This is a genomic window from Streptomyces sp. NPDC058239, from assembly GCF_042882185.1.
Taxonomy (GTDB): Bacteria; Actinomycetota; Actinomycetes; order Streptomycetales; family Streptomycetaceae; genus Streptomyces.
Genome location: NZ_JBHVWS010000049.1, coordinates 1 through 42,099, shown reverse-complemented (window position 1 = coordinate 42,099; position 42,099 = coordinate 1). Strand labels below are relative to the sequence as shown.

Here is a 42,099-nt window from a genome sequence, read left to right as displayed (position 1 = left end):
ACGTTCCACCGCCCCCCCGCGCTAGGGTTCTGTGTGTTTTAGGGGGGGGGGGCCCGTCTTTCTCGCCCGCGCCGGGCCGCCCCCGGGGGTGGGTCAGCCGAAGACCTGTACTTCGGCGAGCGACAGGGGCCGGTCCGAGCCGACCAGTTGGACGCGGATGTAGCGTGCGTCGCGACCGACGGGCAGGGTCAGCCTCTGGCCGACGGCGTCGGTCTGGTGTGAGCTCCACACGCCGGGCTGGTTCTTGGTGGCCTCCGGATCCGTGGAGGTGAAGGGAGTGTCGGAGGCGAACACGTAGAAGTCGCGGAGCCGGTTGGAGCAGCAGTCCGTCCGGTTCGAGAGTTCGATCGTGCCGACGGACTGGGGCTCGCCCATGTCGACCTGCCACCACGGGTTGGCGTCCAGTGGTTTGTCGGAGGTGTGGGTGACCGAGCCGGAGCTGAAACTACCGCTGGTGTTTCCGTCGACGGCCTTACTGGCCTCGGTGCCGGCCTGAAGGGTGCTCGACTGAGTAGCGGGCTTGTCGAAGGCCAGGTTGATTCTCTGGTCGCCGTCTTGGTGGACGGAGAAGGTGGAGATCGCCGGAGGGAGTGCCCTGGACGCGGTGATCCGCAGCCGGAGCTTGGTGGTGGTGACCGGGTTCGGCAGCTTGAGGAGGCGGCGGTAGCCGATCGTGGTGGCGTTGCCGACTTCCTTCCAGGAGGTGCCGTCCCAGGCGTCCACGGCGAAGCGCGAGACGCGCTGTCCGACCTGGATGTTCTCCTGCAGGTTCACCACGTTGAACGTCTTGGCCCTGTGGAGGTTCAGCACGAGGTTCCCGGTGGTGGCCGTGGGCTGCCAGGCGGTGGCGTCGTCGGTGTCCAGCACGTTGCGAGGGAGGTTGCCCCTGGTGTGGGAGGTGCCCTCATCGTCATGCGCCGACGCCTTTGCGGAGGTCTTGACCTGGACCGAGCGGATCCAGTCGCCGAACTCCTTCATCCGGGAGACCGCGTCGTCGGGGAACCGCCCGGTGTTGTCGGGTGCCACGTTCAGCAGTAGCTGGCAGTTCTTGCCCACCGAGTTGAGGTACATCTCCTTCAGCGTGTCCAGCGGGACGGGCCGGGCGCCCTGGTCCCAGAACCAGGATGGGGCCTGGAGCCGGCCGTCGCACTCGGCCGGTTGCCAGCGCAGCAGCTTCCAGCTACTGCTGCCGTTGGTCTGTTGTCCGAGTACTGCGTCGCTGCCCAGGTCGGCGGCCGTGTTGTAGCCGGGCACGCGCAGGATCGTGTCGGCTGCGGTCGCCGGATCCGCGGGGTCGCCCTTGTAGTCGGTGTTGTACGGGATCGGCGACCATTCGCTCGTCCGGTGTGTGAGGCCGCTCTCGTTGCCGGACCAGCGGACGTCGGGACCGCCGTCCTGGAAGACGGCCGCGCCCGGCTGGAGGGTGCGGATCATGGTGACCCAGTCCGTGAAGTTGTACTTCTGGTTGGTGTTGGGCCAGGGATTGGCGCCGTCGAGCCATACCTCGCTGATCTTGCCGTACTTGGTGAGCAGCTCGTACAGGGTGTTCATGTAGTAGCGGTTGTAGTCGTCGGCGATGAAGTCGAAGGTCGTGCCGTTGCCGTTGCCGTTGCCGTTGCCGTTGCCGTTGCCCTTGCTCGGGATCCGGGTGGGCTGCGGGGTGCTGCCGTTGCCGTACCGGCCGCCGTCGCCCCTGGTCTCGTACTCGTGGCCGTCCGCGGGGGAGAGGTAGAAGCCGACCTTGAGACCGTACTTGCGGGCCGAGTCGGTGAACTCCTTGACGACGTCGCCCCGGCCGTTCCGCCAACTGCTGGAGGCCACCCCGTGATCGGAGTATTCCGAGGGGAACAGCAGCATGCCGTCGTGGTGCTTGGCGGTGAGGATGACCTTCTTGAAGCCCGCCTCCTTGAACGTCCTCGCCCACTGATCGGTGTCCAGGTGGGATGGGTTGAAAACGTCCGGGTCCTCAAGTCCCGTCCCCCACTCCGCACCGGTGAAGGTGTTCGGGCCGAAGTGGACAAACCCGGTCAGCTCCTCCCGCTGCCACGCCAACTGCCTCGCCGACGGCGTGACGGACGCCGCCTTCTCAAGGATCTGCGCCTGCGTGTCGGAGCTGTTGATCTCGACGACCGGATTCGGTGCCGTCGCCGTCACGGGCGGCGCCTCAGGGGGTGCGGCCGCGACGGCGTTGCCGCCGAGCGCCGCGAACATGCAGAGCGAAGCGATCACGGGCCGCCACACGCGCCGGCGTGTGGCTGGTTGGCCGATGGGTCTCTTGAACATGCGTCCTGTTCCTCCGGATCGGGGTGGAGTGCGTTGCCTCGGTGCGCGAACACGGTAGGACCGAAGAGACATCCGATCAATACTTCCGACGTAACTGCTCCACAGCCGCATGTCCCCCGAAAGCTTCGATGAAGCAATCAAATTAGTCGGACCATTTGCCCCTGCGGTGACCATCGTTGGACCAATCGGCGCCGACGGCGGCAGTGACACGGGTGGCTACGACGCCGCGTGCGTTGTCTCTCCCGGACGGGCGTCACGGCCCCGCGAGCTGTGCCGCGGCCTGCGCCGGGACCACCGTCCCCGCGGCCACCACCGCCGAGGCCGTGGCCGCCCCCGAGTACATGGTCGTGTCCCTGCCCGCGGTGGTGATGCTCCCGACGGCGCAGATGCCGCAGCAGCGTGCTCACCCCTACCCCAGCCACCACCAGCGCCGCGATCAGATGGAGCCATCCCGTCACCGCCGCGATATCCGGAAAGCTCTTCGCCGCCAGCCACCGGCCGACCGCCAGGGCGGCGAGCTCGCGGTTGGCGGCACGGGCCGCGGCAAACGTTCGGCGCAGCTTGGTCTGGGCACGGCCGCGGGCAACGGCCAACTGCTGCTCGCTGCGGCCGAGCAGTACGCGCGGCCCGAGGTGAGCCGGCGGCCGGCCGGCTCAGGGCGCTGCCTCCAGGGCCGGTTCATCCGCGCGGCCACGCGACGGGAGCCGGGAGGACTCCTGCGGCCACAGCGCCAGCAGCCCCAGGCAGATCCATACGTACGTGCTCCCGCCGAGGAACCCGTCCACACCGGACGGGTCATCACGCCACAGCCATACGACACTGCTGCACAGCACCACGTACAGGGCTGCGGCAACGGCGCGACGGCCGGTTCTGGCCAGCAATGCAATGGCGGGCACCGCCCACACCAGGTGGTGCACCCAGGTCACCGGGCTGACCAGACATGCCGCAACGCCGGTGAGCGCCATCCCGGCCTCGTCGTCACCGACCGCCGTCGTCCGGCCCACACGGCACGCCCAGAGGACGAGCACCACGAGCACGGCCAGCACCCACACCGGGCGAGCTGCGCCCAGCCGGGCCAGCGCGCCCTGGAGCGACTGGTTGGACACGTAGTCCAAGGCGCCGACCCGGTGCGTGTCCCACAGTGCCCGGGTCCAGAACACCCATGACGCGTGCGGCGCCGCCAGCACACCGATCACGGTCGCTGCCACCGTCGTACCCGTGGCGACGGCAGCAGCCCGGCGGCGGCCGGTGAGCAGCAAGTACCCGATGAAGATGCCCGGCGTGAGCTTGAACGCCGTCGCCAGGCCGATGCCGACGCCCGCGAAACGGCCGCGCCCGCCGTCCGCGTAGACCAGCGCCATCAGCAGCAGGTTCACCTGGCCCAGACTGAAGGTGTCCCGCACCGGCTCCAGCATCACGAAAAGGCACCCGGCCACCAACAACCCTCCTCGGCCCAAGGGAAGTTCGCGCAGTGGACCGCGCAACAGCAGCACCGACGCAGCGGCATTGAGCAGCACGCTGCCCACCACCGCGCCGGTGGGCCCGACCAGGAGCATGGGCAGCATGCAGACGGCAGCGAAGGGCGGGTAGGTGAAGCCGTATCCGGTCCCGGGCAGCAGGTAGTCGTAGATCCGGCCGCCGTGCCGGATCCAGTCGTCGACGGTCCCGTAGTAGACGTGCAGGTCGAACCAGCCCCGGTAGAACGGCACCGTCACCATGAAGAACACGGCGCCCACGACCGGGACCACAGTGCCGAGCAGCTGCCGCGGCCGGGTCACGGCAGGATTCCCGAGGAGGCGGCGGCCCGCGGCCGGGACACTGCCCGCCAGGTCAGCAGGGCCAGCGCCGCCAGTCCGCCGCCGCTCACCGCGAGTGCCAACTGCCGTACGTCCGGGGCAAAACCGTCCGGGAGAACGGCCAGGGCGAGCACACAACTACCGACGGCGGCCCAGCGGCGCACCCGGCCGCGCGGTGCGGCGGCCGCGATGGGGAACAGCGCCCAGAGCACGTACCAGGGGCGGATCGCGGGGCCGAGCAGGGCGACGGCGGCCAGACCGAGCCCGAGGGCGTACACCGGGCCGAGCCCGTGGCGGCGGCGCCAGACCAGGAGCAGTACAACGGCGATTGCGACGACACCGAGGAAGCGCCAGGCGGGCACGGCGCCGGTAAGGCGGCCGAGAGTACCGGTGAGGGACCAGTTGTGGGCGGAGACGGGGGTGCCGAGGGCGCCGATCCAGCCGTAGCCGGTGCCGGTGGCGGCGGTGGCGACCACCGTGGTCACCACCGCGACGGCCAGGGTGGCAAGTCCGGTCCTGACCAGCTTGGCACGCCCGTCAAGCCGGTTCGACCAGATCAACGCGACCGCGAACAGCCCCAGCACGGCCGGCACCTTCACCAGCGCGGCCAGCGTGACCAGCACCGCGGCCGACACCGGCCACCGTCCGGACGCCGCCACCAGCCCCGCGCCGAGCAGCCCCAGCATCACCGCGTCGTTGTGCGCGCCCGCGACGAGGTGCAGCAGGAGCAGCGGGTTGAGCGCGCCCAGCCAGAGCGCGGCCGACCGGTCGGTGCCGCAGCGCCCGGCGAGAACGAGCAGGAAGGCGATCATCAGGGCGACGCCGAACAGCGCCACCAGCCGCATGCCGGCGATCCCGAGCGGTACCGCCGCCCTGGCCACGACCAGGAAGACCGGGCCGTACGGCGTCGGCGTGTGCTGCCAGATCGGCGGCACCTCGGCGGCCAGCGGCCCGCCGAGCCGGTCGGCACCGTACGCGTACACGTCCATGTGCGCGGCGGCCATCGTGCCCTGCACCAGATAGCTGTACACGTCCCGGCTGAACAGCGGCGGCCCCAGCACCAGCGGCACCGTCCAGATCCCCAGTGTCACCAACAGGAACCGCTCTCCCGGTGGTTCGGGCCCGCGCACCGCCCGCCCCAGCCACCACCACGCGGCGACCAGCAGCACCAGCCCGAAGTACGTGCCGGCCAGCCCCAGTGGCCCGCCGTACGGTCCTACCGAGTCCCGCACCGGCAACGCCCCTGCAGTCAGCCCGCCCGCCGCGACCGCGACCGAGCCCGCGAACCCGAGCCATCGGCAGCGGCGCGGGTCGGCGATTGCGTCCGGTACCGGCATGCGCGCACGATAGGGCTGCCCGGGCCACCGGGGGGCAACCGCCAGGCGGACGAAATCCGGATGGCCGGTGAATACCCCGGCATCCAAGTCCCTCGACCGGCAACTGCACTGCCGAACGGCTCCACCGCGTCCGGAGGTTCAGCCCGCACCCGGCGCAATGACGCAACCCGTGCAGGACCGATTCCCGCGTACCGGCCGGCCCGGGCATACGCCGGGAGAACATCCAGCGGTCGGACGTAACGTGGCTTCCCGCCACTGCAAAGGGCTCGTACGGTGACCGGACCGCGTGGACCGGCCGAGTGCCGACAGTGCAGTCGGTGGCCGCGCTCGCCGCGCTGCTCGGGCCGGCGGTGTCCGTCGGCGTGGTCCGGCACGAGCGCCGGGCGCCGAGCCGCAGACGCATGGGCTACCGCGTGCAGATGGACACCCCACCGGCACGACAACCGCGGCGGACAGGGGCAGGCAAAGGTACGGCAGGGCCTGCTCAGCGATCTCCCCGACAGGTCCGACGCCACCCTCGTCCTCCTTCGCATCGAGAACGACGGCGCGGCGCGCATCGCCGACTCCGATTACCCGACAGCGAGCTCCTCCGCGGCCTCACCGCCGTGTTCACCCGCGTGACCGGGCGGGAGCACTTCGCGCATGCCCGGAGGCGTCCTTGTCAGGGCTGAGCCGGACTGGAACAGCCGTAGGAGAAGGGCAAGCCAAGAATTATGTTCTCACCTTGCCACTGTCGCAGTCGATCTCTCCCTTGGACGTCGGGGGCTGCGGCGGGCGGAAGCCTGACTGCGCCCGGTCATGAAACCCGGTGAGCCGCCGGTTCCCCTCCACCGAAGCATGCTGCTGCCGGACGCCTCGACGTCATCCCTGCCGCGCCCCCGCCAGCCGCCCCCGTGCGGCGGCCTGGATCCGGGAGGGCCCGAGGCCCCACTGGAGGGTGCGTCCGACGGCCGTCGCCAGGGGCCGGTCCCAGCCGGTGCGGACAGGGGCCGGGCGGTGGATGCCGAGTTCGGTGCGGGCCCAGTCGGGGAGAAGTCCGACCGAGGCGTTCGTGAGCAGGCTCACGACCAGCCGCTCCCGTCGTGTGCGTCCGAAGCGGCGGAGGAACAGTACCGAGTCCAACGCGGCCGGAGTGGCGTGGAGTTGGGGGCGGAGGCGAGCCAGGTACCGCTCGGCTTCGAGGGACGTGCACGGTACGTTCCGTGCGCCCAACGCCTCGGCCAGGGGGGCGGCTTGGCGGTAGTAGGCGTCGCACTCGGCGGGGGCCAGTCGGAGCGGCCGGGGTGCGTAGGTCTGGTGGCCGGCGAGGAAGCTGCGTACCTCGGCGGTGTGCACCCAGGTGAGCAGGTCGGGGTCGTCCGCGCGGTACGGCCGGCCGTCGGGTGCGGTGCCGTGCACCCGGGTGTGGATCCGCCGGACGAGGTCGATCACCTCGCGGGCGGCGGCCGAGGAGCCGAAGGTGGTCGTGGTGATGAACCGCACGGTTCCGTTCAGCCGCCCGACCGGATCGGCGCGGAAGTCGGAGTGCTGGTCGACCCCCGCCATGGCCAGCGGATGCAGCGACTGGAGCATGAGCGCGGCGAACCCGCCGGTGAGCATCCCGGTGGCCTGCCCGTGCACCCGCCACACCGGATCCCCCGGCGCGATCCCGAACAGCCCGGGATCACCGGGCGGCCCCGCGTACCGCTCCAGCTTGAGATCCCCGCCGTGCATGGTCGCCACGAGTTCCGCCGCGATCCGTTCCCGCAGTCCCACCAGCACCTCCAGGATCCGTGTCCCTCAGCCGAGGGTACCGACCCGCCCGGCGAGCACGGCCACGAGGATGAGCAGTCCGCACAGAGGATTGGTGCCGAACGCCCGCCCGCAGGCTCCGACATCCGCAGGGTCGGCCCGCCATACCTGCCATCCCAACTGCCCCGCGACCACGCACAGTCCGGGCCAGTACAGCGGCCCGAGCCCGGCCGCGATCCCGAACCAGGCGAGCAGCACCACACACCCCGCGTACACGCCGCCCACCAGCACCCGGCTCCGCCGCCCCAGCAGTACGGCGGCCGACCGCACCCCGGCCCGTACATCGGCCTCCCGGTCCTGGCAGGCGTAGATCACGTCCGTCCCCACGGCCCAGCAGATCAGCGCCCCGTACAGCACCCCGCCCCCGAGCCCTCCGGTGAGCAGGCCGTACACCAGCGGCACCGTCCAGTTGATGGTGATCCCCAGCCACACATGCGGCCAGTGGGTGACCCGCTTCATATACGGATACACCGCCGCGAGGGGCGCCCCGGCCGCCGCCCACCCCACGGCCCCCACACTCCAGAACCCCATCACCAGCGGAGCGACGGCCCCCACCACGACACACAGCACCAGTGCCCGCCCGGCCGCCAGCCGCCCGGAGGCGACGGGCCGCCCCGCCGTACGCGGCACCTGTGCGTCGAACCGCGCGTCCAGCACATCGTTGAGCCCGCAGGCGGCCCCTCTCGACAGCACCCCGTACACCAGGAGCAGCAGCCCGAGCAGGACCCCGTCCCGGGGCCCGGCTATCGCTCCCAGGGCGATCCATCCGGGCACCACCAGCAGCCAGGCCCCCACCGGCCGGTCCAGCCGCAGCAACTCCAGATATGGCCGCACCCCGGCGGGGGTCCGCCCCACCAACCGGGCGGCACGGCCCTGGGCCGGGACTTGAGTCGGGACTTGGGCCGGGGCTTGTGAGGCGACGGTCATACCGATTCACGTCCCTCTCCAGGGGGATTGCATGCCGATCGGTCCAACCTAGCCCCGGCTGGGTGGTGCCTTCAAACGATCTCGAGCGGTGGATCATGGTCGGGTGATATGTCACGTGAACTGTCGGATGTCGAGCGGGAGTTCGTCAGGCCGCTGCTGCCCAATTCGTTGCGGGGCAGGAAGCGGCTGGACGACCGCACCGTGCTCAACGGGATCGTGTGGAAGTTCCGTACCGGGACGGCTTGGCGGGACGTCCCTGAGCGGTACGGTGCGTGGGCCACGCTGCACACCCGGTTTCACCGGTGGGCCCTGGACGGCACGTTCGAGCGGATGCTCCAGGCCGCCCAGGCAAGGGCGGACTCGACCGGCGGCATTGACAGGCTTGTGTCGATCGACTCAACTGCAGGTCCGACGCCATGAGAGCCGGACAACCTCCCCATATCCGGGCCGGATGTCAGTCCGCGCCGTGCTTCAGGGCGCCGGCACCGGCTCAATGACCGGGAGCGGGCGACGCTGGTATCGACGGCGTCCCGCCCCCGGGCAGCGCAGGAGTCTGCGGTTCCGGGTGGCTACCGCCGAGGATGAGTACCGGTGCGGTCAGATCCGTGGCACCGCAGCCGATCGCACCGACGACGTCGCCCTTGCCCGTCGGGGCCTGCCAGGTGTGCTTGTAGACGAAGTAGGTCACGACGCACGCCACCACCAGGAGGATGCCGCCGACGGGGTCGAAGTGCACGGTCACGGTCGGTCTCCCGCGCGCGGGCCGTTGGAGATCGTGGTCATGGGTGTCGTGCTCCGCGGGGTCGGAATGCGGGTGCCGCACATGGTCGGCGACAGTGGATTGCCCGGGGGTGCGGGACCGAGGCCGGTCGTCGCAACAAAAGGGCCGGTCGGATGAAGGGAATTCCGCGCTGGGCATCGGCACTGTGCGGGATGCGACGGTCAGCGCCGCAAGCTCGTTGGCCACCGACGACACTTTCACTCCGGACCCGCCATACGAGGGCCCTGACCTGCATCTATCTGGCCGGGGTAGACCCCGGCCGCCTTGAACCGGCCCCCGTACGCCACTTCGCATCCAGTACCGCAACCCCCTGACCAGGCACATGAAAGGGCGCGCCGCCGAACTGGCCGTCGGCTTTGGCGAGGACGTTGAATCTGCCGGAGTGCCCGTCCGCATAGGATGCGCTCCACGAACTGGTCGTACGGGTGAGAGGTTGGGGACTGAAGATGCTGGGGGGCCGAAAAAAGGAGGGCGGGCTGCCGAGGATCCCGCGGAGCGTGGATCCACGGCGAGCCCGTGTCCTGCCGGTTCCGGCCGAGGCGCAGGCCGACGCGCGCATGTTCATGCTGGGTGGCGACACCATCCGGGCGGTCAAGGTGATCGTGGACACGACGGGCTACGACCTGCGCCAGGCCCGGGACATCGTGTATGCGCTGGTCTACGACATTGAGGTGCCGAGGGGGAGTTGAGCCGAGGCGCGACGCACGCGGATCCGGATGTCCTCCGTGATCGTCGAGGTGAGGCTTGGGCCAGGTGATCAGAGGACGGGTTCGAGAGCTGATATCCGTTTCTGGGTGAGGTTGGGGCAGGCTACTGGTCGCGGAGTTTCCGTCGGCTACTGCTTCCTGATGAAGCTGCCGGCGTCGATCTCGGTGAGGACATTGAGCTTGACGAGGTGTTTCAGCTTGGCGCGGGCGCCTTCGATGTTCTTCGGCAACAGTTCGTGGTCGAGGGCTTGGCAGACGTCGCGAGCACCGCCGAGCTCCGCGACGAGGGCGGCCAGGTGGTCAACCAGCGCGTCGCGAGGATCATGCGGACCATCGGCCTCGAAGGGGTCCGCCTGCGGCGCCGGCACCGCACCACCATCACGGACCCGGCTGCGGTGAAGGCGCCGGACCTGATCTGCCGTGACTTCACCGCGACCGACGTGAACACGAAGTACGTCGGCGACATCACCTACCCGAGCGTCGGCGGCGGGAAGTTCTGCTACCTCGCGACCGTCATCGATCTGTGTTCACGGCGTCTGGCCGGGTGGGCGATCGCCGACCACATGCGCGCCGAACTCGTCACCGACGCCCTCGCCGCCGCGATCCGGACTCGCGGCAGCCTCGCCGGAGCCTTGATGCACACCGATCATGAAGCCCAGTACACGAGTCGGGCCTTCGCCGACGCCTGCCGCCTCGCCGGCGTCCGCCAGAGCATGAGCGCGATCGGCAGCAGCGCGGACAACGCCGCCGCGGAATCGTTCAACGCCACCTTCAAAAGGGAAACGCTGAAAGGACGAAAGGACTGGCCAAGCGAGCGTGAAGCCCGACTCGACACCTTCCGCCGGCTCCACCGATACAACACCCGACGCCGACGCCGACACCGACGCTCCCGCCTCCGTCAACGCTCCCCGCTCTCCTACGAGAATGCCCTCCACACAACATCGACTACCCCGACCTGAGCCGGGGACTCGCTGCCGGTCACGGTCTTGATCGGTTCAGGGTCTGTACGGTCAACGGCCCTGTCTCACATCCGGTGGTGACGGAGGCTGGGCCCCTGTGCAACGGGATGCCGTGCCCCGTTGCCGACCCGGCTGAGACCGCCACACGCCTGGACGACTACACGCAGACCGTGTACGAAGCGCTCGAGTTGTCCCATGCCCGGCTCGCCGAGGATTGATCCGGGGCCGAAGCCGCAGGCGCCGGCTGCTCGTACCGCGGCCTGCGCCATCTGCGTTCGGTATCGAGGAAGGGCTGGGGGAAGGCGCTCGCGGCGAGGTTTCGCGTCGCTTGTCCCACGGCAGTCAGTCCGTGTCAGTGGCCTTCTCGGGCTTCACCAAGCTGTCCTTCTACGAGGACGGGCAACTGGTGACGGTTTACGACACGCGGCGTGCCTACCAGTTGCCTGGTGAGGCGGATCCCTTCGGAGTCTTTCCCCGGGCTGCCGGCCGGCAGCCCGACCCGCGCGAGGCTCGGATCGCCCGGCTGCGGGAGCAGAATCAGCGGCTCACCCACTCCATCGGTGAGGCCGGGATACGGCTGCCTCGCCACTGGGCGCGGATCTCGCTGATGCGCTGTGCGGCGCCCAGGTCGACGACCATGCGGCCGTCGGGACCGGCGGTCCATGCGGTCGCCTCGTCTCCGTCGACCGCGGTCTGTGGGTTCGTCATGCCGGGCGGAAGCGGCGCGGTCGGGAAGGTCGCAGGGCAGCAGCTACGGGGAGAACAGCACCAAGACCGGCATCCCGAAAACCTCCCTGCACCGCTACCTGCAGGAGTAGCCGCACCGGATGCGCTGACGTGGTCAAGGCCGGACGGCGCCTCCACCGGAGGCCGGCGAGCCCCGACGGACCGCTCTGACGGTTTCCGCGATGCGCGGCCTCGGGGTCAGCGCCGCGCGCAGCGCCGGGACGAGGATCTGGCGGGTCTGGGCCGGAGTGAGGGCTGCGGGGGTGGGGAGGGGGTTGAGGTAGCGGGTGTAGATGAGGCCGCCGAGGATCGTCACCACGGCCGTGGCGCGGGCGGTCGCATCCCGGCCGCCGAGAAATTCAACAAGCCGGGCCAGCAGCTCGTGTTCCAGGTATTCGCGGATCACCTCGGCGGCCTCGTCGCCCTGGGTGGTGAGCTGGCGGAAGTCGGCGTCCTCCCACAGGTCCGTCACCGCGTCGATCAGGCGGTCGGGGAGGGCGGCCGGGTCGCCGCCGAGCACGTCGTCCACCGCCAGCGCATTGGCGCACTGGAACTGCATCACATCCGCGAACAGGCCCTTCTTCGAGCCGAAGTGGTACGCGATAAGCGCAGGGTCGACCCCGGCGGCCCCGGCCACCGCGCGCAGGGTGGTGCGCCGGTAGCCGCGCTCCAGGAACAGCGTGCGGGCCGCCGAGACGAGCGACTCGCGGGTCGGCGGGTTGCCGCGGGGGCGGCCTCGGGTGCGGGCGGGGGAAGGGGCGACGTTATTCATCAGTGTTGAGCCTGCATTTCGTGATCGGCAGGGTCAAGGGCGTTCCGCACACCACTTGAAGGGATGCCCCGACATCATGCGTATCGCAGTCTTCGGCGCCAACGGACCGACCGGCCGCCACCTCACCGACCAGGCCCTCGCAGCCGGCCACGAGATCGTCGCCGTGACCCGCCGCCCCGGCTCCCTCCCCGCGCGGCCGGGCCTCGCCGTGGCCGTCGCCGACGCCACCGACCCGGCGGCCGTCGACGCCGCAATCGGCGGGACGGACGCCGTGCTCTCCGCGCTGGGCGCGCGCTTCAGCAAGGAGACCATCACCACGTACTCGGCGAGCGCCACTGCCATCACCGGGACCATGGCCCGCCACGGCATCAAGCGGCTGCTCGCCGTCAGCTCCAGCATCGCCGACCCGAACTGGCGGCCCACCGGCGCGCACTTCTTCAACCATGTGCTCGACCCTCTGGTGAACCGACGCCTCGGCCGCACCCTCCACGAGGACATGCGCCGCATGGAGGCCGTGATCCGTCAGACGGACCTCGACTGGACCCTCGTCCGGCCCTCGGGCCTCTTCGAGCACTCCGCCGTCACGGACTACCACACCACCGAGACCAGCGCCGACGGCGTCTTCACCGCCCGCGTGGACCTCGCCGCGAGCATGCTGCGCGAGCTGGAGGACGAGCGGTACATCCGCATGGCCATGGGCGTCATCACCACGGCCGTGAAGCCGAACATCGCCAAGCTGATCTGGAACGAGGGCGTGAAGAAGAAGTGAGCCGGGCGACCGTCGAAATCCCAGCCAGCGCAAGGGCGTTCCTCACTCGTCCCCACACGGCCACCTTCACCACTCTCCGCCCCGACGGCACCCCGCACGTCACCCCCGTCCGTTTCACCTTCGACGCGGCCACCGGCCTTGCTCGCGTGACCACCAGGGCCAGGGCCCGCAAGGCCCAGAACGTGGCGGCGGGCGGCCCGACGGCCCGCGTCGCGCTCTGCCAGGCGGACGGCTTCCGTTGGGTCACCCTCGAAGGCCGCGCAGCCGTCACCGACGCCCCCGCGCGCCTGGCCGAGGCGGTTCGCCGCTACGCCGTCCGCTACCGCGCGGCCCCGCCCATCCCGCCGGACCTGGTCGTCGTCGAGATCACCGTCGAACGCGTCCTGAGCCTCAATCTCTGAACATCCCCCTGTACGGAAAGCGACGTGACACCGCGATGCCCACCCTCCCCGTCCTCGACTCCACCCTCCACTACCGCGAGTCCGGCGACCCCGACGGGCTGCCGTTCGTCTTCCTCCACGGCAACCCCACCTCCTCCCACTTGTGGCGGAACGTCCTGCCGGGCGTGGCAGCGCCCGGCCGCCGTCTTCTGGCCCCCGACCTCATCGGCATGGGCGACTCGGGCAAGCCCGACCTCGCCTACTCCTTCGACGACCACGCCCGCTACCTCGACGCCTGGTTCGACGCCCTCGGTCTTGCCGAGGCGGTCCTCGTCGGCCACGACTGGGGCGGCGCGCTCGCCTTCGACCGCGCCGCCCGCCTCCCGGGCCGCGTCCGCGGCCTCGCCTTCACCGAGACCATCATCAAACCGCTGGTCGGCGATGAATTCCCCGCGGCCGGAAGGGAGTTGTTCACCCTCCTGCGCACCCCCGGGGTAGGTGAGGAGATGATCCTGGAGAAGTCGCTGTTCATCGAGGGGCTCCCGGACACGCTCGCCACCCCGCTCAACCCCGTTGACCTGGAGGTCTACCGCCGCCCCTTCCCGACCCCGCACAGCCGCCGCCCGGTACTGGCGTGGACGCGCATGATGCCACTGGACGCCGAGCCCGCCGACGTCGTGGCCCGCGTCGAACGCTACGACGCCTGGTTGGCCGCCAGCCCTGAAGTCCCCAAGCTCCTCGCCGCGTTCGAGCCGGGCCCGGGCGCGATGACCGACCGAGGGGCCGTGGCTTGGTGCCGGCAACACATCGCGGGCCTGGAGGTCTCCCGCCACGGCCTGGCCGGCCACCACTCCCCGGAGGACAGGCCCGAGGAACTGGCCGCGGCGATCACCGCTTGGGCCGACCGCCACGGGCTGGCACGCCAGTAGCCGCGTACACCCGCGCCCGCACCCCCGATGACGACGCGGCGCGGCAAGCCCGGTTCGTCGGCAGCCCCGCGACCGCCCGGACAAGTGACAGCCGTAGTCACGCTGCCCGCAGCAGGTCGCGGGGGTGCCACCGGGCCCGTAGGAAGAGCCGGGTGCTTCGACCAGGCCGACGGCGAGGCCGCGCAGCAGGGTCAGCGCGTCCCAGCCGGCCAGGTCGCGGTCGCGCATGAACGTGTCGTCGCTCTGCGGGACGGCCATTGCGCCCAGCCACAGAGCCCAGTAGTTCAGGTTCGCGGCCTCGGCGGTGTCGTCGTCGGCCAGGGCGCGGTCGATGAGGTAGAGCAGCGGCTGCGGGTCGTCGAGCCGGGCCAGGGCGGTCGCGGGGGAGCGGGCGGCGGCCCACTGCGGTGACCAGCCCCGGCGGGCGAGGACGTCGCGCCGTCCGTGGAGGGTGTGCGCGGTCCACGCGGCGGCGTCCGGGATTTGGTCGTAGGAGGCGAGGTGGAGCGCCTGGCGGTGCAGCAGCACGCCGCTCCCGCCCTGCCGGGCGGCGCGCTCGGAGCCCGTTGCGGGGAAGGGGCGACAGGCCCGCGACAGAGCCCAGGTAACCGTCCGGCGAGGGCCGGCGGTGTGGTCGCGCACTGAAACCCGTACTCACGGTCAGTCCTATCGCATCCCGTCCCTCCGTACGGTCGGGATGCGGCCAACACCAGGCGATCGGGCACACCGGCGCCGACCGGCCGCTTCCGCACGCGACCACGCCCACTGCAGCGGGGCCCTGATGAGCAGCACGCACACGGTTCTGTACGACCCCGACGGGCTGATCGAGGCGGAGCTCCCGCTCGACCGCGAACCGTACGAATGCCTCGTCGCGGCCGTGCTGGCGTGGACCGACCCGGACATGCAGCCCCGCGACTACGCGCAGATCGCCCTACAACTCACCGGGCACGCACGCGCCGCCGCCTCCGACGTTCAGCGGCACGCCGACCGGCCCCTGGGACGCGGCACACCGCTGGTTCACCAAGTGGCGGCGGGACGGCACCTGGGACCGCGTCCGCGACGAGCTCCGCCGCCGGGCCCGGATCGGGGCCGGACGCGATCCCGAGCCGTCGGCCGCCGTGATCGACGCCCAGTCGATCAAGACCAGCGAGGGCGGCGAGGCACGTGGGTTCGATGCGGGCAAGCGAACGACAGGGCGGAAGAGACACGTGATCGTTGAGACGATGGGCCTGCTGCTGGTCGTTGCCGTCACCTCCGCTTGCCGCCGGCTTCCGCGCGGTCAGTCTGGTGTGGCCCTCGGTCGGCACCTGAATGATGCTGATCCCCTTGCTGGGCGCGCCGCGTGGGTTCGACGCATCGGGTCGCCCAGCAGTGGTCGGATTCCACGTGTGGGCCCTCCATGTCACCGTCGCTGGCTGGACGCGCACGCCGGGGCGCCTGCGGTGCAGGCGCCCCGGCATCGGTCAGCGGCGGATCTGGTAGGCGCGGGTCACCGTCTGCTCGATGGTGTTGCCATCGGCATCGGTGGCCTGCACGCGCAGCGACACGAAGCCCGCGTTCGCGGGGTTGCCGATCGTGCCGTTGAGGCCGCCGTCGAGGCGGACCTGCTGCCAGTTGGTGCCGTCGTCGTACGAGGCCCACAGCTTCGCCCCGGCGAGCTTCAGGCCGTTCAGGCCCTTGGGGTAGCGCACGCCCAGTCCGATGCGGGTGGTGGAGTGCGGCCGGGCGCTGTTGGCCTGGTCGACGTCGATTCGGTAGTCGACCGACAGGACGGGGAGCAGGGTAAGTCCTTCCTTCCCCTCGGAGTGGAAGCGCCAGTCGGTGCGCACCTTGGTGGAGGTCGTCCAGCCGGGGGCGTCCCGCTGCACGTCGGTGACCACGCGGTATTCGGCGCGCTGTGCCGTCATCGGGAAGGCGACGGGCGCCGAACGGATGCTGCCGAGGAGCTGGCCGTCCCGGTAGACGGTGGACAGCGTCTTGTCGCTGCCGGCTTCGGCGGAGAAGGACTGGTCCGGTGCGGTGTCGAGCAGACCGCCCGACGCCACCACACCGACATCGCCCTGCCGGACGGCCGAGTTGGACTGTGCGTCCGGCAGCGCGGTGCGGACCACGGCCTTGTTCCAGTCGCGGTGCACGAGCTGTCCGGCCTTGAGTGTTGAGGTGTTCGTCAGCTTCCAGGAGCCGTCCGACGTCCACACGGGACCTGCTTTCACCGCTTCCCAGGTGGGCACGTCCGCGGAGACGTACTCGGTCCGGGAACGCGGCAGGACCACCCGGTCGAAGCCGAAGTACGCCGTCGGCTGCATCGGCGAGCGCGTCAGCCGGGCGTATCCGCCTTCGGTGGCCGGCGTCGAGGCGTGGAACGAGGAGTCCACGGTGGCCAGTTCCTCGTCGCGTACCCGGTAGCGCTGGTCGGCGGGGATGCCGCCCTTGCGGTACTTCAGCAGCTCGTAGGAGTACGGACTCACCGCCGTACCGGAGATCCTGATCTTGGCGTTGTCCAGGGCTGCCAGCTCCTCGCCCTGGGTGCCGGAGAGGGTCATCGCCGGGATCTTGGTGGCCGTCGGGCCCCAGTTGCCTGTGAGCCAGTTCTCGGGGATGTCGTTGTAGATGAGGATGGCGAGCGCACCGGCGCTCGCGGCGTCGTCGACCTGCTCTCCTACCGTGCGCTCCGCGCTCCGCTTCACCAGGGCGAGCTTGCCCCGGACGTCCTCGCCGGCCTTCGCCACGCGCAGGACGCGGGTGCCGTCGATACGTGTGGAGCCCGTCCAGCCCTCGAGGTAGGCCGCGTCCAGGGTCCGGTTGCCGTGCCCGACGAGGCGGGCGTCGAGTGCGGGTGCGCTGAGCGACCAGCCGACGCGCGATTCGAAGCGCTCGTTCGCGGTCTGCGACGGAACGGAGTACACGGCCGTCTCGCCGTCCATCCACGTCTCGCGGTCGTAGATGCGGTCACCGTCCACGGCCTGGAAGTTCAGACCGATGCGGGCGCGGTTGGTCTCCGTTGGCCGAGAGGTGGTCATGGTGACCGGGCCGGCCTTGGCGCCGTCCAGGGTGAAGGTCCGATCGGAGTCGATCACCGTGCCCGGCTGGGCGGCGTAGGTGTACTCCTCCAGCCTGCTCCAGTCGGAGTTGTAGTGGAAGATCTCCGAGATGAAGGCGTGCTCGCCGCGCGGTACCCGCACCACGACGGTCCCGTCCGCTGCGACCGGGTACGTCTCGGGCAGTCCGAGGCGGCCCAGCTGCCAGGCGGTGACCGCGGCGATGCCGCTCGTCGGCTTGCCGTCGCGGTCGAGCACCTTCAGCGTGACGTCGAAGCGCTGTACGTCGCGGCCGAAGCCGACCGCTGTCACTGCCTCCGTCCGACCGTCGGCGGAGACCGCGGTGACGTGCGCGCCGTGGGATCCGGTCGTCACGCCGGCGGTGTTGAGGGTGAGGTCGACCGCGGCGGTGCCGTGCGCCGGCACGGTCACCGAGTCGGCTCCCAGGCTGAGCACTCCGGCCGGCAGTTCCTCGCCCGCGTTCTCGACCTTCAGGGCGAGGATGACCGGCTGGTCGCCGTCGTTGACGTACTCGATCTTCTTCCCGACCGGGGCGGTGGCGTCCCAGTCCCGCAGTCCGAAGTCGGCCGTGCCGCTGGCCGATACGGGCTGCCGGAGTGCGCGTGCCACGTCCACGCGGCCGGCGCCCTGGGCGTAGACGGAGGTGGCGGCGGTGGTCTTGGCCGTACTGATCAGCTGGCTCTTCAAACGGGCCGCCGTCCAGTCGGGGTGGCGCTGCGCGAGGATCGCGGCGGCGCCGGCCACGTGCGGCGTGGCCATGGAGGTGCCACTCGCGGTGGTGTACGAGCCGTCCACCGGTGTGCCCATCGCCGTGCCTGCGGCGCGGGCGGCGACGATCCGCGAGCCCGGCGCGGTGATCTCCGGCTTGAGCCCGCCGTTACCGCCTCGTGGGCCCCGGCTGGAGAAGTCGGTGACCGCGTCGGTGGAGTCCACGGCGCCGACCGTCAGGGCCGCGTCGGCGGCTCCGGGTGAGCCGACGGACGTCGCCCCGGGGCCGCTGTTGCCCGCCGCGATGGTGAACAGCACGCCGGTCTCCGCCGTCAGTTCATTGACCGCCATCGCCATGGGGTCGGTGCCGTCGGCGCCTTCCCCGCCGCCCAGGCTCATGGAGATGACCTTCGCCCCCGAGTGCGCGGCCCAGTCCATCCCCTCGATGATCGAGGATTCCGAGCCGCTGCCGCCGTCGTCGAGCACCTTGCCCACGATCAGTCCGGCGCCCGGTGCCACGCCCCGGTACTTCCCGCCGGAGGCGGCTCCGCTTCCCACGATGGTGGAGGCGACGTGGGTGCCGTGGCCGTGGCCGTCGCGCGCCGTCTCGCCGGGGACGAAGCTGCGGCTTTCCACGATGCGGTCGGCGAGGTCGGGGTGAGTGGCGTCGACACCGGTGTCCAGCACCGCGACCTTCACGCCGGTGCCGTCGAAACCGTCCTTCCACGCCTCCGGGGCGCCGATCTGCGGGACGCTCCTGTCGAGGAGCGCCTTGACCTGCCCGTCCAGCCAGAGGCGCTGGACGCCGCCCGACAGGCGGGCCTTGGGGGTACCTGCGCGGGCGCTGTCGTCGTCGACGGCCTCCCAGAACGCGGCGCCCTTGCGCTTGTCGGCGCTGACGGCGGCTCCGCGTACGCCGGGGAGTTTCCGTGTGAGGCGGGCTCCGCCGGGTGCGGTGTCCTTGGCGCCGGACGCGTAGCGCACGATCATCGGGGTGGACGCGTGGTGGGCATCGTCGTACCCCTGGGCGATGAGCTGGGTGATGTTGAACAACCGGCCGTCCACCTGGCCGTTGTGCACCAGCGCTTCGACGTCGCGCGGGATCACGTACACATCGGTACCGACGGTGTACGTCCGCAGCTCGGCCGCACTGCGGTGGTACGGGGTGATGTTGACGGCGAGGGTCTTGCCCGCCCTCGTGGCCACCGTCACCTGGTCTCCGGTGACGAGGGTGACCTTCGCGGTGCGGACTTCTGCTTGGGACGGGGTGGTTACCGAGTCCTCCCCGGTCTTCGGTGCGGGGGTGGCACCGTACACCAGGCCGCCGCCGGCCACGGTGGTCGCCAAGGTGAAGCTGAGCAGTGCGGCTCTTCGCCTAAAACGCATGCTGAACGCTCTCCTTCCGCCGGCAGGGAGGGTTCCGCGACCGGCGGGTCAAGCCTCGACAGGAAGGGGCACCGACGCTACGGCCGCGCCTGACGAAGAAGTGACATGTCCGCTCGCCGCCACTTTGCGCGTATCGAAGTCGGATGGTCGTCGTGCGTGATAACGCGGACATCGTCCTGGTGTGCGGGTGTGGTTAGATCACGCTGTCTCCGGTGGGTGGTACATCGGTTGGGGTGGGTGGGGGCGTCGTGAGAGGCGGACACATGCTGGAGGCCGCGGGGATCGGGGCGGGGGAGGAGCGGGTGTACCGCTTCCTCGTCGGGGTGCGTGAGGCTGATGCCGCGGTGATCGCGGAGCAGCTGGGGCTCGAAGTGGCGCAGGCACACAGGCTGTTGGCCTCGCTCCACGACAAGGGGCTGGTGGGGCGGGTGGCCGTCTCGCCGACGGGGGGCGCGGTGCGCTATGTGCCGGTGGCGCCCGATGCGGCACTGCGTCCGCTGCTGCTGCGTGGGCATGAGGCGCTGGAGTCGGCGCGGCGGGGGGTGGAGCAGCTCACCGAGGAGTACCGGGCCGGGGGGCGGCGGCATGACGCGGGGCAGCTTGTCGAGGTGATCACGGGGGCGAGTGTCATCCGGCAGCGGTTGCGTCATATGGCGTACGGGGCCAGTGAGATGCGGTGGCTCTGCAAGGCCGGCCATGTGGCCATGCCTGCGGCGGAGAACCACGAGGAGTGGGAGCTGCTCGCCCGCGGGGTGCGGTACGAGGCTATCTACGAGCGCGCGCTGCTGGAGGAGCCCGGCATGGTCGACAATGTTGCCCGGAGCATCCGCGCGGGTGAGCAGGCACGGGCTATCGGGACGCTGCCGGTGCGGATGGTGATCGCGGACGGTTCGATCGCCATCTGCCCGCTGATGCACGGCGGTTCGGGTGGTTCGTTGGGTGAGCCGACGGCCGCGGTGGTACACGGCAGCAGCCTGCTCGACGCGCTGATTGCGCTGTTCGAGAGCCAGTGGGCGGCGGCGTCGCCGCTGCACGTCACGGACTCCGGTGAGCTGGCCGACTTCGGCGGCAGTCCGCGGCCCGGTGCGAACGTCGCCGACGACGAGCGGTATCTGCTGTCCCTGGTCGTCGCCGGGGTCGCGGACAAGGCGATCGCCTCGCAGCTACGGGTCAGCCAGCGCACGGTGCAGCGCCGGATCCAGGTGCTGATGCAGCGCGCCGGCGCCGCGACGCGGACGCAGTTGGTGTGGCAGGCGGCGCGGCGGGGGTGGCTGCCGTGAGAGGGGTGGCTGTCATGAGAGGGGGTGGCTGTCATGCAATACGAGTTGCTGTTCCCGTACCCCAGTGAACGTCGGTGAGTCCGTCAGGTCGGTTGTCACCTGACGGACTCACCGGGCCGGCGGCAGAGGGGTGCCGCTCAGTTCGTGGCGAACGCGCGGCGTACTTCCTGTGTCACCTCGTTGCCCCGGTCGTCCCAGGCGCGTACGCGCAGGGACACGTAGCCGTGGGTCCGGGAGTCGCCCGGGCGGCGGGCAGCTACGTCGTAACTCCCGTTGCCCTCGGGGGTGGTCGCCGCCTCACTCCAATGGGCGCCGTCGTCGTAGGAGACGGAGACCTCCATGCCCGCCACCTTTGGGCCGGTGAGGCCGTCCTGGTGGCGTGCCTTCACCCCGAAGTCGAGGGTGCGGGCGCGTCGCGGTGCGGTGCCGGTGAGGTCGGTGGGGATGTCGTAGTCGAGTTGCAGCAGGGGCAGCAGCGGGGACTCGCCCGCGGGTGGGCGCGGGGCCGTGAACGACCAGCTGGTGCGGGTGGCGGTCGACAGCGACCATTCGGGGGTGGTGCGCTTGACGTCCAGGTCCAGGCGGTAGCGGCCGTCCGTGTCGGCTGCCGGGAAGTCCTCCCAGGCGGCGGGTGCTTCGGCGAGGAGCTTCCCGCCGTGGTAGAGGGCGGCTCGCACCTCGTCGGCGGGGGTGTCGTCCCAGTCGCCACCGTCGGGCCTGCTGTAATGGCCTGCGGTGGCGTCGGTGAACTCCGGTATGCGCACGATCAGTTCGTCCTCCTTGCGGTAGGAGGCCGTGCCCTTGACACCGCGGGGGATGGCGGGGCGTACGACGGGGGCGAACCAGCTCTCCGTCAGCCGCTCACCGGGCCGGTAGGTCCGCGTCGGCTGGAGCATGCCGGCGGTCAGGGGGCTGCTGTCGTCCCAGGTGAGGCGGTGGTGCACACGGTGGAGCCAGAGGGTGTCGCCGGAGCTCACGTACTCGGTGCGGGTCAGCGGGGTGGCCACGTGGCGCCGGTACTGGTTGATCGCGGATTTCATCCAGGGGCGCCAGCCGAAGCGCTGCTCCGTGGCATACGGGACGCCGCCCGTGTGGTGGTAACGCGAAGTGATCGTAGCGGTGTTGGCGGCAGTCACCCGGTGCGCCACCCGTTCGGGCACCCGCTGGCGGGATACCTGCATCACGTCGTACAGGTAGGGGCTGTTGGGGATGCCGTGCAGCTCCAGTGCGGTGATCCCGGAGCGCAGTCGCTCGCGCAGTCGTTCCCCAATGTCGTAGCGGGTCAGGACGGCGGGGAGGGGCAGGCGTTCGCCCCGGGGGTTCCAGTGCGTCCAGGCGACGCCGCCCTCCCCTTCGGTCAGGACGACGGTGGACGCTCCGGCGGCCGAGGCCGCGGCGGCCTGCTCCTCGTAGCGGGCTTCCGTGGCGTCCACGAGTACCGCGGCGCCGGCCGGGTCCACACCGCGTGCGCGCAGTGCCGCGTAGTCCTCGGGGCGGCCGGTGCCCGCGTCGAGCAGGCGCATGCTGCGGCGGCCGTCCACCGTGGGCGAGTTGTCCAGCAGGCCGCCTTCGAGGTCGATCGCGCGGCCTGCCCGCAGCGCGCGGGCAGTCAGCTGCGGGGCGGTCAGCTGCCAGCGGGAGTTGAACTCGAAGACGCCGTCGGTGACTTCCTTCGTCGGGGTGACGTAGAGGCGGCGGGCGTCGGCGCTGAAGTCCATGTGGCCGTTGGAGATGCTGCGCCCGCCGACGGTGCGGTGGGTGTAGAAGCTGACGACGGCTTCCTGGACGGCCGGTCTGGGTGTCTCGATCCGGACTTGGACGGCCTTGCGGGCGTCGAGGACCACGTGCCTGTCGCGGTCGACCGTCAGCTCGGGGTCGACGACGACACTCTCCACGCTGCCGTTCTCGACGCGGTCGGAGATCACGCCGTGCAGGAAGTAGGACCCCTCGGGCACCGTCATGGTTAGGGTCTCCCCCGGCCGGACGGCGGTGACGACGTCGTCGCGGGAGTGGGGGCCGACGAGCACCAGCGGGGTGACCCAGGCGGGGCGTCCGGCGCGGTCGACGGCGGTCAGGGTGAGCTTGTGCCTGAGGGCTCCCTTCGCCGCCGCCAGCACGGTGTGCGCGACGGCCTTCCCGTCGCCGCTCGTCGCGATGAGGCTGCCGCCGTAGCGGTCGGCGGGCAGGGACTTCGCGTCGAGGGTGACGTCGATGTGGGCCTGGCCGCCGGCGGGGACGGTGACCGTCGCGCCGTCGGGCAGGCGCACCGCGCCGGCGGGTGCCGGGTGGCCGGCGGCGTCGCGCAGCTCGGTGGTGAGGTTCAGGGTGAGCGGGGTGGGGCCGGTGTTGGTGTAGGTGAGCTGCGCGCTCTGCGGGCCGGAGTCGGGGGTGAGTTCGCCGAAGCCGACGGTGCCGGTGGCATGTACGGGCTGCTTCACCGCCCGTGCCAGGTCCACCCGGCCGCCGCCCTGCTCATAGACGGTGTAGTCCGGGGAGAGGCGGGAGGTGCTGATCAGAGCGTCCTTCAACTGCCGTGCCTGCCAGTCGGGATGCTGCGCGGCCAGGATCGCCGCGGCGCCCGCGACGTGGGGGGCCGCCATCGACGTACCGGAGGAGGCGGTGTACGCGTCGTCGACCGGCTCGCCCATCGAGGTGCCCGCCGCGCGGGCGGCGACGATACCGACGCCGGGGGCGGTGATGTCGGGCTTCTGCGCCTCGTCGGTGCGCGGGCCGCGGCTGGAGAACTCGGCGAGGTGATCCTCGCCGTCCACCGCTCCCACGGTCAGTGCCTCGTCCGCGGCGCCGGGGGTGCCCACGGTGTACTCGCCGGGGCCGCTGTTGCCGGCCGAGGCGACGAAGAGCGTGCCGGTGGTCTCGGTCAGCTCGTCGAGGCCGAGGCTGAGCGGGTCCGTACCGTCGCCGGCCGTGTCGCTGCCCAGGCTCATGTTGACGACGTCGGCGCCCGAGGAGGCGGCCCATTCCATGCCGTCGAGGACGGATGAGAGGGAACCGATGCCGTTGTCGCCGAGGACCTTGCCGACGAGCAGCTTCGCGCCGGGCGCGACGCCCTTGCGGGAGCCCTGGGAGGCGGCGCCGGTGCTGACGATGGTGGAAGCGACGTGGGTGCCGTGGCCGAAGACGTCCTGGGTGGTGGGGCTGTCGGTGAAGTTGCGGGTCCCGGCGATCCGGCCGGCGAGGTCGGGGTGGGCGCCGTCGACGCCGGTGTCCAGGACGGCGACGGTGACGCCCGTCCCGTCGTATCCCGCGCTCCATGCTTCGGGGGCGCCGATCTGCGGGACGCTCTTGTCCAGGGAGGTGCGGACCCTCGCATCGAGCCAGAGACGGTCGATACCGGCGCCGAGTTGCGGGGTCTGCAGAGTCTTCGAGGTCTTAGGGGCTTCGGCGCCGACGGTTTCCCAGAAGCGGTGGGCCTGCCGCTTCCCGGCCTTCAGCGCGCGGCCCCGCAGGCTGCCGAGCGTGCGTACCGCCTCGGAACCGACGGGCTCCTCGGCGGAGTCGAGCCGGACACCGGAGTGGTAGCGGGCGATCAGCGGGATGCTCTTGGTGCGGGCGTCGTCGTAGCCCTGCTCCACCAGACCGGTGATGTTGAACAGTTGGCGGTCGAGTGCGCCGGTGGCCAGGTACGGCAGTGCCTCGCCGGGAAGTACGTAGAGGTCGCCGTCGATCTCCACCTGCTCGTAGCTGCCCCCCGCGCCTTCCCCGCCCGGCTCGACGGAGACGGCCTGGCGGCCGTCGGGAAAGCGCTCCAGGTGCACCCGGTCTCCGGTCACGAGGGTGACGGTGGAGGTCCGGGAGGCGGGGGCCGCCGGGCGGGCGGTGGCGGCGGCCGCGTGGGAGGAGGGGGCCAGGACAGGGGCCAGGGTGGCGATGAGGGCACCTGCCGCTACGAGCGCGGCGGGGTGGAGCCGTGGGTGCATCGGGGGCCTCTTCGAGAAGGTGCGGGCGTGGAGCGCGCGGTTCGGATCAAGACTCCGGCTTCCGAGGCCCGTGTGTCACCTGTTGCGGGTGCCGTGATTGCGACATGTCGTCTCTACGACAAGGGGAGCTCGGTCGGCCCTTTGGGGAATCGCGGCCGGAACGGTGCGCGCGTAACTGCTGATTGGGCCCCGGACGGGGCTTGAGTCCTAGTACTGCAACGGTGCTTTGCGTGACGGTTGGGCAGGTTGCTCGTTGGTGTTGTTATGGGTGGGGACCTGGCTGATGCGCGGGTGTGGGCGGACGAACTGAGTGCGGTGCACGAGCGGTTCGTGCACCGGTTTGCCAGAGCAGAGCCGCGGGAGTCGGCACTGGCCTATATGCGGGGGCTGATCGCTCCGCTGGAGCGGAAGAACGGCTGGACACTGGCGGAACAGGCCGGTCATGCCGGGCCGGACCGCATTCAACGGCTGTTGAACCGGATCGACTGGGATGCCGACGAGGTCCTTGAGGACCTGCGGGACTACGTCGTTGAGCACCTCGGTGACCCCGAGGCCGTGCTCATCGTGGACGACACAGGCTTCCTGAAGAAGGGGACCCGGTCGGCGGGTGTCCAGCGCCAGTACTCGGGCACCGCGGGCCGGACGGAGATCTGCCAGGTCGGTGTCTTTCTCGCATACGCCGCCGAGCGCGGTCGGACGTTGATCGACCGCCGGCTGTATCTGCCCACGTCCTGGACGGACGACCGCGAACGCTGCCGTCAGGCCGGCATCACCGATGAGGAGGATGCCCGGGACTTCATGCTGTGGATGAAGCTGGCGGACAAGCCGGTACGTGTCCACTGGCGTCACCGCGGCAAGGACCCTGCTGAGATACCTCCGGCCCGGCATGACAGTCCGGCGCCGGGATCTCCGAACCCAGTGACGGGCAAGCCCACCGTCGGCAAGAAGTACGCGCCCACTACCCGGGCGCATTGCGAGACGGTGCTGCGGACCTTCTACGACTTCCACCTGGAGCGCAACACCGGATCGCTGCTGGTCAATCCCTTCCCCCTGGTCCGCAGCCGGCGCTCGGCGCGAGCCAACGCCCACCACAACCCAGAGAAGGAATACAACAAGCAGCGCACCGGCCTCTACCGGCCCAAGGTCCCCAAGCGGATCCCGCGCCGCATTTCCGACGAGAAGTACACCGAGGTCTTCGCGGGTCTCCGCTCGCACCGTGACCGTGCCCTCCTGGCCTTCTGGGTCGCCACCGGCGCCCGCGCCGAGGAACTGCTCACGGCCAAGCAGGGCGATGCGGTCGTCGGCCAGCAGACCATCGGCGTGATCCGCAAGGGCACGCGCGCCTACCAGGAACTTCCCGCCACCCCCGACGCGTTCGTCTGGCTGCGGCTCTACCAGGAAGAATCCTGGAACAAGGGCGTCCCCCGCCGCCGCGCGCAGCCGCTGTGGTGGACTCTGCGCCGCCCCTGGCGGCCGTTGGGGTACGACGCGGCGCGCATGATGTTCAACCGCGCCAACGAGCTCCTGGGCGCCAACTGGACTCTTCACGACCTGCGGCACACTGCGACGTTCTTGATGCTCGACGATCCGAACATGCCGCCGGTCTACGTTCAGCACATCCTCGGCCATAAGCATCTGTCCACGCTGGACATCTACAACCGGCCCACCAGGGACGACGTGATCTCAGCAGGGCTCGCGCACCACGCCCGCCAGGAGCACAAGCGCAACAACCCGCCTCCGGCCCCGCCCGCGCCGGCCTACAACCGGGACTCCCTCGACGTCCTCTTCGGCGGGAGCCCCGGGTGACAACTACCACCGTCCCGCTCGTCACCCCGCCAGCCCTGACCGCGAAGAGCCTGGCCGGCAGCGAGATCGATGCCCAGCTGCAGAGGTTTCCGCCACGTAGCCCGGGAACCGACTGGCCCACTACCCGGATCTCCCGCGAGGAGGTCCTCCACAGGTTGGAGCGGCCGCCGTTCAAGAATGGCAAGGACTCCACCCACCAGATGCGGATGGTCGGTGCGCGCCTGCTGCTGCGATGGCTGGAGACCTTCGAGGGGAAGACCTGGCAGCAACGCTGGAACGCCAGCCCGGGCTCCGCCACCTCGGTCGGCTGGACCGAGGCCCCGCTTGCCTGGGGGATCGTTCACGGCAGGAGGCCACAGAAGGCAGGGCTCGGGTCCGGGCTGCTGGCCCTGGTCTGCGCTGATGTCATCCGTCCCAGCATGCCGTGGCTCGCCAGCAGCCTGTCCCCTCACCTGCGCGAAGCCATCGAAGCCGCCCGCGATCCCAGGGGATTTGCCGAACTTCGTGACGCACGCATGCCCGGACAGCCGGACCCGCGGCGCACATCGAAGGCGCTCAAGGCCGTGGCCCGCATCCTCGCGGCGAAGGGCGGCGGCATCGACGACATCGTGGTCGGCGATGTCCTCGAACTGCTGTTGGCGGCCACGGGGACCTCCACGAGCCACACGCGACTCGCCTACGCCCTGCTTCAGAGCCGCGGCCAGTTTCCCCCTGACGCACCCAAGACCCTGCGGAGCATCGAGATACGTGCCGGACAGGTGAGCCCGGCCCAGCTCGTCGACCGGTTCGACGTGAAGTGCAAGCCGATCCGCGACCTGCTCGTCAGCTACCTGACCGAGCGACAGCCCTCCGTCGACTACGTCACGTTGGTGCAACTGTCGAGCAATCTGGTCGGCTACTTCTGGGCCGACCTGGAACGGCACCATCCCGGGATCGACAGCCTTCACCTGGCCCCGGAGGTGCGCGACGCGTGGAAGGCCCGGATCGCGGTCAAGACGGTCAAGTACCGCATGCCGAACGGCACGGTCGCCACGACAACAGAGCCGCGCATCGCAGCCTTGAGTATCAGGACGGCAGTGCGGGGCTTCTACCTGGACATCGCCGAGTGGGCTCTGGACGAGCCCGAGCGCTGGGGACCGTGGGCCGCTCCGGCCCCGGTGACAGAAGCCGACTGCTCTGCCAAGAAGGTCGAGCAGGAGGTCCGCACCAGATCCGATGCCCGCACCCGAGAGAGGCTGCCGGTCCTGCCCGCGCTGGTACAGGCAGCTGCCCGCCGACTGAACGAGGCCAAGGAGCGGCTGGAGGCATTGGAGGCAGCTGACCTGGGATCTACCATCACGGTGCTCGGCGAGAGCTTCACCCTGCCCCGGTCTACGGAGCGAGCCGGCGGCAAACCTTCAACGGTCGTTGACGCCACAGGAGCGAGGCGCGACTTCCGAACGGAAGAGAAGCTGGCCTTCTACGGCTGGGCGACCGTGGAGATCCTCCGGCACACCGGGATGCGCATCGAAGAGCTCAGGGAACTCGGCCACCACAGCATCATCAGCTACAAGCTGCCGACCACCGGAGAGGTGATCCCGCTCCTGCAGATCGCGCCGTCCAAGACGGACCAAGAGCGCCTCCTGCTGGTCAGCCCTGAGCTCGCCGACGTTCTCAGCGCCGTGATCAGCCGTGTTCGCGGGCATGACGGCAGGGTGCCGAGCATCCCGTCCTATGACCTGCACGAGAAAGTCTGGAACCCACCCATGCCGCTGCTCTACCAGTGGCCCGTAGGCGGGGAGAACAGGACGATCTCCATCACCACGATCCGCCAGTCACTCAACACGCTGCTGGCGGATACCGGCATCACCGACGCCCACGGACAGCCGTTGACCTTCCAGCCGCACGACTTCCGCAGGATCTTCATCACCGACGCCATCCTCAACGGCTTGCCGCCGCACATCGCCCAGGTTATTGCTGGTCACGACCACATTGGAACCACGATGGGGTATGCCGCGATCTACCCGGAAGATGCCATCGAGGCTCACCGAGCCTTCATCGCCCGGCGCCGCAGTCTACGACCCGCCGGGGAATACCGGGCGGTGACCGACGAGGAGTGGCAGGAGTTCCTCGGGCACTTCGAGCGGCGCAAGCTGGCCCTGGGGCAGTGCGGCCGAGCATACGGAAGTAGCTGTGTCCACGAGCACGCCTGTGTGCGATGCCCGGTACTGATCGTGGGGCCGGACGAACGGCCCCGTCTGGAAGAGATCCGCGAGAACCTCCACGCCAGGATCGCCGAAGCCGAACGAGAAGGATGGCTGGGCGACGTCGAGCAACTGACCGTCAGCCTCACCGCAACCCACGACAAGATCAGCCAGATTGACGCCAGCGAGAGGCGGAAGAGTTCGCCGGTATTCGTCGGCATGCCGACGATCAAGCAACTAGCGGTCCGGGAAGCCCAGAACCTGAACAAGACGGACTAAGCACGCCGCAGTCGGACGCTAACGGCCTCTCTGGCGGTAGTTCGGAGAAGGGGGTACGTGGCCCGTTGCCGACGTGCCTTCACCGCTGTCCAAGGCTATCGAGCACGCTAGGCACACATGGCGATGGCGCTGTGCTGTGGGCAAAGGGGAGCCACAGCGGCCGCCGTCGCTCATCGATGAACGGACTGCCCCAACTACCCTCCAACGGCCCGCGATCTGCCAGCAAGGCCGGGTTCAGCAACCTGCCAGAACCTGACTCCCCGCTCCCCGTCGGACGATGCGCTGACAGGAAGCGGCAGGAAATCGGCGGGCGGTCAACCTCCTCCGGGCGCGGAAACGCCCCGACTTCCGGAGGGAGGACCGTGCCGGGCGCGGGAGTGCTCAGGCGTCCGGGCGGCAGCGGCGGCGGTAGTAGCCGTAGGTCAACGCCAGCACCAAGGGGCCCCACAGGGTCAACAGGCCACTGACCGTCATCGCCAGCGTGTCCCAGCCCGGGGCGTACGGGAAACCGGGCGAACCGTCGATACGGAAGGCCGTGAAGAACCAGTTGACCATCAGCCCCAGGAGGAGGAGCCCGCCGATGGTGGCGGGAACGATTGCCGCGAAGGGCGGTATGCGGCGGCCCCCCAGTTTCGGGACCCAGTTGGGCATCACCTCTCCCCATCGGCGCACCAGCCCGAACCCGAGCAGCGCGAACGCCTCCGTCAGGAGACTAAGTCCGAAGACGTACGGGATGTGCCACCACGCCGACGGAGTGTTCTCCCCGCCCATCGCGTAGCCGAAGCCGATGGGCAGCCGCCAGAGACATACCGGCAGCCCCACCAGCGGAATGAGGTGGGCGACTCTTTCCGCCCACAGCGGGACGGGCCGCTCCGTCCTCTTCCTATCAACTGCCTTATGCAGCACGTTGGTTGACATGCTCTCAGTGTGCCTGGTCCTCCCCTGCCTGGGATCAACCTGCAGGTTGACGTCACTACGCCGCTTGATTGACGACGTTTGCAGTCAACCGAAGGCAAGTGTGTCCGACCGGAACACTTGGACTCAGGTTCAACCAACTTGCCTAATGTGCCTCAATGGTGATCAAGGCTGCTGACCTGCCCTTATGGCCGCCAGACACTAGATAACGACGGAACGCCACGGGTACGACTGGGCCACCTCACCGCGGTGCAGCAGCAGTCCCCAGCCGATGTCGTCGGCCTGCCAGTCGTTGGTGCACATCGGACAGCTGTGCCCGGCACGGTATGCGGTGAAATGATCGGGCCAGGAAGCGGCCGTCGGCTGCGGCACCGTCATCGCTGCTCCCAGCCCATCTCGGTATAGAGGCTACCTGAGCCGATGCCGTCGATGGCTGCTCGGGTGTACGGCACGACTTCGGCCGGGAGATCCTTTTTCCAGGAGCGCCTCGACGCGGCGACGACCATCCGCGAGCGAATCGGGACGCTTGCGGGTTGCAACTGCGCTCTCCCGTTTGGGCGGGACCACGGTCGCGTTCCACCGTTCGGCAAGTGCGCGATGTGTCTGCCAAACATGGCCACGCCCTCCGCGACGGCCCCCGGTGCGGTCGTTGCGTAGCCGCGAACGAGCCCCTGCGGGCCGGGCGACTGGCGATGCCAGGACAGTCAGTTGTGAGTCGACGCATGCAAATCGACACGCAGTGCGAGGCATCGCGGTCTCCCCGCCCTCAAGTTGATCGTGATCAGCCGAACAGCTGCGAACCAAGCGGGTGTTGCCGGTCGAAGCCGGGGAGGATCAGGAATGTGGCGCTGGCGGTCGTGGTGGTGAAAGGCAGCAGTGCGTCGGAGGCGTCCATGTGGGTGAGGGTGGCGGTGAAGGTCCGCAGATCGTTCTGGAAGCTGATGAAGAGCAGGCCGGGGGCGGGCTCGTCGGTGCTGTAGGAGCGGCGGAGCATGAGCCCGACCCCGACCACGGTGGCGTGCGCTCTGCGCGCGTGGGCGTCCGCGGGGACGAGATAGCGCCCGTCCGGTGTCTTGGCTCCGAGTTCCGGGCCCGAGGCGGCGGTGCCGCCGGAGAGGGGGACGCCGCTGGCCCGGCGCCGCCCGAAGACCGCTTCCTGTTCGGCTACGGACAGGGCGGCGAACCGCGGCAGGTCGAGTTCCATACGCCGCAGTACGGCAAGGGTGCCGCCGGCGACCGCAGGGGGCCCCGCCAGCCACAGGTCGCGTTGTTGTTCGGCGGTCGTGTGCGTGCCCACGATGCCATCGATGAAACCTAGCGGGTTGCGTGGCGCGGTAAGGCCGTTGCCGACGGACACGTTCGTACCGCGGCGTGCGGACTGGCGCCAGCGTTCGCGGATGCGGTCACCGGCCTGGTCCAGAAGCGCGGAGGCGACGACTGGTAAGAGCAGCGCGTCGCTGGCGCAGATCTGTATCAGCAGGTCACCGCCGCGTGCTTGCGGGGCGATCCGCTCGCGGGAGAATCGCGGGAGGTCGGTCGCGCCGGGCAGCGAGGCACCGGCCGTGCGCACCAGCCGGGGGCCCACGCCAACGGTCACGGTGAGGTCGCCCGGCGGCAGGCTCAGCAGCCGCGTGTCGGTCCCCGCTGTGAGTGTGCGGATGGCCTGGCCGAGTTCGGCCAGTAACGGGCCGGGAGCCACGGTGGCACCGAGGTCGGCCACTACGGCGAGCAGGTTGGGCTGGGCCGGCTGGGGGAGTGTGATGCCTGCTTGATGGCGGGCCGTCGCCGGAACCGGCTTTGGCGTGGCCCGTCGGGTAGGGGCACGCCGGCCTGGCTGGGCGGAGTCCGATGTGCACCCGGCGGTCAGACCGGCGGCCATCATGGCGCCGGTGACATCGAGGAACGTGCGGCGTGATGGGTGGTGATCGGCTCGGCGCATGGGGTGCAGAGTGCCACACCCGAATCGTGGGTGCCGGTCAACCTTGCGATTCTGGCGTGGAATTGGGCGTCATGGCAGACTGGGATCATGCCTCGATTAGCTCTTCGCGTGTTGGCGGCGGTAGTGGGCACGCTGACACTGGTGGCCGGCTGCGGCGGCGATGGCGGATCGGGCAAAGGCCGGCGCCCGGCCGGTGCGCATGTGACGATCCGAGTACCTGCCGATGCCCCGACGATCTCGGATGCGGTGTCCTCGGCTCGGCCCGGTGACCTGGTGCTGGTCGCGCCGGGCGTGTACCACGAGTCGGTGAAGATCGAAACGGCGCGCATCACTCTTCGCGGTTTGTCCCGGGACAAGGTCGTCATCGACGGGCGGTTGCAGCAGCCGAACGGCGTCGTCGTCTCGGCGCCCGGGGTGGCTGTGGAGAATCTGACCGTGGAGAACAACACGCAGAACGGGGTCCTGGTCACCGGTTCGGCGAAGGCGGCCGCTGGCCTGCCGGGGGGAAGCGGCGGCTACGACACCGGCGACGAGCCCGTCACCTTCCTGAAGTCGTTCCTGGTCTCCCACGTGACCGCGACCCGCAACGGTCTGTACGGCATCTACGCGTTCTCCGCCCAGAACGGTGTCATCGAGCACTCGTACGCGTCGGGTGGCGCCGACTCGGGGATCTATGTCGGCCAGTGCAAGCCCTGCAACATCGTGGTGCGGGACAACGTCGCCGAACTCAACGCGGTCGGTTACGAAGGCACCAACGCCAGCGAGGGCATGTACGTGGTCGGCAACCGCCTGGTCGGCAACCGGGTCGGACTCACCACCAACTCCGACCACCAGGAGAAACTGCTCCCGCAGAAGGGCTCCGTCATCGCGGGCAATCTGATCGCCGCCAACCAGCAGACGGCCACCCCGGAGCAGGCCGACGGCGGGTGGGGCATCGGCGCCGGCATCGACGGTGGCAGCGACAACCGGTTCATCCGCAACCGCATCGCCGGCAACCGCAACGCCGGGCTGGTGGTCACCGCGACCGCCGACATACCTCCGGTCGGCAACCAGATCGTGGACAACACGTTCACCGGCAACGGCGTCGACGTCGGCTGGACGTTCCCCACCGCCACGCGGGGACGGGGCAACTGCCTGCGGGGCAACGATCTGCGCACCACCGTGCCCGCCCGGCTCGCGACGACTGCGGCCTGCCCGCTTCCGGTCGGGTCGTCCTCGCCGGCCGGCACATGGGCGGCGCCGACGGCACCCGGTGGCATTCCGTTCACCGAGGTCGCGGCGCCTGCTCCGCAGCCGCAGTTCCCCGACGCCGCCACCGCGGGCGCCACCGCTGTCCCGCCCGTTGCGGCCCTGCCGAAGACGGAGGGCATCCGGCTGCCGCCGGCGTCCCTGCTCGCCGCGAACGCGCGGGTGCAGACTTCCTGAACAGCGGCTACCGGGTCGGGGTGGTTCCGGGTGCCGGCTTGACCGGAACGTACTTGTGGGTGTCGAAATCGATGACCACCGGCTCCGGCTGCGAACTCACGCTGACGCGCACCCGGTACATGGTGCCGTCGGAGCCGATCCAGTAGCGCACGTTGCCCGCCGTACCGGAGCGGTCAGGGGAGGACGGCCCGGTCATGACATCCACCCAGCGCCCGTCCACCTGCTCCCGCCCCCACCAGGCGGCGCCGTTCTGCGGCAGCAGTTCGGCGTTGTCCGGCCGGTCACCGCCGAGACCGAGCGCGATGGACAGGGAGGTGTCCAGCGCGCTGCCGGACGACAGCAACGGACGGTCGTACCAGCCCGAACGGGGCGGCGACGCGGGTGCATGCGCCGGGGCGTCCGTCATCGGGCGGACGTGCACCGAGGAGGGTGTCCACTGGATCAGCCCGTCGCTGGACTTGTCGCGCCCGGTGCCGTGCACCACGCCGTAACCGACCTTGCGCCGATAGTCGACGGACCCGGTGACGGTCAGCCCGCCGGCAGTGCCCGGCACGGTGATCGTCACCGCGCGCCCCTGCGCCTGGTAGTTACGGAATCGCGTGATCGCCAGCCGGCTCGCCTCATCCGTCGTCAGCGGGCGCGGACCGTCGGCGCCGGAGCCGCCCTCGGCAACCAGGAACGCGGCCACCGCGGCCACCACGACGGCCGCGATGCCGATGACGGCCGCGGCCCGTCGCGACCGCGGCCATCGGCGCCGGTCAGCTGGACGACCCGGTGGGGCTTTCCGGATTCTCACGCTCCGCACGCGGTTCGACGCTGACACTCTTCGATTCATCCTTTCGATCACCACACCGTCCGGCCGCCGCGGGCTCGCGGCGGCATTTGGCAGTCCGGTGGCAGACGACGCCAAGGCCGGCCCTCGTGGACCGGCCGAGACGTGATCTGCCTGTCCGCGCCGTCCGGATCGCGGACAGGCAGATCACCGTTGTGCGGTTCGTTCAGTGTTGCGGGGCGCGACGATTCTGGGTCACGAACGCGATGACCAGGCCCGCACCCAGCAGCAGACCGACGATGCCGATCATCTCCGCCAGTCCGGGCGTACCGGTGTTCGCCAGCGAACCCCCGCCTCCACCGGCCGGGGCCGGGGGGTTGGCAGGCGGCGGCGTGGAGGCCGCTGGCGGCGTCGGAGTCGGTGTGGGAGTCGGGGTCGGGGTCGGGGTCGGCGTCTCCTTCGGGATATACACCCCGGCGTCGATCGTGTGATCGACCCTGCCCGGCTTGTCCGGCGCCGTGACAGGGGCGTAGCCCTTGCACAACGGTCCGGTGGTCGGCGGGGTCACATTGGAGTCGTGCGCACGGTTGGCACCGGCCCGCGGGAGCGTGAACCTCAGCTCGCCCGCCGGGGGCTGCTCGGGCACCTGGCTGGTGTCCGCGGTGCACACGTCGAACTGCACCGTGTACTTCGCGCCCGGTGTGAGCTCGTACGCGGCGCCGACACCACCGAAGTAGTACTCGCCGGCGGCATTGGTCCTGGTTGTGGCGACCTGTTTGCCGTCCGCGTCCAGCAGGTTGATCGTCGCCCCTGGCAGCAGCACGTGCCCCGGGTCCTGGATCCCGTTGTGGTCGCCGTCGAACCACACGACGTTGCCGATCTGGATCGGCGCGTTTGCCGCCGCGTACGCGATGTCACCGAGCCCGCCGGCCTTGCCGAACCCGCCTTGTTCCCGGCTGACGAACTGGAACCCGTTGGCGGTCGGGCTGTTGCCAGGGCCCTGACCGGTCGTGATGTTGTGGTACCCGGTCCCTGAGGTCGCGACGTTGACGACCGGGTCGAACTCCGTGCTGACGACCCACTGCTGCTGCGGGATATAGGCCACCGACCCCAGCGCGGTCTCCTGGTGCGCGTTGGCGTAAAAGTCGCCCGGGAAATATTCGACGACATCGGCGGCCTGGCCGCCATTGTTGGCGGGGGTGGCGTGGTTGGGGCAGCTCCCGGTGCCTTCCCACTGGTATTCACCGGTGGGAGTGGCGCAGACCATGGTGATGTCACCACCGGACATGCCGTTTTCCGCCGTGTCGTTCCCCGGGCGGGGGTCCAGCCCTCCCCAACTGAGCACGTCCATGAACCGGTCGCGGAAACCCAGGATCATCGAGCCGTCGCGCGCGAAGGCGAGGGAGGCCAGCTCCGGCTGCGGATCGATGAAGACGTTGCCCGTCTTCCGGTCGTCCCACGTGTCCAGGCTGGTGTTCCACGGGTTCCAGTGGGTGGCCTTGTCGCCCGAGCCGAAGACGCTGCCGCGTTCGTCCGTGAGCGGGTGGTTCAGCACCGTGGTGAACCGCTTGCCGTCGTAGGTGGAGACGAAGGCTTTCAGGTCCGCGCGCTGCTGCGTACTCTCCGCACTGCACACGCCGCCGACGTACAGCGTGTTGTTGTGGACCTGGAGACCGAACGGCCTCCAGTCGTCGGGGCTCGCGCATCCCGGGTCCGGGATCGGGACCGTCGACTTGGGCGCCGCGACGGTGGCTCCTGTCGCGTCGAAGCTCACCAGCCTGCGGGTCCGCAGGTTCACCGCGTACAGCGTGGAGCCGTCCTCCGACAGGGCCAGGCCACCGATGCTCTCCTTGCCCGGCGCGTCGGTGAACCCGGGATCCTTGATCATGTTGGTGGTGTCGTGCCGGGTCACCGCGGCGTCCGGCACCCGCGCGAACAGCTCCGGCGCACCCGAGCCGTTGACCGGAACCGTGTAGATCGCGCCTCCGCCCTGCGGCCCGTACGGGGCGTACCGGCGGGCGAACGCGCTCTGGAACAGCCGGGTCCGGGACTTGTCGTACGCCAACCCGAACGTCGTGCCCACCTGGTCCTGCGTGGCCAGCGTGGTCGGGCACGCCACATCGGTGGGACACGTGCCCCGGGTCTTCGTCCCGAACGCCACCAACGCCCGGTTGTCGGTCCCGTTGGCGCCGTTGTGGATCGGCACGAAGTACCGCGAGTCCGGCAGCGCGTAGTCGGCCGGATCCCACACCCCCGTCACCACCGAGGCGTTCTTTCCGCCCGACACATCCGCGAACGACGTGAAGCTGTCGAAGTGGTTCTCCGCCGTCGACGCAGGCGCCGCCTGCAAATAGCCGCTGTATGGGGCCGGGATGCTGACGTCGACGCGGTACTGGCCGCCGCTCAGCACGGTCGACGGCGACACCACGACCTTTCCGGTGGCATCCGTGACGCCGGTGACAACGTGCCCAGCGGGGTCGGAGATCTCCACCTTCATGCCCCGCTGCGGCACGTCCATCGTCGTGTTGATCACGCCGGTGCCGAAGAAGTCGCGCAGCACCTCAACTGTCAGCGTGCCGTCGGCGGTCGAAGCGGCGGCCGGTCCAGCCGTCGCTCCCATGGCGCCGCCTGCCAGCAAAAGAACAGATAACGCGATGCGCGCCGGCGGCTCCATAAGCCTCCAGGCTAATCGGCGCGAGTCTTTGCCGAGTCGGTTCATGGCATCACACTCCACACTTCTCTTGTCGTGAAAACGAAGCACCCGCTTCTCGCTACACGTCCACTTCGTGACCCCAGGCGTGGACGCCGGTCGCGAACGTCACGGAAGAAAAAGGGCCTACTGCTGTTGCGTGGACCGCTTTGTGGTGATCATATGAGGGTGTTGTGGGTGGCTTGTAAGCGCCGCCGGCCAAGAAAGCGAACACGCGTTCACGACCTCGGGCAGGACCGCCCTGGGTTGCGTGTTTTTGCAGCTCAATCACGGTGCCCCCACCCCCGACCTCACCGACCACCATCGCGAGCAGCGCGCAATATCCTATCCCCCCTGGAGTCTCGCCGTCACCAGCAGAACGCCTCGCATCCATCGGGATCCGCGATATTCTCCGAGCGCTCGGAGAATGGCGACCGGAAGAACGTGCGACAGTGAAGTGATGGCCAAATCTGGTCCCGTCGGGTCCGTGCCGTCCGGATGACGCGTCTGGGACGTGCTCGCCACACAGAGGGTGTCGAGATTGGTCCGGTTCGTCTGCTGCACGATTGACGTGGCGTGATAACTGGTATGCGGATCCGGACAGTAGCCCGCGCACCCGGCCCGCTCGCGGCCTGACCGACCGGGCGTACTCATGCCGGGAGGTCCGCGAGTTTTCTGCGCCGACTGCAGATCCCGCACACCATCCCGGAGAAAGCGGGACGAGGCCGACACCGTCTCCGTCGGGGCTCGGCGGGCGGCCGGCCACCCGGTTTCGACCGCGAAATGTACAAGCGCAGGCACAAGGCCGAATGCAGGATCGGGGCTGTTGAATCAGGCCAGAAGCGTCGGTGAGGTCGACTCGGGGCGCCCTGCTGATGTTTCCACCAGTGGGTTTCCCCGAGCTGCCTCCCGAACCCGGCGTGCCCGTCTCTCCGGGCACCGTGCTCTCCACAAATCCCGTTTCGGGGTGTTCAGTTCCTCATGCCGTAGTGGGCCACGGGGACGGGATGAGTGTTCCCCGGTGTCGGTATCTGGTCGTGCTTACCCTTTGCCGGGTTAAACAGTTCCGCTTCTTCCGTGGTAGGCCACCCGCCACCGCCGTAACGGCGTCGACGGAGCCGCTTCCAAGTGATCCCGGGATGCTTGCGTCGGATCCATCGTGTCACCCTCATCCACGTGTAGTGGCTGAGGTAATAGAAAGCGACGTTCGACACTCCGGGACGGAAGTACGTGCACCATCCCCGCAACACCGAGTTCAGTCGGTGGAGCAAGGACTCCAGCGACAAGCCGACGTTCTGCCGTCCGGTCAGTTCCTTCACCTTGCCCGTCGCGGAACGCACTGATTTCCGTGCCGGATAGGTGTAGAAGTACTGTCGGTCAGTGCCCAGTTTCCGGTGACGCTGGATGCGCCATCCGAGAAAATCAAGGCCCTCGTCAATCCGGTCTCCGGGTGATGCTGGAAGTCCCCGCAGGCACTCCAGGCCGTGTCGAGGTGCCAATGGGACAGACCATGGGCGGTTCCTGGAGTCAGCCCGGCTCCTGTCAGCTGGTTCGGTGTGCTGCCCATCAGGATGACGGTGGGGCTGCCGCGGCGGCGGACGACCTCGGCATGCGCGTCCCGAGCGGCCTGCTCCGCGTCAGCGAGCGCGTCGGCCATCACGCCCTCCGCCCATTCACGGGTTGCCGGATCCGGCCGGAGGTAGTTGGTCAAGAAGGGGCTCGGTGCACACCCGACAAAGGCGGTGCGGAGAATGTCGGGTGATCGGGACCGGTGTCGCCGCACGATGGGGGCATGGATGACACGACCTTGGTATCCCACTTTCTCCGCGACGGCTTCGTGAAGTTGGAGGGCGCTGTCGCGCCACGCGTGGCCGCGGACTGCACGCGGCTGCTGTGGCGAGAGACGGGCTGCGACCCGGACGATCCAGCGACGTGGACGCAGCCCGTGCACTGGGTGGCCGGCATGGCGCAGGGGCCGTTCGCCGCCGCACCCAACTCCTCGTCCCTGCAGCGCGCGTACGACCTGCTCGTCGGCGCGGGACGCTGGGAGCCGCGCTACTCGCTGGGCACGTTCCCGTTGCGCTTCCCGCACGAGGAGGAGCCGGACGACGCGGGCTGGCATATCGAGGGGAGCTACCTGCCGGAGGGCGAGAGCTGGTACTTCACAAATCTGCGCTCCCGGGGCCGGGCGCTGCTGATGCTGTTCCTGTTCAGCGAGGTCGGTGAGGAGGACGCCCCGACCCGGATCCGGGTCGGCTCACACCTCGACGTGCCGAAGGTGCTGGAGAAGTACGGGGAGGACGGGGCGAGCGGGCTGGCCCTTGCGCCCGATCTGGTGGCGGCGTCCGACCACCGGCCACTCGCCCTCGCCACCGGGTCCCCGGGCGACGTCTTCCTGTGCCATCCGTTCCTGGTGCACGCGGCGCAACCGCACCATGGGGTGCGGCCGCGCTTCATGGCCCAGCCGCCGCTGGTGCCGGCCGCGCCGTACGAACTGGAGCGGGCCGACGGCGCGTACTCGCCCGTGGAGATCGCGATCCGTCGGGGCCTGGGACAGGACACCCCCGGTCCGGACGGGGACGGCACCGACTGCAGTGCCGGGTAGACATGCGTCATCCATCCCTAGAACTGGGCGGAGAACCAGTGCCCGGGCAGCGGTACGTCCGGCAGTGCCGCGCCAGCTGATATCGACCATCGAGCGACGCACGAACGGCGCTGCACGTGTCGTACAGCGCCGTGTCGCCCGGCTGGGCAGTTCAGGAGACGGCTTTGAGGACTTGGCGGGCGAGGTCGTCATGTACTGGTGGGCCGGCCTTCTTGGTGGTGCTGCGTTTCTTCCCGAAGACGCTGCACCGACTGTTGTCCCGGCAGTTCCGCTACGTGGTCGGGTCGGTCATGGCAGCTCCCGCGCTGCGGGCCTCATCGGTCGGGAAGCGGTAGCCGAACTCCGGGTTGTCACGGTGGGCATCGAACGACGCGTTCGCGCGGTGGGCCTCCTTGAGCACGGTATTGGTCACGGGGTGACCGAGCCGGCGGTAGTGGGGCTGTGTGGTGAGCTTGAGGACCTGGCACGTGACCGTGACGGGGGTCCTGCCCGCGGCCAGTTCCTTGACGAGCGGGTGGAACCTTATTCCCGGCAGATTCGCCTGTGACAGGTAGGCCGTGGCCCGGTTCAGGACCTCGTTCTCCTGCTCCGGCAGCTTGATCCGCCGACGCGTGTCCCGCAGCTTCGCGTTCTCCTGCCTGGTCGTTCCGGGTTTCATCCTGTCGTCGATGGTTGCGCGGCGCATCCGTTTCGGCAGCGTCATCACGTGGGCACCGAAGTCGGCAGCCACCTGCTCCGGCGTCACTCCCGGGCCGTGGTTCCTCGCGACCCGCACAGCATCCACGCGGAGCTCTTCCGGATACGGCTTCGGCGCGACGACATCCTTCCCACCCGCCCCGCAGGGAAAGTCGGTTCAGATGTCACCCGGTCGTGCATCAGACCCTTGCATTTCCGAAGGTGTGGGCGGGGTGTGTTTGTGGGTGTCTGTTGGTGGTCGGGGGTGGTTCAGGTGGTGGTGTCGGGGGTTGTTTCGGGTTTTGTGTGGAGGATGTCGCGGGCCTGTTCTGCGGCGCGGGCGATGCTTTCGGAGACGAAGTCGAGGAAGCGGGCGATGTTCTCGAGGCGGGTGCCGGCCGGGGTGGTGGGGCCGAGGATGCTGATGCCCTGTCGTGAGGTTTCGACGAGTTGGGCGGTGGAGCGGGCACTTGCCATCATCGACTGGTACCAGACGTCGTCGTCGACGATGTAGCGCTCGCGGCGGCGTTCGTCGCGTTCTCTGCGGACCATGCCCTGGCTCTCGAGGAACGTGATTGCTTTGGAGATGGATGCCGGGCTGACCTGGAGGTGCTGGGCGAGTTCGGCTGCGGTGAGGCTGCCGGTGTCGGTGAGGGTGAGGCAGGCCATTACCCGGGACATCATCAGGGGTGCGCCGGAGGCCATGATGACGGTGGTGAACACTTCTTCGTACTCACGCACGGCTTCGGCGTCGCGTCCGTAGGGCTGTGGGGGTGTCTGTGCCTCGCGCGGTGCGGCTTTCCTGCGGCGGTGGGCGCGGTGTTCGGTGGCGCGGTGGGCTACTTCGGCGCGGTAGGCGGTGGGGCCGCCGTTGCGCATCACCTCGCGCGTGATCGTGGAGGTGGGGCGGTCCAGGCGTCGGGCGATCTCGGCGTAGGCGAGGCCGTCGGCCAGTCCCAGTGCGATCTGCTGGCGTTCTTGCTGGGTGAGCCTGCCTCCCGGCATCGCGGTCTCCTTCGTGTCCTGGGTGTGGCCCTGTGGTGGCTGGTGTGCCGACTATAGCGTTCACTCCCAATTCATTGCAACATGCTGCACATGGAGACGTTGCGTTATGCGCGAGGTCATTGCATCAACTTTGCTGTATCTACCTGCAATGATGAGGTTTTGGCGCAACGTATCTGTTGTCAGATCTATGAATGCAACGTAGCTTTTTCTCTATCGGAAAGAGCGGGCCGAAGGGGCGCGCGATACCGGAGAAGGAGAGCATGATGCAGAAGTTCGACACCCCCGCTGCCGTCCAGGCCGTCCTCGGCATCCCCGCGGGACGTATCCAGATCATCGCCGCCGACCGCACCGACACCACCGTCGAGGTCCTGCCCGCCGACGCCGCCAAGAGCCGCGACGTCAAGGCCGCCGAACAGACCGAGGTCACCTACGCCGACGGCGTCCTGCGGATCCAGGCCCCGCAAGCGAGGAACCGGATCCTCGGCAACTCCGGATCCGTCGAGGTCACCGTCCAACTGCCCGCCGGCTCCCGTATCGAGGCGAAGGCGGCCGCCGCCGAGTTCCGCGGCGTGGGACGGTTCGGCGATGTCGCGTTCGACGGCGGCTACGGCTCGGTCAAGCTGGACGAGGCCACCAGCGCCCGCCTCACCGGACTCGACGCCCACATCATGGTCGGCCGCCTGAACGGTCCCGGCGAGATCAGTACACAGCGGGGCAACGTGAACATCACCGAGGCCGTGCGCGGGCAGCTCACGCTGAACACCCAGCAGGGCGACATCACCGTCGGTGCGGCTCGCGGCGTCTCCGCCTCCCTGGACGCCGGCACCGGCCACGGCCGGATCGACAACGCGCTGAAGAACAGCGACGGCACGCCCGGTCTGACCATTAAGGCGACCACCTTCCAGGGTGACATCGCCGCCCGCAGCCTCTGAATCCTGCAGTCCTTGAAGGAGCTCTCCTCATGACCGACCTGGCTATCGCGGCGCACGGGTTGCGCAAGTCCTACGGTGACAAGACCGTCCTCGACGGGATCGACCTGGCCGTCCCGGAAGGCACGGTCTTCTCTCTGCTCGGCCCGAACGGCGCCGGCAAGACCACCGCCGTCAAGATCCTCTCCACCCTCATCACCGCCGACCCCGGCTCCGGCGACATCCGCGTCGGCGGCCACGACCTGGCCGCCGAACCGCAGGCGGTGCGTGCCGCGATCGGCGTCACCGGGCAGTTCTCCGCCGTCGACGGCCTGATCACCGGCGAGGAGAACATGCTCCTCATGGCGGA

At 69.6% G+C, this 42,099-nt stretch carries 33 protein-coding genes and 3 pseudogenes; 17 read left to right on the top strand and 19 right to left on the bottom strand.

Annotation, left to right across the window (positions count from 1 at the left end):
• Window positions 1-93: 93 nt before the first annotated feature.
• From ACFVYE_RS36375 to ACFVYE_RS36355, 5 genes are all read right to left on the bottom strand, one after another.
• Complete coding sequence (locus tag ACFVYE_RS36375; protein WP_389608305.1) at window positions 94-2,283, bottom strand: alpha-L-fucosidase; 2,190 nt, start codon at window positions 2,281-2,283, stop codon at window positions 94-96.
• 653 nt (window positions 2,284-2,936) lie between these two features.
• Complete coding sequence (locus ACFVYE_RS36370; protein WP_389608304.1) at window positions 2,937-4,061, bottom strand: glycosyltransferase 87 family protein; 1,125 nt, start codon at window positions 4,059-4,061, stop codon at window positions 2,937-2,939.
• A complete protein-coding gene (mptB, locus tag ACFVYE_RS36365; RefSeq protein WP_389608303.1) occupies window positions 4,058-5,416 on the bottom strand; it encodes a polyprenol phosphomannose-dependent alpha 1,6 mannosyltransferase MptB in 1,359 nt (452 codons plus the stop codon). Before mptB ends, ACFVYE_RS36370 begins: the two co-directional genes overlap by 4 nt.
• A gap of 861 nt (window positions 5,417-6,277) precedes the next feature.
• Window positions 6,278-7,171, bottom strand: coding sequence for an oxygenase MpaB family protein (locus ACFVYE_RS36360; RefSeq protein WP_389608302.1), 894 nt, complete (start codon window positions 7,169-7,171; stop codon window positions 6,278-6,280).
• 24 nt (window positions 7,172-7,195) lie between these two features.
• Window positions 7,196-8,134 carry a 4-hydroxybenzoate octaprenyltransferase gene (locus ACFVYE_RS36355; protein ID WP_389608301.1) on the bottom strand — a complete coding sequence of 313 codons (939 nt, stop codon included), beginning with the start codon at window positions 8,132-8,134 and terminating at the stop codon, window positions 7,196-7,198.
• Window positions 8,135-8,242: 108 nt separating this feature from the next.
• On the opposite strand from ACFVYE_RS36355, the gene ACFVYE_RS36350 reads away from it, so the two are divergent.
• Entirely contained in the window at window positions 8,243-8,554 is a 312-nt protein-coding gene (locus tag ACFVYE_RS36350) for a transposase (protein WP_389608300.1), read from the top strand.
• A gap of 70 nt (window positions 8,555-8,624) precedes the next feature.
• Here the strand turns inward: ACFVYE_RS36350 and ACFVYE_RS36345 are convergent, their stop codons facing one another.
• On the bottom strand, window positions 8,625-8,876 hold the full coding sequence (locus ACFVYE_RS36345; protein WP_389608299.1) for a hypothetical protein: 252 nt from the start codon (window positions 8,874-8,876) through the stop codon (window positions 8,625-8,627).
• 536 nt (window positions 8,877-9,412) lie between these two features.
• Here ACFVYE_RS36345 and ACFVYE_RS36340 point away from each other — a divergent pair.
• Window positions 9,413-9,604, top strand: a complete 192-nt coding sequence (locus ACFVYE_RS36340) for a hypothetical protein (protein ID WP_383976627.1) — start codon at window positions 9,413-9,415, stop codon at window positions 9,602-9,604.
• Window positions 9,605-9,870: 266 nt separating this feature from the next.
• Entirely contained in the window at window positions 9,871-10,581 is a 711-nt protein-coding gene (locus ACFVYE_RS36335; protein ID WP_389608298.1) for an IS3 family transposase, read from the top strand.
• A 537-nt stretch (window positions 10,582-11,118) separates the two neighbouring features.
• Here ACFVYE_RS36335 and ACFVYE_RS36330 read toward each other — a convergent pair.
• Window positions 11,119-11,289: a discoidin domain-containing protein gene (locus tag ACFVYE_RS36330; protein WP_389608297.1), complete on the bottom strand. Its 171-nt coding sequence runs from the start codon at window positions 11,287-11,289 to the stop codon at window positions 11,119-11,121.
• A 133-nt stretch (window positions 11,290-11,422) separates the two neighbouring features.
• On the bottom strand, window positions 11,423-12,079 hold the full coding sequence (locus ACFVYE_RS36325) for a TetR/AcrR family transcriptional regulator (protein ID WP_389608296.1): 657 nt from the start codon (window positions 12,077-12,079) through the stop codon (window positions 11,423-11,425).
• 76 nt (window positions 12,080-12,155) lie between these two features.
• On the opposite strand from ACFVYE_RS36325, the gene ACFVYE_RS36320 reads away from it, so the two are divergent.
• From ACFVYE_RS36320 to ACFVYE_RS36295, 6 genes and pseudogenes are all read left to right on the top strand, one after another.
• The gene (locus tag ACFVYE_RS36320) at window positions 12,156-12,848 is read left to right on the top strand and encodes an NAD(P)-dependent oxidoreductase (RefSeq protein ID WP_389608295.1); all 693 of its coding nucleotides are present in this window, start codon (window positions 12,156-12,158) and stop codon (window positions 12,846-12,848) included.
• Window positions 12,845-13,249: a pyridoxamine 5'-phosphate oxidase family protein gene (locus tag ACFVYE_RS36315; RefSeq protein ID WP_383979540.1), complete on the top strand. Its 405-nt coding sequence runs from the start codon at window positions 12,845-12,847 to the stop codon at window positions 13,247-13,249. Before ACFVYE_RS36320 ends, ACFVYE_RS36315 begins: the two co-directional genes overlap by 4 nt.
• A gap of 35 nt (window positions 13,250-13,284) precedes the next feature.
• Window positions 13,285-14,157, top strand: a complete 873-nt coding sequence (locus tag ACFVYE_RS36310; RefSeq protein WP_389608294.1) for a haloalkane dehalogenase — start codon at window positions 13,285-13,287, stop codon at window positions 14,155-14,157.
• 84 nt (window positions 14,158-14,241) lie between these two features.
• Window positions 14,242-14,568: a hypothetical protein gene (locus ACFVYE_RS36305; RefSeq protein ID WP_389608293.1), complete on the top strand. Its 327-nt coding sequence runs from the start codon at window positions 14,242-14,244 to the stop codon at window positions 14,566-14,568.
• A 370-nt stretch (window positions 14,569-14,938) separates the two neighbouring features.
• Window positions 14,939-15,142 (top strand): annotated as a pseudogene (locus tag ACFVYE_RS36300) (restriction endonuclease); the annotation flags it as partial.
• Window positions 15,143-15,149: 7 nt separating this feature from the next.
• Window positions 15,150-15,402: pseudogene (locus ACFVYE_RS36295) on the top strand (transposase); the annotation flags it as partial.
• Window positions 15,403-15,620: 218 nt separating this feature from the next.
• Here the strand turns inward: ACFVYE_RS36295 and ACFVYE_RS36290 are convergent.
• Window positions 15,621-19,310, bottom strand: coding sequence for a S8 family serine peptidase (locus tag ACFVYE_RS36290; RefSeq protein ID WP_389608292.1), 3,690 nt, complete (start codon window positions 19,308-19,310; stop codon window positions 15,621-15,623).
• A 263-nt stretch (window positions 19,311-19,573) separates the two neighbouring features.
• Here ACFVYE_RS36290 and ACFVYE_RS36285 point away from each other — a divergent pair, with 263 nt between their 5' ends.
• Complete coding sequence (locus ACFVYE_RS36285; protein ID WP_389608291.1) at window positions 19,574-20,590, top strand: helix-turn-helix domain-containing protein; 1,017 nt, start codon at window positions 19,574-19,576, stop codon at window positions 20,588-20,590.
• Between the two features lie 137 nt (window positions 20,591-20,727).
• On the opposite strand, the gene ACFVYE_RS36280 is transcribed toward ACFVYE_RS36285, so the two are convergent.
• Window positions 20,728-24,528 (bottom strand): S8 family serine peptidase, encoded by a 3,801-nt coding sequence (locus ACFVYE_RS36280; protein ID WP_389608290.1) that lies wholly within the window; start codon window positions 24,526-24,528, stop codon window positions 20,728-20,730.
• Window positions 24,529-24,792: 264 nt separating this feature from the next.
• On the opposite strand from ACFVYE_RS36280, the pseudogene ACFVYE_RS36275 reads away from it, so the two are divergent.
• The 3 genes and pseudogenes from ACFVYE_RS36275 to ACFVYE_RS36265 form a co-directional block, all read left to right on the top strand.
• Window positions 24,793-25,308 (top strand): annotated as a pseudogene (locus ACFVYE_RS36275) (IS701 family transposase); the annotation flags it as partial.
• A gap of 18 nt (window positions 25,309-25,326) precedes the next feature.
• Window positions 25,327-26,334, top strand: a complete 1,008-nt coding sequence (locus ACFVYE_RS36270; protein WP_389608324.1) for a tyrosine-type recombinase/integrase — start codon at window positions 25,327-25,329, stop codon at window positions 26,332-26,334.
• Complete coding sequence (locus ACFVYE_RS36265) at window positions 26,331-28,796, top strand: tyrosine-type recombinase/integrase (RefSeq protein ID WP_389608289.1); 2,466 nt, start codon at window positions 26,331-26,333, stop codon at window positions 28,794-28,796. Before ACFVYE_RS36270 ends, ACFVYE_RS36265 begins: the two co-directional genes overlap by 4 nt.
• Before the next feature lie 381 nt (window positions 28,797-29,177).
• Here ACFVYE_RS36265 and ACFVYE_RS36260 read toward each other — a convergent pair whose 3' ends face one another.
• The 3 genes from ACFVYE_RS36260 to ACFVYE_RS36250 all read right to left on the bottom strand — a co-directional run bounded on the left by ACFVYE_RS36260 (window position 29,178) and on the right by ACFVYE_RS36250 (window position 31,650).
• The gene (locus ACFVYE_RS36260; protein ID WP_389608288.1) at window positions 29,178-29,714 is read right to left on the bottom strand and encodes a hypothetical protein; all 537 of its coding nucleotides are present in this window, start codon (window positions 29,712-29,714) and stop codon (window positions 29,178-29,180) included.
• Window positions 29,715-29,912: 198 nt separating this feature from the next.
• Window positions 29,913-30,089, bottom strand: coding sequence for a hypothetical protein (locus tag ACFVYE_RS36255; protein WP_389608287.1), 177 nt, complete (start codon window positions 30,087-30,089; stop codon window positions 29,913-29,915).
• Between the two features lie 403 nt (window positions 30,090-30,492).
• Window positions 30,493-31,650 (bottom strand): Dyp-type peroxidase, encoded by a 1,158-nt coding sequence (locus ACFVYE_RS36250; protein ID WP_389608286.1) that lies wholly within the window; start codon window positions 31,648-31,650, stop codon window positions 30,493-30,495.
• Between the two features lie 87 nt (window positions 31,651-31,737).
• On the opposite strand from ACFVYE_RS36250, the gene ACFVYE_RS36245 reads away from it, so the two are divergent.
• Window positions 31,738-33,075 (top strand): right-handed parallel beta-helix repeat-containing protein, encoded by a 1,338-nt coding sequence (locus tag ACFVYE_RS36245; protein WP_389608285.1) that lies wholly within the window; start codon window positions 31,738-31,740, stop codon window positions 33,073-33,075.
• Window positions 33,076-33,082: 7 nt separating this feature from the next.
• Here the strand turns inward: ACFVYE_RS36245 and ACFVYE_RS36240 are convergent, their stop codons facing one another.
• From ACFVYE_RS36240 to ACFVYE_RS36225, 4 genes are all read right to left on the bottom strand, one after another.
• On the bottom strand, window positions 33,083-33,763 hold the full coding sequence (locus tag ACFVYE_RS36240; protein ID WP_389608323.1) for a hypothetical protein: 681 nt from the start codon (window positions 33,761-33,763) through the stop codon (window positions 33,083-33,085).
• A 310-nt stretch (window positions 33,764-34,073) separates the two neighbouring features.
• Window positions 34,074-36,467 carry an SdrD B-like domain-containing protein gene (locus tag ACFVYE_RS36235; protein ID WP_389608322.1) on the bottom strand — a complete coding sequence of 798 codons (2,394 nt, stop codon included), beginning with the start codon at window positions 36,465-36,467 and terminating at the stop codon, window positions 34,074-34,076.
• A 1,040-nt stretch (window positions 36,468-37,507) separates the two neighbouring features.
• Window positions 37,508-37,855: a group II intron maturase-specific domain-containing protein gene (locus ACFVYE_RS36230; protein WP_389608284.1), complete on the bottom strand. Its 348-nt coding sequence runs from the start codon at window positions 37,853-37,855 to the stop codon at window positions 37,508-37,510.
• Window positions 37,852-38,247, bottom strand: a complete 396-nt coding sequence (locus ACFVYE_RS36225; RefSeq protein ID WP_389608283.1) for a hypothetical protein — start codon at window positions 38,245-38,247, stop codon at window positions 37,852-37,854. The genes ACFVYE_RS36230 and ACFVYE_RS36225 overlap by 4 nt, the downstream gene beginning before the upstream one ends.
• A gap of 81 nt (window positions 38,248-38,328) precedes the next feature.
• Between ACFVYE_RS36225 and ACFVYE_RS36220 the strand changes: the two genes are divergently transcribed.
• Entirely contained in the window at window positions 38,329-39,141 is an 813-nt protein-coding gene (locus ACFVYE_RS36220) for a phytanoyl-CoA dioxygenase family protein (RefSeq protein WP_389608282.1), read from the top strand.
• A 271-nt stretch (window positions 39,142-39,412) separates the two neighbouring features.
• Here the strand turns inward: ACFVYE_RS36220 and ACFVYE_RS36215 are convergent, their stop codons facing one another.
• Window positions 39,413-39,925, bottom strand: a complete 513-nt coding sequence (locus ACFVYE_RS36215) for a hypothetical protein (RefSeq protein WP_389608281.1) — start codon at window positions 39,923-39,925, stop codon at window positions 39,413-39,415.
• Window positions 39,926-40,086: 161 nt separating this feature from the next.
• Window positions 40,087-40,821 (bottom strand): helix-turn-helix domain-containing protein, encoded by a 735-nt coding sequence (locus ACFVYE_RS36210; RefSeq protein WP_389608280.1) that lies wholly within the window; start codon window positions 40,819-40,821, stop codon window positions 40,087-40,089.
• 263 nt (window positions 40,822-41,084) lie between these two features.
• Between ACFVYE_RS36210 and ACFVYE_RS36205 the strand changes: the two genes are divergently transcribed.
• Together ACFVYE_RS36205 and ACFVYE_RS36200 are read left to right on the top strand one after the other, a co-directional pair.
• Window positions 41,085-41,753 carry a DUF4097 family beta strand repeat-containing protein gene (locus tag ACFVYE_RS36205; protein ID WP_383976526.1) on the top strand — a complete coding sequence of 223 codons (669 nt, stop codon included), beginning with the start codon at window positions 41,085-41,087 and terminating at the stop codon, window positions 41,751-41,753.
• A gap of 29 nt (window positions 41,754-41,782) precedes the next feature.
• On the top strand, window positions 41,783-42,099 hold a 317-nt coding region (locus ACFVYE_RS36200), incomplete at its 3' end, for an ATP-binding cassette domain-containing protein (protein WP_389608279.1).

Excerpts from the sequence above, each read along its gene's own strand:
- ACFVYE_RS36375 (WP_389608305.1), bottom strand. The coding sequence starts at position 2,283 with ATGTTCAAGAGACCCATCGGCCAACCAGCCACACGCCGGCGCGTGTGG.
- mptB (WP_389608303.1), bottom strand. The coding sequence starts at position 5,416 with ATGCCGGTACCGGACGCAATCGCCGACCCGCGCCGCTGCCGATGGCTC.
- ACFVYE_RS36355 (WP_389608301.1), bottom strand. The coding sequence starts at position 8,134 with ATGACCGTCGCCTCACAAGCCCCGGCCCAAGTCCCGACTCAAGTCCCG.
- ACFVYE_RS36350 (WP_389608300.1), top strand. The coding sequence starts at position 8,243 with ATGTCACGTGAACTGTCGGATGTCGAGCGGGAGTTCGTCAGGCCGCTG.
- ACFVYE_RS36330 (WP_389608297.1), bottom strand. The coding sequence starts at position 11,289 with ATGACGAACCCACAGACCGCGGTCGACGGAGACGAGGCGACCGCATGG.
- ACFVYE_RS36325 (WP_389608296.1), bottom strand. The coding sequence starts at position 12,079 with ATGAATAACGTCGCCCCTTCCCCCGCCCGCACCCGAGGCCGCCCCCGC.
- ACFVYE_RS36320 (WP_389608295.1), top strand. The coding sequence starts at position 12,156 with ATGCGTATCGCAGTCTTCGGCGCCAACGGACCGACCGGCCGCCACCTC.
- ACFVYE_RS36310 (WP_389608294.1), top strand. The coding sequence starts at position 13,285 with ATGCCCACCCTCCCCGTCCTCGACTCCACCCTCCACTACCGCGAGTCC.
- ACFVYE_RS36290 (WP_389608292.1), bottom strand. The coding sequence starts at position 19,310 with ATGCGTTTTAGGCGAAGAGCCGCACTGCTCAGCTTCACCTTGGCGACC.
- ACFVYE_RS36285 (WP_389608291.1), top strand. The coding sequence starts at position 19,574 with ATGCTGGAGGCCGCGGGGATCGGGGCGGGGGAGGAGCGGGTGTACCGC.
- ACFVYE_RS36280 (WP_389608290.1), bottom strand. The coding sequence starts at position 24,528 with ATGCACCCACGGCTCCACCCCGCCGCGCTCGTAGCGGCAGGTGCCCTC.
- ACFVYE_RS36270 (WP_389608324.1), top strand. The coding sequence starts at position 25,327 with ATGCTGTGGATGAAGCTGGCGGACAAGCCGGTACGTGTCCACTGGCGT.
- ACFVYE_RS36260 (WP_389608288.1), bottom strand. The coding sequence starts at position 29,714 with ATGTCAACCAACGTGCTGCATAAGGCAGTTGATAGGAAGAGGACGGAG.
- ACFVYE_RS36255 (WP_389608287.1), bottom strand. The coding sequence starts at position 30,089 with ATGACGGTGCCGCAGCCGACGGCCGCTTCCTGGCCCGATCATTTCACC.
- ACFVYE_RS36250 (WP_389608286.1), bottom strand. The coding sequence starts at position 31,650 with ATGCGCCGAGCCGATCACCACCCATCACGCCGCACGTTCCTCGATGTC.
- ACFVYE_RS36245 (WP_389608285.1), top strand. The coding sequence starts at position 31,738 with ATGCCTCGATTAGCTCTTCGCGTGTTGGCGGCGGTAGTGGGCACGCTG.
- ACFVYE_RS36235 (WP_389608322.1), bottom strand. The coding sequence starts at position 36,467 with ATGGGAGCGACGGCTGGACCGGCCGCCGCTTCGACCGCCGACGGCACG.
- ACFVYE_RS36220 (WP_389608282.1), top strand. The coding sequence starts at position 38,329 with ATGGATGACACGACCTTGGTATCCCACTTTCTCCGCGACGGCTTCGTG.
- ACFVYE_RS36210 (WP_389608280.1), bottom strand. The coding sequence starts at position 40,821 with ATGCCGGGAGGCAGGCTCACCCAGCAAGAACGCCAGCAGATCGCACTG.
- ACFVYE_RS36205 (WP_383976526.1), top strand. The coding sequence starts at position 41,085 with ATGCAGAAGTTCGACACCCCCGCTGCCGTCCAGGCCGTCCTCGGCATC.